Source organism: Varibaculum timonense (genome assembly GCF_027694345.1).
Classification (GTDB): domain Bacteria; phylum Actinomycetota; class Actinomycetes; order Actinomycetales; family Actinomycetaceae; genus Varibaculum; species Varibaculum timonense_A.
In genome coordinates, this window is record NZ_JAQEVU010000001.1 from 288358 (window position 1) to 346028 (window position 57671).

40 protein-coding genes and 1 tRNA gene (2 of these 41 only partly in view) are annotated in these 57671 nt (G+C 48.5%); 36 read left to right on the forward strand and 5 right to left on the reverse strand.

All coding sequences use genetic code 11. The features are described 5' to 3' along the window. From PG728_RS01265 to PG728_RS01310, 10 genes are all read left to right on the forward strand, one after another. Positions 1–1532, forward strand: partial view of a DUF885 family protein gene (locus PG728_RS01265; protein WP_270625275.1) — the 3' portion only. Its footprint begins 169 nt before the window's first position; the window shows 1532 of its 1701 coding nt (coding positions 170–1701); its start codon lies beyond the left edge, outside the window; it ends in the stop codon at positions 1530–1532. Positions 1533–1727: 195 nt separating this feature from the next. Continuing rightward, a complete protein-coding gene (locus PG728_RS01270; protein ID WP_072509913.1) occupies positions 1728–3335 on the forward strand; it encodes a peptide ABC transporter substrate-binding protein in 1608 nt (535 codons plus the stop codon). 18 nt (positions 3336–3353) lie between these two features. Further along, positions 3354–4871, forward strand: coding sequence for an amino acid permease (locus PG728_RS01275; protein ID WP_456300834.1), 1518 nt, complete (start codon positions 3354–3356; stop codon positions 4869–4871). 206 nt (positions 4872–5077) lie between these two features. After that, entirely contained in the window at positions 5078–6763 is a 1686-nt protein-coding gene (locus tag PG728_RS01280; RefSeq protein WP_072509911.1) for a peptide ABC transporter substrate-binding protein, read from the forward strand. 144 nt (positions 6764–6907) lie between these two features. After that, positions 6908–7834 (forward strand): ABC transporter permease, encoded by a 927-nt coding sequence (locus PG728_RS01285; RefSeq protein WP_270625278.1) that lies wholly within the window; start codon positions 6908–6910, stop codon positions 7832–7834. Further along, positions 7827–8774 carry an ABC transporter permease gene (locus tag PG728_RS01290; RefSeq protein ID WP_072509909.1) on the forward strand — a complete coding sequence of 316 codons (948 nt, stop codon included), beginning with the start codon at positions 7827–7829 and terminating at the stop codon, positions 8772–8774. Before PG728_RS01285 ends, PG728_RS01290 begins: the two co-directional genes overlap by 8 nt. A gap of 25 nt (positions 8775–8799) precedes the next feature. Further along, positions 8800–10617, forward strand: a complete 1818-nt coding sequence (locus PG728_RS01295; RefSeq protein ID WP_072510744.1) for a dipeptide ABC transporter ATP-binding protein — start codon at positions 8800–8802, stop codon at positions 10615–10617. A gap of 197 nt (positions 10618–10814) precedes the next feature. Next, the gene (locus tag PG728_RS01300; RefSeq protein ID WP_270625280.1) at positions 10815–11618 is read left to right on the forward strand and encodes an amino acid ABC transporter substrate-binding protein; all 804 of its coding nucleotides are present in this window, start codon (positions 10815–10817) and stop codon (positions 11616–11618) included. Positions 11619–11726: 108 nt separating this feature from the next. Next, positions 11727–12380 (forward strand): amino acid ABC transporter permease, encoded by a 654-nt coding sequence (locus PG728_RS01305; protein WP_270625281.1) that lies wholly within the window; start codon positions 11727–11729, stop codon positions 12378–12380. Positions 12381–12385: 5 nt separating this feature from the next. Further along, entirely contained in the window at positions 12386–13144 is a 759-nt protein-coding gene (locus PG728_RS01310; protein WP_072509906.1) for an amino acid ABC transporter ATP-binding protein, read from the forward strand. Between the two features lie 35 nt (positions 13145–13179). Here PG728_RS01310 and PG728_RS01315 read toward each other — a convergent pair whose 3' ends face one another. Beyond that, on the reverse strand, positions 13180–14745 hold the full coding sequence (locus PG728_RS01315) for an aminopeptidase P family protein (protein WP_270625282.1): 1566 nt from the start codon (positions 14743–14745) through the stop codon (positions 13180–13182). A 9-nt stretch (positions 14746–14754) separates the two neighbouring features. On the opposite strand from PG728_RS01315, the gene PG728_RS01320 reads away from it, so the two are divergent. Continuing rightward, on the forward strand, positions 14755–15633 hold the full coding sequence (locus PG728_RS01320; protein ID WP_270625284.1) for a PHP domain-containing protein: 879 nt from the start codon (positions 14755–14757) through the stop codon (positions 15631–15633). Positions 15634–15719: 86 nt separating this feature from the next. Further along, positions 15720–17300 (forward strand): UDP-N-acetylmuramoyl-L-alanyl-D-glutamate--2,6-diaminopimelate ligase, encoded by a 1581-nt coding sequence (locus tag PG728_RS01325; protein WP_270625286.1) that lies wholly within the window; start codon positions 15720–15722, stop codon positions 17298–17300. Positions 17301–17385: 85 nt separating this feature from the next. On the opposite strand, the gene PG728_RS01330 is transcribed toward PG728_RS01325, so the two are convergent. Together PG728_RS01330 and lexA are read right to left on the reverse strand one after the other, a co-directional pair. Continuing rightward, positions 17386–17459: transfer RNA gene (locus PG728_RS01330), tRNA-Met, on the reverse strand. A gap of 126 nt (positions 17460–17585) precedes the next feature. Beyond that, complete coding sequence (gene lexA / locus PG728_RS01335; protein WP_072509902.1) at positions 17586–18275, reverse strand: transcriptional repressor LexA; 690 nt, start codon at positions 18273–18275, stop codon at positions 17586–17588. Between the two features lie 157 nt (positions 18276–18432). Between lexA and PG728_RS01340 the strand changes: the two genes are divergently transcribed. Next, complete coding sequence (locus PG728_RS01340; RefSeq protein WP_270625289.1) at positions 18433–19164, forward strand: hypothetical protein; 732 nt, start codon at positions 18433–18435, stop codon at positions 19162–19164. 176 nt (positions 19165–19340) lie between these two features. Continuing rightward, complete coding sequence (gene nrdR, locus PG728_RS01345) at positions 19341–19823, forward strand: transcriptional regulator NrdR (protein ID WP_072509900.1); 483 nt, start codon at positions 19341–19343, stop codon at positions 19821–19823. Here the strand turns inward: nrdR and serA are convergent. Both serA and PG728_RS01355 read right to left on the reverse strand, forming a co-directional pair. Next, positions 19792–21000, reverse strand: a complete 1209-nt coding sequence (gene serA / locus PG728_RS01350) for a phosphoglycerate dehydrogenase (RefSeq protein ID WP_072509899.1) — start codon at positions 20998–21000, stop codon at positions 19792–19794. The genes nrdR and serA overlap by 32 nt on opposite strands. A gap of 72 nt (positions 21001–21072) precedes the next feature. Next, the gene (locus PG728_RS01355) at positions 21073–23355 is read right to left on the reverse strand and encodes a HelD family protein (protein ID WP_270625292.1); all 2283 of its coding nucleotides are present in this window, start codon (positions 23353–23355) and stop codon (positions 21073–21075) included. Positions 23356–23486: 131 nt separating this feature from the next. Between PG728_RS01355 and PG728_RS01360 the strand changes: the two genes are divergently transcribed. The 22 genes from PG728_RS01360 to PG728_RS01465 all read left to right on the forward strand — a co-directional run. Beyond that, the gene (locus tag PG728_RS01360; RefSeq protein ID WP_270625294.1) at positions 23487–24800 is read left to right on the forward strand and encodes a PAC2 family protein; all 1314 of its coding nucleotides are present in this window, start codon (positions 23487–23489) and stop codon (positions 24798–24800) included. A gap of 30 nt (positions 24801–24830) precedes the next feature. After that, positions 24831–26084, forward strand: a complete 1254-nt coding sequence (dinB, locus tag PG728_RS01365; protein ID WP_072509896.1) for a DNA polymerase IV — start codon at positions 24831–24833, stop codon at positions 26082–26084. Between the two features lie 54 nt (positions 26085–26138). Continuing rightward, positions 26139–26555: a DUF3040 domain-containing protein gene (locus tag PG728_RS01370; RefSeq protein WP_270625296.1), complete on the forward strand. Its 417-nt coding sequence runs from the start codon at positions 26139–26141 to the stop codon at positions 26553–26555. Between the two features lie 274 nt (positions 26556–26829). Then, positions 26830–27261: a division/cell wall cluster transcriptional repressor MraZ gene (mraZ, locus tag PG728_RS01375; protein WP_072509894.1), complete on the forward strand. Its 432-nt coding sequence runs from the start codon at positions 26830–26832 to the stop codon at positions 27259–27261. Positions 27262–27382: 121 nt separating this feature from the next. Then, complete coding sequence (gene rsmH / locus PG728_RS01380; protein WP_270625298.1) at positions 27383–28378, forward strand: 16S rRNA (cytosine(1402)-N(4))-methyltransferase RsmH; 996 nt, start codon at positions 27383–27385, stop codon at positions 28376–28378. Continuing rightward, the gene (locus PG728_RS01385; RefSeq protein ID WP_270625299.1) at positions 28371–28793 is read left to right on the forward strand and encodes a hypothetical protein; all 423 of its coding nucleotides are present in this window, start codon (positions 28371–28373) and stop codon (positions 28791–28793) included. The genes rsmH and PG728_RS01385 overlap by 8 nt, the downstream gene beginning before the upstream one ends. Positions 28794–28942: 149 nt before the next feature. Next, entirely contained in the window at positions 28943–30742 is a 1800-nt protein-coding gene (locus PG728_RS01390; protein ID WP_270625300.1) for a peptidoglycan D,D-transpeptidase FtsI family protein, read from the forward strand. A gap of 38 nt (positions 30743–30780) precedes the next feature. Next, the gene (locus tag PG728_RS01395) at positions 30781–32313 is read left to right on the forward strand and encodes a UDP-N-acetylmuramoyl-tripeptide--D-alanyl-D-alanine ligase (protein ID WP_072509892.1); all 1533 of its coding nucleotides are present in this window, start codon (positions 30781–30783) and stop codon (positions 32311–32313) included. Further along, positions 32313–33425, forward strand: a complete 1113-nt coding sequence (gene mraY / locus PG728_RS01400) for a phospho-N-acetylmuramoyl-pentapeptide-transferase (protein ID WP_072509891.1) — start codon at positions 32313–32315, stop codon at positions 33423–33425. The genes PG728_RS01395 and mraY overlap by 1 nt, the downstream gene beginning before the upstream one ends. Beyond that, positions 33422–34861: a UDP-N-acetylmuramoyl-L-alanine--D-glutamate ligase gene (gene murD, locus PG728_RS01405; protein WP_270625303.1), complete on the forward strand. Its 1440-nt coding sequence runs from the start codon at positions 33422–33424 to the stop codon at positions 34859–34861. Before mraY ends, murD begins: the two co-directional genes overlap by 4 nt. A gap of 20 nt (positions 34862–34881) precedes the next feature. Beyond that, positions 34882–36210 carry an FtsW/RodA/SpoVE family cell cycle protein gene (locus PG728_RS01410; RefSeq protein WP_270625304.1) on the forward strand — a complete coding sequence of 443 codons (1329 nt, stop codon included), beginning with the start codon at positions 34882–34884 and terminating at the stop codon, positions 36208–36210. After that, positions 36197–37318: an undecaprenyldiphospho-muramoylpentapeptide beta-N-acetylglucosaminyltransferase gene (gene murG / locus PG728_RS01415; RefSeq protein WP_072509889.1), complete on the forward strand. Its 1122-nt coding sequence runs from the start codon at positions 36197–36199 to the stop codon at positions 37316–37318. Before PG728_RS01410 ends, murG begins: the two co-directional genes overlap by 14 nt. Further along, entirely contained in the window at positions 37315–38727 is a 1413-nt protein-coding gene (gene murC / locus PG728_RS01420; protein WP_270625306.1) for a UDP-N-acetylmuramate--L-alanine ligase, read from the forward strand. The genes murG and murC overlap by 4 nt, the downstream gene beginning before the upstream one ends. Beyond that, entirely contained in the window at positions 38724–39626 is a 903-nt protein-coding gene (locus tag PG728_RS01425; RefSeq protein WP_270625308.1) for a cell division protein FtsQ/DivIB, read from the forward strand. The genes murC and PG728_RS01425 overlap by 4 nt, the downstream gene beginning before the upstream one ends. A gap of 171 nt (positions 39627–39797) precedes the next feature. Beyond that, positions 39798–42692: a leucine--tRNA ligase gene (locus PG728_RS01430; RefSeq protein WP_270625360.1), complete on the forward strand. Its 2895-nt coding sequence runs from the start codon at positions 39798–39800 to the stop codon at positions 42690–42692. A gap of 76 nt (positions 42693–42768) precedes the next feature. After that, on the forward strand, positions 42769–43854 hold the full coding sequence (locus tag PG728_RS01435; protein ID WP_270625310.1) for an aldose 1-epimerase: 1086 nt from the start codon (positions 42769–42771) through the stop codon (positions 43852–43854). Between the two features lie 381 nt (positions 43855–44235). Next, positions 44236–46563 carry a vWA domain-containing protein gene (locus PG728_RS01440; protein ID WP_270625311.1) on the forward strand — a complete coding sequence of 776 codons (2328 nt, stop codon included), beginning with the start codon at positions 44236–44238 and terminating at the stop codon, positions 46561–46563. A 43-nt stretch (positions 46564–46606) separates the two neighbouring features. Then, positions 46607–50083, forward strand: a complete 3477-nt coding sequence (locus PG728_RS01445) for a tubulin-like doman-containing protein (RefSeq protein ID WP_270625313.1) — start codon at positions 46607–46609, stop codon at positions 50081–50083. A 124-nt stretch (positions 50084–50207) separates the two neighbouring features. Continuing rightward, a complete protein-coding gene (locus tag PG728_RS01450) occupies positions 50208–52445 on the forward strand; it encodes a hypothetical protein (RefSeq protein ID WP_072509875.1) in 2238 nt (745 codons plus the stop codon). 4 nt (positions 52446–52449) lie between these two features. Beyond that, positions 52450–56232, forward strand: a complete 3783-nt coding sequence (locus PG728_RS01455) for a hypothetical protein (protein WP_270625315.1) — start codon at positions 52450–52452, stop codon at positions 56230–56232. Then, positions 56225–57043 (forward strand): hypothetical protein, encoded by an 819-nt coding sequence (locus PG728_RS01460; RefSeq protein WP_270625317.1) that lies wholly within the window; start codon positions 56225–56227, stop codon positions 57041–57043. The genes PG728_RS01455 and PG728_RS01460 overlap by 8 nt, the downstream gene beginning before the upstream one ends. Positions 57044–57573: 530 nt before the next feature. Beyond that, positions 57574–57671, forward strand: the beginning of a protein-coding gene (locus PG728_RS01465; RefSeq protein WP_270625319.1) for a hypothetical protein. Its footprint extends 1129 nt past the window's final position; the window shows 98 of its 1227 coding nt (coding positions 1–98); the start codon lies at positions 57574–57576; the stop codon falls past the right edge of the window.

Sequence of the window (57671 nt, forward strand, 5' to 3'; positions counted from 1 at the left end):
CTTTGGCGCGCATAGCTAGGACACCAAAAGCTAGTCTCCGCGAGAAACAAGAGGCGCAAGGATTTACCCTTTATGCCCAAGCAGAACAAGAAAAGTTTGAAGCTGGTTTCCTAGAGTCCGAGATTAGTGGCACTAACTCGCCAATCCCGGTGATAGCAGAGGGTTTCAAACTCATGGACGTAACCACCGAGGTGGGAGTGGGGAATCTGACTAGGAGGTTTCTGGCGCTTCCCCAGGCGTTCACGGGATTAAAAACCACTATGCGCGAATCGAAGAATCGCGGATATGCTTTTCCCCAGGAAGTTTTGGAAAAGGTACTGGAACAAGCGTTGCTACTCGCTGACCCTGGTCATGATATTTATCAGGGAAAACGTAGCAAGATGGAACTGGCTCATCTTTCCCCAATGGGCAGGCGCGCTCTAGCACGCGCAAAAGCTACCGCGCAGGACGCATTCGCAGATATGGCTAGCTTCTTGAAACAAGAAATTATGTCAGCCTGCTCACCAATCGGTCCGGTAGATCCGCACTCCTATTTTATTTCCCTTAAAAGCGTAGGGGTGAGCGACCTTAACCCCAGTGAACTATATGCAGAGGCTAGTGCAGATTTAGTGCGTTTAGGTGCCCAACGTGACCAACTGTTAAGCAAATTGGGGGGAAATCGGGCGAATCGGCTATCTAGCCTAGAAATCTCTGACGGGTTCGAGGTATTGAACTGGGCGATAGAGGACGCGACCGATGCTTTTAGTCAGCAGGTTGATTCCCAGCTAGCGGCCTTAGCTAGCCCCGAGTACTTCCCCCTACGTTGGGAAAATGATCCGCATGGTGTCTTAATGCACCCGTACTATCCAACCGGGATTGGGTTGTCTCCCTCTTCGCGAGGCACGTCCCGCAAATGTGCGCTCACCCGTGCGCCTCATGCTGGTGTGGGCGGGGAAGATGTAACAGCTATTTGCGGTAACGCTTTCGATGCTTTCTGCGAAATTGATGATGCCTATTTTGTTCTGGCGGCTTTCGAGAAAGGAATCCCTGGAGCCCATCTGTATTCTCGGGTACGAGAAACCTATGGAAACAACCTGTTTACTCGGGTAGGAGCTAACCTGCCCGCCACAAACTTGGGTTGGAATCTTTTCGCCCTGGAAATGGCGCCAAAACTGTGGGAGATTCCCAGCGAAATTCAGCTGGAAATCATAGAACGTATTACTCGGTTCATAGCTTTAGCGTTAGCGGATTTACAGCTATATGGGCAGCAGGGGCAAGGAAAATCACTTTGGACACTTCATAAAGCCATCGCCTACCTTAGAGAAAAACCCGGAGGACCGTGGAATCAGCAGCTACTGCGACAGCGTTACCTGGGGATTCCCGCCTTGAGCATAGCTCCCTGGTATGGCTGGCGAAGGTGGCACGAAACCTATAATCAGTTCCAAAGAGCCGGTGGGAAAGGTTTTGCTGATTTTATGCGAACTATTTCTCCAACAGGAGCAGTACATTTTGAGGTTATCCGCAAAGCAGTCACCATGAAAAAAGAGGGATAAGACGATTTTAAGGTGTGTGGCGTAAGCTATCTTGAAATATCTCATTAACAAAATAATCAGCTTGAACCGTAAATCCTAGACAGACGCAATAGTCTTAGGTACTGCACCAGCTTGATAGTAGGGCATAAAATAGCAGATAGCAGTAATAACTAAGTATCATTAGGTTAATAATTTTGGTGTTTTGAAAGGTAAGAAATGAATATCCGCTCTCGGTTTATCTCTTTAGTAACTCTGCTATCAGCAGTTATCGCTATGGGGGGATTAAGCGCTTGTAGCTCCAATAATGCCGAAGAAAACGCAGTAAACCGGGTAACCATTAACGGGGAAGAACCTGCTCGTGGACTTATCCCCGCTGCCGCTGATGATGATGCCGGTATCAAAGTTATTGATTTGCTCTTTGCCGGTCTAGTTACCTACGACGAGCAGGGAAAAGTGGTAAATGATGTGGCGCGCGAGATTACAGATTCTCCTGACCATAAAACCTGGACAATCCAGATGAATACTGACCGCAAGTTTTCTAATGGTACTCCGGTGCTAGCTAAAAACTATGTGCGCGCCTGGAAAGCCTCTGCTGCGCAAAAACTGGGAGCCACCACCGCCTTTGAAGCAATTGAGGGAGCAGAGGAGGACGGTACCGGGAATCTGAGCGGGGTAATGGCCAACGATGATTACAAAATAACTATCAAATTGAAGCGAGCGGTAGCTGACTTTTCTAACCGTTTAGGAATCAACGGCTTTTATCCGCTCCCAGATTCAGCTTTTGATGACCAAGGAAAGATAAAGAAAGAGTTTGGGCAAAAACCAGTGGGGAATGGTCCGTACACTTTGGCTAAATGGGAGTCTTCCAGTCGAATACTACTAGATAAGTCCACCAGTTATCGCGGCCCGCGCCAAGCGGTAAATGACGGACTGGAACTAAAGATTTATGCAGATATTTCCGCTGCTTACCAAGATCTTCTTTCTGGAAATCTTGATGTGTTAGATCAGATTCCCGACGGAGAACTTCCCAACGTAAAAAAAGATTTAGGAAACCGAACTACTAACGCGGTTCAAGCCGGGATGCAGACTCTCGATATTGATTATCAGACGAAACATTTTTCTGGGGAAGAGGGAAAACTGCGGCGTCAAGCAATTTCGCAAGCAATTAACCGTGAACAAATAATAAAAAGCATTTTTTATGGCACTCGTAAGGCAGCCAGCGATTTTTTGCCACCACAAATTCTCGGACACATAGACAGTGGCGAGGCTACTAAGGTTTTGCAATATAACGAAGCTGCCGCGAAAAAAGCTTGGGAAGCCGCTGATGCAATCAGCCCTTGGCAAGGGGAGCTTAAAATCACCTACAATTCAAACCAATCTAACCAGCCCTGGGTGGATGCAGTTTGTAACCAGTTGTCGAATGCCCTGGGGATTAAAGCAGTCGGCGATCCTCAGCCGGATTTCAAGACCCTATTAGAAATGATGGATCAACATTCCTTTACCGGTCCCTTCCGGATGGGCTGGTCAATGGGGTATCCTTCCCCAAATAATCTCTTGGCAGGGCGCTATGTAAAGGGCGGTAATGGTAACAAAATGGGATATGACAATCCCGCGTATGCCGAACTTTTGACGAGGGCGCAGGCGGCAGATACAGCTAAAGAGGCTGGAAAACTCTATCAACAGGCACAAACTCTGCTGCTAGCGGATCTGCCTTCCATACCGCTATGGTCTCCCAGCTCAAACATCGGATTTAGTCAGAATGTGGGCAACGTGACCTCTGATTGGAAAGGTGCGGTAGCTTTCCATAAGGTTACTAAGAATTAATTCAATCGGAGGAAAACAGTGGTCACTAATGAAATCCCTGATAGTAGTAACGCTAATTCAGGTGCTTCCACTGCGCAGCTGCAACGGAAATTAAAAGCGCGGCATCTAAATATGATTGCCATCGGCGGCGCCATCGGTACCGGGCTATTTGTAGCTTCCGGAGGAACCATTACCGGGGCAGGACCTGGGGGTGCATTAGTTGCCTATGGGGCAATTGGGGTAATGGTTTTCTTCTTGATGCAATCGCTCGGGGAAATGGCTACCTATTGTCCCACTTCAGGCGCTTTCGAGGTTTTCGCTACCCGTTATGTCTCCAAGTCTTTTGGTTTTGCCCAGGGGTGGAACTATTGGTATAACTGGGCGATTACTGTAGCTGCCGAGTTGGTAGCAGCGACTATCGTCATGCAGTACTGGTTTCCGGAATCAGTGGTGCCTGCTTGGGTGTGGTCATTAGTATTCTTACTTATTTTGTTTGTGCTCAATGCCTTTACCGTGCGGGGATTTGGGGAATCAGAGTTCTGGTTTGCCTCTATCAAAGTAGTAACGGTGATTGTATTTTTGGCTCTAGGTCTCTTGATGGTTTTGGGTATTCTCGGTGGTAAATCCCCTGGATTAACTAACTTTACGACCGGGGATGCTCCTTTCGTCCACGGTTTTTGGGGAATCATGGGGGTGTTCATGATTGCCGGTTTCTCTTTCCAAGGCACCGAAATGATTGGGATTGCTGCGGGTGAAACTGAAGATCCGGAAAAGAATGTTCCCCGGGCAACTCGCGCAGTGTTCATGCGGATTTTATTGTTCTATATCGGAGCCATCGCGGTGATTGCTTTTCTGATTCCCTACACCGATCCCGCCCTCTTGCAGGGAGCCAACGCCGATTCTGACACAGCCCAAGGCTTTACCGAGGCGGTAACGAAGTCTCCATTTACGTTACTGTTTGAACGTGCGGGAATAGCAATTGCAGCGGGGGTTATGAATGCGGTAATCCTGACTTCAATTCTTTCTGCCGGTAACTCTGGGATGTATGTCGCTACGCGGATGCTCTATTCTTTGGCTAAAGAAAAGAAAGCACCGGCGATTTTTGCTCGGCTAACGGGGCATGGGGTGCCGATCATGGCTTTGATCGCAACCACCTTGGTGGGGGCACTTTGTTTTGCAACTTCGAGGGTGGGCACTGGTCAGGTATATGTTTGGCTGGTTAATGCTTCCGGATTGGCTGGGTTTATCACTTGGATGGGGATTGCTTGGTCTCATTATTGTTTCCGGCGTGCCTATAAAGCTCAAGGTAAGGACGTGGCAGATTTGCCCTATAAGGCGCTTTTCTATCCGGCAGGTCCGATTATCGCTTTGATTATGTGTGCGGTGGTAGTAGTAGGGCAATCCTTAGATGTGATTACCGGCGAGTTCTCGATTATGAACTTCCTGGCTATCTATATTGGCTTGCTTTTCTTCTTGGCTCTGTGGGGCGGTCACAAGTTAGTTACCCGTTCCCGGGCGGTTAATCCCCGTGAGGCTGATTTGTCCCGTCATGTCTAGTTCGCGAGATTTAGATTTTTGGCTATTTAAAGGACGTTTATGGATTTTATCTGGCAGGTAAACGTTTCATAATCCGGTTTAGGAAGTAAATGCGGCATTATGCAAATCTGTCTTAAGGAATCCTTGAAAATTTATTAAAAATAATTGAAGTGCTATATTGAGCTGTAATCGTGAGAGCGATTTTCGCTGATTAGTCAGCTTAAAAAATGCAAACAACACTCTTGGAGGCAATAGTGAAACGACGGGGCGCATTAGCCCTTGCTTCTGCTGTTACTCTTTCCCTGGCTCTGGCCGGTTGTGGAAGCAGCAACGGCGGCTCAGCCGCAAAAGCAGATGACAAAGGAATTATCACTGTAAACACTGTAGAACCTCAGAACCCTCTGATTCCTACCTCAACCAATGAGACCGGTGGCGGTCGCGTCCTTGACGCTCTTTTCTCTGGACTGGTTTACTACGAGCCCAAGACCGGAGAAGCAAAGAATGAACTCGCCGAATCGGTTGAGTCGAGCGATCAGGTAGTTTGGACCGTTAAGCTAAAGAAAGATGCCAAGTTCTCTGATGGTTCCCCGATTAAGGCTGACAACTACATCAAAGCTTGGAACTATGGAGCCAACCCCAAGAACGCTCAGTTGGCCTCTTCTTTCTTCGAGGTCATTAAAGGCTTTACTGCCGGTCCTACAAAAGCAGGTGCGCAGGCACCCGATGTACCGGAGCTGTCGGGGCTAAAGAAGATTGATGACTATACTTTCCAAATTACTTTGAACCAGCCGACTTCTGACTTTGCGCTGCGCCTGGGATACTCCGCTTATGCGCCTCTTCCTGATGTGGCGTTCAAGGATATGAAAGCGTTCGGAGATAACCCAACCGTTACTTCCGGTCCTTACACCCTTAAAGATAAAGGCTGGAAGCACAAGGAATCCATCGAACTGGTAAAGAACGAAAACTATTCTGGTCCGCGCCAGGCAAAGAATGGCGGGCTTACTTTCAAGATTTATCTGAAGTCTGATGCTGCCTATGCCGATGTGCAATCTGGTCAGCTGGACGTGCTTGATGATTTACCTGCCGCTGCCTTCAGCACTTTCAAATCTGATTTCCCGGAATCTAACGCTAATCAGCCAGTAGCTATTTTCCAGTCTTTCACCATTCCCGATCGGATAAAGCACTTCGGAATGGACGAGGAAGGTCGTCTGCGTCGTCAAGCTATCGCTTACGCAATCGATCGCGAGACTATCTGCAAGACCATCTTCCAAGACACCAGGGTACCGGCCAAAGACTTCACCTCTCCGTCTATGCCTAACTATGAAAAGGTAATGAAACAGACCAAGGGAGGCGAAGTCCTAAAGTTCGATAAAGCCAAGGCAAAAGAACTGTGGGCAAAAGCCGATGCCATCTCTAAGTATGACGACACCTTTACCATTGGTTACAACTCCGATTCTTCCCACAAAGATTGGGTAGACGCAGTCGCTAACCAGCTAAAGAATAACCTGGGCATTAAAGCCGAAGGGGAAGCGTTCCCTGATTTCAAAGGCTTGCGCGATGCCATCACCAAGCAAACCATTAAAGGTGCATTCCGTTCTGGTTGGCAGGCAGATTACCCCGGTATGAGTAACTTCTTGGAACCGCTCTACTCCAAGAACGGAAACTCTAACGACGGTAAATACAATAACGAGCAGTTCAACAAACTGATGATTGATATTGCGAAACTTCCGGTGGGAGATGAGCAAGACATGAAGTTTGCTGAAGCTCAAAGTATTTTGTTTACCGATCTCCCGGCTATCCCGCTGTGGAACTCCAACGTAGTAGGGGTGTGGAACAAAGACAACGTTTCCAATGTTGCCTTCAACTGGAAGAGTGAGCCGGTTTACTACGAGATTACCAAGAACGCTAAGTAGTCTTTAGTTCTAGTCGAACTGGCTACTGTAGCAGCAAATAATCCTCTGGGGGCGGTGATTTCTTATCGCCGCCCCCAGATTTATTTTTTCCTCAATCAAATATCACGATAGAGTAAAAGGCAGCTTATTGATAAGGAGATACCTATGCTCAGATACATAGGGCGTCGTCTACTTCAGATGATCCCGGTATTCTTTGGGGCAACGTTCCTGATATTCGCCATGGTCTATGCCATGCCGGGCGATCCGGTACAGGCATTAGGCGGCGACAAAGGACTTCCCCCCTCGGTCGCTGCCCAGATTAGGGCAGAGTACAACCTGGATAAGCCGCTTTGGATGCAGTATTTGCTCTATCTAAAGGGGATATTGACTTTAGACTTTGGAAAGACATTCTCCGGGCTGGAAGTAATAGACGTGATGGCTGGCGCTTTCCCGGTAACGATTCAGTTAGCTTTCATGGCTATCTTCTTTGAAGCAGTTATCGGTATCGTGTTCGGTTTTCTCGCCGGTCGCAAAAAAGGAAAACTCTTTGATTCTACCGTGCTAGTGCTTTCTCTGGTAGTAATTGCTGTTCCCACCTTTGTTATCGGTTTTCTGTTTCAATTCCTCTTTGGGGTAAAACTGGGTTGGCTACCCACCACAGTGGGCAGTAACGTTAGTTTCCAGTCTTTATTGATGCCCGCGATAGTGCTGGGCGCGGTTTCTTGTGCCTACGTTATTCGCTTAACGCGTCAAGAAGTATCCGAAAACCTCACGGCGGATTATGTTCGTACTGCTCGAGCTAAAGGTATTCCCGAAAGCCGGGTTATGACCCATCACGTGCTGCGCAACTCCCTGATTCCGGTAGCCACTTTCCTAGGTGGAGACCTGGGGTCTCTGATGACCGGAGCAATCGTCACCGAGGGTATTTTCGCTATTAACGGAGTAGGGGGCACCCTTTACCAAGCTATTTTACGTGGTGAAGCTGCTACCGTAGTTTCTATTACCACCGTTCTGGTTCTGGTCTATATTGTGGCTAATCTGCTCGTAGACCTGTTATATGCTGTACTAGATCCGAGGATTCGCTATGAGTAACCAAAAACTTCCCGGACAAGAACATTACGTAAATAAAGTTGATGAAACCGGTCTGGGCGCTGTAGATGCAGTAGCTGATGAATCAGCTCCCTCCTCGGTATGGGGAGAAGCCTGGAAACAGCTGCGAAAGCGACCACTATTTTGGGTTGCAGCTACCATCATCGTGATTGCGGTGCTAATGGCACTTGTACCCCAGCTATTCACCTCTCAAGATCCCGCGTATTGCACCTTAGAGAATTCCATTAAAGGGCCGACCAAGGGGCATATTTTCGGGTTTGATAAGCAAGGCTGCGACCTTTATTCCCGGATTATTTACGGTGCACGTGCTTCAATCGCGGTTGGGATTTTCTCTACCCTGACTGCTACGGTAATCGGGGTAATATTTGGGTCACTGGCCGGGTATTTCGGCGGTATTCTAGATGCCATCCTCTCCCGAATTGTAGATATCTTCTTTGCTATCCCCATGGTTTTAGCTGCCATCGTGATTATGCAGATGTTCAAGGAACATCGTTCCATCTGGATGGTAGTGATTGTTTTAGGAATCTTCGGGTGGACACAAATTGCACGTATTAGTCGCGGAGCGGTGTTGTCTATCAAGAATGAAGAATACGTAACCGCGGCTCGTACTCTAGGGGTTTCGGATATAAAGATTCTGCTTCGGCATATTTTGCCTAATGCGGCGGCACCGGTGATTGTTTACGCTACCGTGGCGCTGGGCACCTTTATCGTGGCGGAAGCAACGCTATCCTTTATGGGGATTGGTCTACCGTCCTCCATCGTTTCTTGGGGCGGAGATATTTCGACTGCTCAGGCGCAACTGCGGGTAGCTCCGATGGTGCTGTTCTTACCATCGATTGCCCTGGCAATGACGGTTTTGAGCTTCATTATGATGGGCGACGTGGTACGCGACGCGCTCGATCCGAACCAGAGGAAACAATAATATGACCGAGCCAAAGATTGATACTATGCCTAAAGACGCGGGTGATGAAATGTATAGGAATACTGCCGCTGCGCCCTCACCCCTGTTGGAAGTAAAAGATTTAGAGGTTACTTTCCGTTCCACTACCGGGGTAGTCCCGGCGGTGCGCAAAGCAAATTTGACGCTTTACCGGGGACAAACCGTTGCGATTGTAGGCGAATCAGGGTCAGGGAAATCAACCCTAGCGGCTGCCATTATTGGACTGCTACCGGGGACGGGGAGAGTCTCTGGCGGTTCCATAAAGTTTGATGGGCGGGAGCTAACTACCCTGACTGCCAAGGAAATGCAGCAGGTACGCGGGGCTCAAATTGGAATGGTTCCGCAAGACCCGATGTCAAACCTTAACCCGGTTTGGAAAATAGGCTCTCAAGTTGAAGAAGCTCTAAAGTTTAACGAGGCTACTAAAGATAAAGATATTCATGAACAGGCGATGCAGGCATTAAAAGATGCCGGGCTCCCAGATGCTGAGGCTCGTTCAAAGCAATATCCTCACGAGTTTTCGGGTGGTATGCGTCAGCGAGCCTTAATCGCGATTGGTTTGGCAGCTGCCCCCCAACTGTTGATTGCCGATGAGCCTACCAGTGCGCTGGACGTAACCGTGCAACGGAAAATCCTCGATCACCTGGAAAAGGAAATCAAACAACTCGGTACGGCGCTCCTCTTTATTACCCACGATTTGGGACTGGCGGCAGAACGGGCCTCTCACCTGGTAGTAATGCACCGTGGACGGGTAGTTGAATCTGGACCTGCTCGCGATATTCTAAACGATCCGCGGCATCCTTATACTCGCCGCCTGGTTGATGCTGCGCCCTCGCTAGCTTCAAAGCGAATCGAGATTGACTATTCCCCCGAAGAGGGCGAGGCTCAAGCCGGAACTATTGACTCGCGTACCAGCGCGGATGTTACAGTTGCGGTAGCGGCTAAAAAAGGCTCAGACCAGGTGGTTATGGGAACCAATGTGCGCGGAGAACCCCTAGCTAAACATTTAGGCGACGAAGTTATACGGGTAGATCATCTAGTTAAAGAGTTCGAGATTCGCGGTCAGAAAGGCAAGAAAAAGAACTTTCGCGCTGTCGATGATGTTTCTTTCAAAGTTAGACGTGGCTCTACCTTAGCCTTGGTGGGAGAATCCGGTTCGGGTAAATCCACTGTTGCCAACATGATTTTGAATCTGCTTGACCCTACTAGCGGTAAAGTCTTTTATGAAGGCATCGACCTTTCAACTTTGAACAAAAAGCAGCTTTTCGCGCTATGTCGCAAAATGCAAGTAGTTTTCCAAAATCCCTACGGCTCTTTAGACCCCATGTTTTCGGTTTACCGTTGCATTGAGGAACCCTTGAGGATTCACAAAATTGGTAACCGCAAATCTCGGGAAGAACGAGTAGCAAAACTACTTGATATGGTAGCGTTGCCGCGCAGCGCTATGCGGCGCTTCCCGAATGAACTTTCGGGGGGACAACGGCAAAGGGTAGCGATTGCTCGCGCTCTGGCGCTGCGCCCAGAACTGGTGGTACTAGACGAGGCAGTATCGGCTTTGGACGTTCTGGTTCAAGACCAAATCTTGCATTTGCTAAATGAGCTGCAAGGCAGACTGGGGCTGACCTATCTGTTCATTACCCACGACCTGGCAGTAGTTCGTGAAAACGCTGATGATATCGCGGTAATGGAGCATGGCAAGCTGGTCGAATATGGCAGTGCGGACGAGATTTTTGCGAATCCCAAAATGGATTACACCCGCGAACTTATCGAGGCGGTACCTGGCGGGGATTTACTCAAGGCTCGTACCGGTTATCAGGTGGGCTAACTGGGGATATTTTTCCGATTGGCGCGTAAAATAATCTTTTACCCACCCGCCAGGCTTTGGTAAACCTCTAGTCTATTTGGGGACTATTTCCACTCTCGTGTTGCCTACTGAGATAAAAAGGTAGCTACGCCAGCTAGGATTAGCCTATTTGCTAAACTCTAGTTGGTTTGTTTATCCCCAGGATAGGAAGATTTCAAATGAAGCTAAAGAAAACGCTGCTTGCCATCACCTTGCTAGCTTTGGTCTGTGGTCTAGCCGCTTGCTCCGGAAACGGTAAAGCGTCCTCGCAAACTAAGGCTAAGGGCGAGGAGTTTACCGTTGGTTTTGACGCAAACTTTCCTCCCTATGGCTATAAAGAGGGCGGGGAATACGTGGGCTTCGATTTGGATTTAGCCGCCGAGGTCGCAAAACGTAACGGCTGGAAACTGCAAAAACGTCCTATTGATTGGGACTCCAAAGATATGGAACTTAAATCCGGCACTATCGATTGCATCTGGAATGGGTTTACCATGAACGGGCGCGAGGATAACTATACGTTTTCCAAGCCGTATGTAGATAACTCGATAGTATTCGTGACCAAAACCGATTCGGCTATTAAAACGACAGCCGATTTGAAAGGTAAAACTGTTTTAGTCCAGGCAGATTCTTCCGGTCTAACCGCTTTGCAAGATGAGAAGAATAAGGATTTGGTAGCTAGTTTCAAAGAAATGACCCAAGTTCCCGACTATAACAATGCTTTTATGACCCTCCAGGCAGGGGCAGCAGATGCGGTTGCAGTCGATATTGGGGTGGCGCAGTACCAATTGGAACAGCGCGGAAAGGATAAGTTCCAGATTATGAATCCGCCTTTCCACACCGAGCAGTATGCGATTGGTTTTAAGCAAGGTAACCAGGCGCTACGCGATCAGGTACAAACGACCTTGGACGAAATGAAGAAAGATGGCACTTTCTTGAACATTGCGAAAAAGTACCAGCTGGAAAAGTCGGTAATCGCTGATTAATTTTAAGGGGGCTTAGCGTCGCGTTGTTTAGACGCCGCAAAAGCTGTGATTATTCAAGGTCTGCCTTATAGGTTCTTCAAAAGCGCGAACGCTAGCTAGGGGAGTTATATGGATTTGTCGTTTTTACCGGAACTTGCCGGTGGTATGGTACAAACTTTCATCATTTTCGCACTCACCCTGTTACTCTCCCTACCTTTAGGTTTGGCGGTCTATGGCGGCAGAGTCAGCCGGTTTAAGCCTCTGGCTTGGTTTATCCAGTTCTATATCTCGGTGATGCGCGGCACCCCCTTAATGCTGCAGCTATTGGTGGTCTATTTTGGTCCTTTTTTCCTATTTGGGGTGCAAATCGGTTCTACTTATCGCTTTAGTGCGGTGATTATTGCGTTTGCGATTAACTATGCGGCATATTTTGCGGAAATCTATCGGGGAGGTTTTCAAGCAATTCCGCTGGGTCAATCTGAGGCTGCTTTTGTCCTGGGGTATTCTCCGGCGCGCACTTTCTTGACTATCAAATTGCCGCAAATGTTCCGCACGGTCTTACCTTCGATTACTAACGAGGTAATCACCCTGGTAAAAGATACGTCGCTCGCTTTTGCGATTGCCTACGCGGAGATGTTTACAATTGCGAAACAGCAGGCTGCAGCCAGCGCTTCGATGCTTCCCTTTGTGGCGGCCGGTATTTTCTACTGGGTGTTTAACCTGGTGGTAGCGGTAGTGATGGAGCGGATTGAGAAACGTGTGGGTAGTTATCAGATTAGGTGAGTGATATGGAAGCGCTAAGCATTAAAGGAATGGAAAAGAGTTTTGGGACTAATCAGGTTCTAAAAGGCGTGTCCTTGAGCGTAGATACCGGTGAAGTTTTGGCGATTCTAGGTCCTTCAGGTTCTGGAAAATCTACGCTTTTGCGCTGCTGTACTTTCCTAGAACAAATGGACAGCGGAGAGATTCGTTACTTTGGGAAACAGGCCTTAAAGAAAGAGGACGGAGTTAAGGTTTCTAGCGCCGACGAACGGGAGTTTCGCCGCGATTTTGGGCTAGTGTTCCAAGACTTTAATCTGTTTCCTCATTGGACAGTGCTCAGAAATCTTACTGACGCTCCGATAAAGGTACAAAAACGCGACCCGGTTAAGGTCAATGCACAGGCTAAACAGCTACTAGAACGCATGAACCTGGCGGATAAGGCACTAGCTTATCCCGGTGAGTTATCTGGAGGGCAGCAGCAAAGGGTGGCAATCGCCCGGGCGCTGGCTCTAAAACCAAAGATGCTCTATTTTGATGAACCTACTTCGGCTTTAGATCCGGAACTAACTGGGGAAATCCTACAGATTATTCGCTCTTTGGCAGCAGAAGAGATGACGATGGTAATTGTGACCCACGAAATGGAGTTTGCCGCCGAGGTCGCTGATCGCGCCCTCTTTATTGATAACGGAGTGGTACTGGAATCCGGAGACGCTAAACAGTTAATCCATAATCCTTCCCAGGAGCGTACCCGCCAGTTCCTCAATAAACTACGGGGGCAAAACTAACAGCTTAAAAGCTGCTAGTTTTGCCGTTTACCGCTTTAGCCTGCTTGCACTCGCGTCATCCAGGCTTCAACATCTTCGATAGTGCGGGGAATATCTTCCGACAAGCGGCGTACGCTGCCGTCCTTTTCTACCAGCACATCGTCCTCAATCCTGACCCCGATACCTCGCAGTTCCTCAGGTAGAAGCTCATCATCCTGATGAAAATAGAGTCCCGGTTCGATGGTAAAACACATTCCTGGCTCTAAGAGAGCCTCCATATACATATCTCGAGCCGCCTGCGCACAGTCATGGACATCTAAACCTAAATGGTGAGAAACCCCGTGTGGCATCCAGCGGCGGTATTCCCCGCCGTCCTCAGATAAGGTTTGTTCCGCCGAAACCGGCAGCAGCCCCCAGGAATCCAAATGTTTAACCAAAGTAGCTACCGCTGCATCATGTACATCTTTAAAGCGGCACCCCGGTTTATTAGCTTGCGCTAGACCAGCTTCACAGGCATCAAGTACCGCGTTATAGACCTTGGCCTGTACCGGGGTGAACTTGCCATTTACCGGCAGAGTGCGGGTAATATCCGCAGTATAGAGCGAGTCGGCTTCCACTCCGGCATCAATAAGAATCAAATCGCCCTCGCGAACCTGACCATCGTTATCAATCCAATGCAAGGTATTAGCATGATTTCCTGAAGCAGCAATAGTGTCGTAACCTAGACCGTTGCCTTCTTCGCGCGCCCTAGCCCCAAACGCCCCCTCAATAACGCGTTCCCCGCGTCGGTGGCCGGTGGCTCGAGGTAGAGCGCGAATCATGTCTTCAAACCCGCGCTTAGTGATAGTTACGGCCCGCTGAAGTTCCTTTATCTCGGCGTCATCTTTTTGTAACCGTAAGACTGACGCGGCTTCTTCTAATTTCTCGTCAATAGCTTTGGCGTCCTCGCCGGCAGGTAACCCCGCTTCTTGGCGCACTTTTTCTACCGCCGCTTGCACGGAAGTATCAACATTTCTAATTACTCGCAGCTGCACTAGACCAGCATCTTTAGCTAATTGATCGGGCAGAGTATCTAGAGGACGCGCCTGCAGCCCGGTGACCGCCTCCATTTGGGTAAGGGTCATTCGCGGCCCCACCCAAAACTCACCATAGGTGGAATCGGCATAGAATTCTTCGCTGCTGCGCGCAGCTTGGGGGCGGAAAAATATGATGCCCCGGTGGGTAGCTGCGCCCGCATTGTCGGGGGCATTCTCTAAGGGCGTACCCTCTTTATCGGTTAGGGGTTCCAAAACCAGGGCGGCATCAGGCTGTAGTTCCCCGCCTAGCCCGGTCAGGTGCGCAAATGCCGAGTGAGCTCGGAAACGGTAATCGCAATCATTAGAACGAACCTTGTAATTTCCGGCAGGAATCACTAGGCGTTCCCCGCGGAAGTCGGCTCCCAGTTTTTGGTAACGCTGAGGTAAATAGTCTTTTGCGGGGCTAGGGGTAGGGGGAGGATCTTTGCGTTCCCCCCAGCCGCTGCCAATAAACTCTCGAAACGCCGGACTGTTAATTCGCCTAGAGCGGTTATTTACCCGGTCTTTTAAGGGCTGAGTTTCCTGTGCCTTCACATTTTTATCCATGCTTCCATCATGCCACGGGTATCCTATTATGGTTCTATGTCCTTTAGGCGTATCGACCTTCATGTTCATTCTTCCTGTTCAGATGGGACAGATTCTCCTGCTCAAGTGATGCGTCTTGCCGCTAAAGCCGGATTGGATGCGATAGCGCTAACCGATCATGACACTTTCAAAGGAATAAAACCAGCCAGTGAACTGGTTACCGAATGCGGGGTTGCTCTGATGCCAGGGGTAGAGATTTCCACTGCCTACCAGGGGATAACTGCGCATCTGCTAGCCTATCTTCCCGACCCGAACAGCAAAGTTTTATCTACTCAATTTGAAAAAACGCTATTTGCCCGCCAGCAGCGAATGCGGGAAATGGTGCAGCGCTTATCCCGCGATTTCGATATTTCTTATGCACAAGTCCTCCAGCAAGCTGGTTCCAGCCCGATTGGTCGTCCTCATCTGGCTGACGCGCTAGTAAAGGGCGGGTATTTTCCGAACCGTAGCGCTGCCTTCGAGCAGGTGCTGGCTACTTCCAGTAAATACTATGTGCACTACCAGGCTTTAGATACTGTTGCTGCGGTGCGCCTGGTTAGGGAAGCGAAAGGGGTTGCGGTGTTGGCTCATCCTAGAGCTGCTAAAAGGCAGCGCCGCTTCCTATCAATAGCGACTATTGGGGAACTGAAAGAAGTTGGATTGTTTGGCCTTGAAGCATTTCACCCGGAACAAAATCCGCAAGAACAGGCGCAAATAAGGGAAATAGGCAGAAAACTCGGGCTCAAACTAACTGGTTCTTCAGATTTTCACGGTTACGGTAAGGCAAATAGCTTAGGTCAGTGTCTAACTGACCCCGAGGTGTTTAGCGAGATATGCGCCCTCGGCGGGGGAGAAATTGTGCGTCCTTAAACGTGAGCGCTTTATCTTTATGGCTATCTTTGGGGATTAGCTCTCGGTTTATTGCTAGGGCGCGCCCTAAGACTAGAGTAGAAGCTATGACTGTAACCTTTCGAGATTTTCGTCCTCTCCAGATTGCGCCGGTTTCCCTCACTAAGATTGTGGAGGGTTTTGCCTCCCATATCGAGCCAGCCTGGGAGCATCTTCAGGTGCGCGGGGTTTCGATGGCTTCTGATGAGATTTTAGCGGGGGAAGCATTTATTGCCTTGAAAGGAGTGAATGTTCATGCCGCAAAGTTTTCTGCTGAGGTCGAACAGCTCGGGGCAGTAGCGATAATTACCGATACAGAGGGCGCAGATTTGGCTCGTTCCCAAGAGGTGAAAATACCGGTGGTAGAGGTAGAAAATCCCCGCGCTGCTGCTTCGGTGATGGCGATTAGAGCTTTCGATAATCCAGCAGGGAAAATGAAAACTGTGGCGGTTACCGGTACTAATGGGAAAACTACCACCTGTTTTGCGGTTAAAGCTGCTTTTGAAGCTGCCGGTTTGCCCACCATGATTCTTTCAACTGCCGAAACCCGGGTGGGTGATTTGCGGATTCAGTCCGCGCGCACCACTTTTGAAGGGCCAATGTTGCAGCGAATCCTAGCCTATGGAGTGGAGCAGGGTATGAAAGCCGCGGTAGTGGAGGTTTCGGCACATGCCCTCGCCCTAGGCAGGATTTCGGGTATGAAATTTGATGCCACTGCTTTTACTAATCTGCAACATGATCATCTGGACTATTTTCATACTATGGAGAATTATCTGGCTGCCAAAGCCCGGTTATGCTCCAAAGAGTTTACTGACTACGCGGTTATTTGCGTTGATGACCAGTGGGGCGAGAAACTAGCTGAAAGTTCTAACACTAACCGACTTACGATATCGGCCTATAATCCTGCTAGTAAAGCAGACTGGGTGGTTACCAGCATTGTTAATAATGTCGCCCATGCGGCTTGCGATTTTACTTTGTCGGAAAAAAATGATGCCCGGGCGGGGCGAAGCGAAGAGATAAGGGTAGCCTTGCCGGGGGAAGTAAATGTTCAAGATGCGGCGATAGCTTATTTGATGGTTACCGGAATTGGGATTAGCTCCCAGGCAGCGAAAGCAGGGCTGGCTAAACTGGCAGTTCCGGGGCGTTTAGAAATCGTAGGGCGACGGGGTGAGGGAACCCCCTTGGTAGTAAATGATTATGCCCATACTGCCGAGGCCCTAGCGTCTATTTTGAAAACTATGCGCGAGTTTACTCCCGGAAAACTGCATTTGGTGTTCGGTACCGATGGGGATAGGGACGCCACTAAACGGGTGCCGCTAGCAAGAATGGCTGCTAAATATGCGGATTTGTTGTGGGTGACCGATGAAAATCCGCGTACCGAAGATGCGCAGTCGATTCGTAATCAGCTACTCGCTGGGATTAAAGAAGAACGTCCCGAAATGGAAGATGTTTGCGAAATTACTACCTGTCGGCGCGACGCTGTTCGTAAAGCGATTTTAGCGGCTGCTAAGGACGACACGGTAATAATCACCGGTAAGGGCGCGGAGCCCTATCAAGAAATTGAAGGGGTTTTCCACGCCTTTAATGACACCCCGGTGGCTCAGGATTGCCTGGTAGCCTATCGTAATCGCGCCCATATTGAGGCTTAATCCGAGTTATTGAGTTTCCCCTGTGGGGGGCGGGGTAGATTTAATAAAAAATCCTGCAGCCGGGAGGTTGCAGGATTTTCTTTAGTAGCGGGGGCTGGATTTGAACCAACGACCTCCGGGTTATGAGCCCGGCGAGCTACCGAACTGCTCCACCCCGCGTCGGCTTGTCTATGTTAAGCAGGAGCGAGGGGTAAACGCAAAAAAATTCGCTGTCGAAGAGGTCACGTTTCCAGAAATGTGATTATCTATTGAGGTGAAAGCGGTAAGGGTCTTACTTAAGTACAACTAGAGGGAGCGTAGTACGGTAACTACTTTTCCTAAGATAGTTGCGTTGTCCCCGTTAATCGGTTCAAAAGCGGGATTGTGGGGCAGTAGCCAGATGTGTCCGTCCCGGCGCGCAAGGGTCTTCACTGTGGCTTCTCCATCAATCATGGCAGCTACGATTTCCCCCCATTCGGCAACATTTTGGCGGCGTACCACCACACAGTCGCCATCACAGATGGCTGCCTCAATCATCGATTCGCCATGTACTTTTAACATAAACAGCTCACCCTCACCGGTGAGACGAGTGGGGAGGGTAAATACGTCCTCGACGTGTTGCTCGGCATCGATTGGGACACCGGCAGCTATTTGACCTACCAGGGGGATAGCGTGATGGTTAAGCGGGACTATGTTGTCATGGTCGTTGGGGGAAGAGGTAGGTGGGTTTGAACTGACAGGCAGTGAAGTGAACTGGGGATTAATTTCAAGAGCTCGACTGCGTCCATCGGCTCGAACTAAGAAACCTTGACTTACCAGACTGTCTAAGTGGTGTTTGACTGTAGAGGAAGATGATAGCCCTACCTCGGCGGCTATTTCCCGAACTGATGGAGGGTATCCATGGACGCGGATTCCAGTGCAAACTGCCTCAAAAATGGCGCGCGGACGCGGACGTAAATCCGCAAGGTCAAGGTGCTGACTTTGTGGTTTTGCCATAGTTTCCTCCTGATTGTTATCCCCATGATAAGAAATTGTGACCCAATATGCAAACATTTGTTCGATAAATAAATGGTTTTGGCTTGATTTTACTCACCCTTAGCGCTATTCTATCAAACAGATGTTCGACGAACGTTTGTTCGAGAAAGGGGTAGTTATGTCTGCGCAACTTTCATTTGATTTGGAAGAACTGACCCATCAGCGGGTAGTGGGTTTAGGGGACTACCAGATGGCAAAGCGTCAGATTGCTACCGTAAAACGTCCTCGTCTGCAATTGGTGGATGCCACCTATATTGAACGTGCACGGGCAAAGTCTCGTCATCCTGCGGGGTCGAAACTGCCCTGCCCGAAAGCCGTCGGTAGGGAGAACCGTACGGATGGGGCAGGGGCAGCTTTCGACTCACTTCCAGCTTGGGTTCGCCGCGGTGATAGCGCTTCTTCTTTATGTTCGAGTTCTTCGGCGAAAGTTTCCTCAGCTAGCAACTTTAAGTCTCCGGTTGTGGTCGATAGCTCGGTCGATACGCCGCTATCCTCCACCGTGAAGAATCACCAAGACAACTTGAGGGGTGACGTGCCGGGCATTCTATCGGCAGCTGGGCAACTAACGGCGCGCCCTACAAAACTGTCCTCCAGGGAAAGGGGGACTAATAATCCAATAAAACGGATAGCCAAGACGGTTTCATCTGCGATTATTCCTGCTATCAGTCTCAAATTAGCCAAAATTTCGCTGGCTTTAATTTTGGTAGCTGGCGCGTTAATCGCGGGTGGCACGATTGGGACTTACTGGGACTTGGATAGTCCTCTAGACAGTGGTTTTAGTCAGCTATCGGGGGCAGATATACCCCAGGGGGAACACTCCCTGCAAGCTGACTTGCTGTTAGGGCAATAGCCCAGCTGCCTTCAGTTTTATTAGAGTCAGCTTCCGCGTTCTACGTCTAACCCAAGTTTTGTCGTTTTTTGGATATTTCAATTTCTAGAAATGGTTTAGCGGGGTAGCGGTGGTGCAGCCATCTGAAATCTTGCGATAAGCTAGACCTCCAGAGTCTTAAAATATGGGGGAGAAGTTTGCACTGTCCGTTTTGTCATAACGATGATTCGCGAGTGATTGATTCGCGCATGGCTGAAGATGGTAACGCTATCCGTCGCCGCCGAGAATGTACGAAATGCTGCAAGCGTTTTACCACTTTAGAAACTTCCGCCCTCTCGGTCAGTAAACGTTCAGGCACACTCGAACCTTTTTCCCGCCAAAAAGTAATTAGCGGGGTAAAAAAAGCCTGTCAAGGTCGCCCAGTCAGTGACGATAATCTGGCTCATCTCGCGCAACAGGTAGAAGAAGATTTGCGCTCTACCGGAAAATCTCAAATCGACAGTCACTCAATTGGGCGCGCCATTCTCGGACCGCTTAGAGAGTTAGACGTGGTGGCCTATCTGCGGTTCGCTTCGGTATATTCCAGCTTTGATGATTTAGAGGACTTTCAAGCCGCAATTGATGAAATCCGGGCTCGTCAGCAAGAAGCTAACTCACAGACAAAACTCGAAGCGCAATAGTTTCCGGCATTGAACGAATCTCGGCAACTGCCGAAACTGGCAGCTGGGAGGCGATATCAGTCAGGGCATAGCCCACCTGTCCCTCAGTTCCTAGAATCTGCCCATTAATGTTTACGTCTTGATTAGCAAAAACCTGATTTACCCGTCCTAATACGCCGGGGGTATTGGTGTGTAGGAACGCTAGACGGTACAGAGAATCCTTATGGGCATGAAGATTGAGATTAGGTAGATTAACGCTCATCTCGGTAGTACCTAGTCGCCAATAGTCGGCAATTTTATGTGCCACGAACTGACCGATATCGAATTGGGCTTCCAAAGTCGAGCCTCCGATATGCGGAGTCAATATGGTGTTTGGCAAACCTAAAAGCGGAGAGTGGAACTTGTTACCGTTCTTTTCTGGTTCTTCTGGATAAACATCTACCGCGGCTCCGGCAATCTTTCCGCTGCGGATATTATCTGCCAAGGCATCTACATCAACCACATGTCCACGTGACAAGTTGATGAAAATGACCCCCTCTTTCATTTGGTCAAACTGACGCCGACCGATTAAACCCGCATTGGAGCGACGTCCATCAACATGGATAGAAACAAAATCAGCAGTTTTTAACACCTGATCCATTGAAGCTTGAGCACGAGCATTTCCCATAGCTAGACGCTGGGCGCAGTCGTAAAAGACTACGTTCATACCCATCGCCTCTGCCAGGACAGACAGCTGGGTACCGATATTTCCATAACCGATAATCCCCAGGGTCTTCCCGCGTACCTCGTGCGAGCCGGAGGCGCTCTTGTTCCAAATGCCGCGTTGCAAATCTTGGTTTCTGGTTTCAACCTGACGCGCCAAGTTAATGATATGACCGATAGCTAACTCAACCACCGAACGGGTATTTGAATAGGGGGCATTGAAGACGGCTACTCCATGTCGGGTGGCTGCCTTTAAATCAACCTGGTTAGTTCCAATACAAAAACAACCAAGAGCCTTCAGACGAGGACAGTTTTCAATTACTTTGGAACTGACCTGTGTTTTTGAACGAATCCCCACAATATCCGCGTCTTGGAGGCGCTCAATCAGTGCGTCCTCGTCAAGAGAACCCTTGATACGTTCTACGTCAATGTCGTAATTGGAAAAAACTTCATCCGCCATTTCATGCGGATCTTCAAGTAAAACTGTCTTCGTCATACCCCCATCTTTTCAGCGCAGCAGGCAGTTAGCAAAAATGTCCGATTTTCGGTACTTAAATCAGCAATTAATCTAGTTCCAGCCAGCCGGTAAAGGCTCGGTGTGTAAAGTAACCAGGTGGCGAGTAGGACGGGTCATAGCCACAAACAAGTTACCTACGCTTTGTTTTCCGATATGGGCAGGCTCTAGCAAAATCACGCTGTCAAACTCTAGTCCCTTGGAAGTAACCGCATCTAGCAGGCAAACTCGCTCGCTAATCGGGTCAATGCCGACTCTAAACGGCAGTTGGGAACAGATATCGCGCAAGCCTGCAAAATCATTTTTCCCGCAAATCAAGGCGATTCGTCCTCGTCCTTTACCTAGTTGATTATCCAGATAAACGATTTCTTCCTTGATTACGTTTTCCAAAACAGGACTGTCAATAGCTGCTACTTGTCGAGTAACAAGACAGCCCGGATCGTTACGTACTGCCTGTACCGGATAGGGCGAGGGGCGACCGGCAGCGGCACTAACGCTCTCGGCTAAATCCATAATCTCCTTTGGGGTGCGGTAACACACCGTTAAATAGGCTTCTTCCTCCAAGGCGCTAGCCGCCGGACCTAATAGCTCCTTCCAGCCGGTTTTACCTCCCCAAATACGTTGGGCTAAATCACCTACTACCGTAAAAGAACGCGATGGGCAGCGACGTAGCAAACAACGCCAATCCATAGGGGATAGTTCCTGGGCCTCATCTACTACCACGTGTCCGTAAGTCCAGCTGCGATCGCGGTAGGCGCGCTCCGATAGAGCTATTTGCTCAACGCTTTCGCCAGCTCTACTGGCTAACATAGTTGCCGAAACGATTCCATCTCCCAGGCCTTGAGCTTCAATTGCTGCTTGTGCGCGGGAAAGCTCCTTTTCATGTACCTGCCGCGCTGCTTTTGTGGAACTGGAGGAGTTAGCGCTGGGAACTTCTCCCAGCAATTCTGCTAACTCATCTAATAGAGGTACATCGGCGGGGGTGAAATCCGCCGTTTTGGGGCGGTAGAGGATTTCTTGCTCTGCGAGCGTGAACTCCTTGGCGAAACGAGCAAGAAAAGCCGGGTAGGCATAGAGACGGCGTAGTAGGTTTTGCGCTGAATACGGCATCCAGCAAAGATTTACTGCTCGGCGCACATTAATGCTGGCGCGTATTTCTTCACGGACCAAGGCGCGTTCACTAAGATCGTCCCGGACAGTTTCAATCTCTTCTAGACCGGCCGCGCTGGCGGCGGAGGCTAACTGTTCGCGTTCTCGGCGGTTTTCAACATCTAAATACTGGTCAGTGAGAGCATCTAGTACCTGGGTAACAAAGATTTCCCGCGCCTGGTTATGGGGTTTAGCACTCAGGCGTGCATGTTTTATCGCTTCCCGCACGGTTTGCGGCGCTAACAACAGTTTTGTAGCCCCCACAGATATAGTTCGGGAGCAATCGGGTACTCTCTGCAGGGAACGCACTGCCTGTTTAATTAGTTTTACCCAGCGTAAATCGCCTTTTAAAGCCGCGATTTTTGGGTGCTCTGTTGCCTGGGCGCGAACCCCGGGCAGCAAAGTAGAAATGGTAGTGGATACCACCCCGGTTTCTCCGAGGGCGGGCAGTACCTGCTCGATATAGCGCAAGAAAGCCGGGGAAGGACCAACTATCAAAACTCCTGATTTTGCCAGACGCTCAGACTGTTCATAGAGCAAGAAAGCGGCGCGATGTAGAGCCACCGCAGTTTTTCCAGTTCCCGGTCCGCCTTGAATCACCAAAATCTGGGAGGTTTTAGCGCGGATTATTCGGTCTTGTTCGCCTTGAATAGTGGCGACAATATCGCCCATCCGTCCGCTGCGTTCTGCTTGCAATGCCGCCAGCAGTGCGCCCTCGCCTTGAAGCTCTATCCCTTCCTTGCGGGCATGGGAGATATTGAATGCCTCGTCCTCTAAGGAAATAACTTTCCGGCGATGTAAACCGATATGTCTGCGGCTTGCCATGCCCAGCGGGTGACGCGCGGTAGCCTGGTAGAAAGGGGTAGCGGCCTTTGCCCGCCAATCCATTAAAACTTGTTGGTGGTTGCGGTCTTGTAAACCTACGCGGCCGATATAGAGTTTTTCTCCCTCTAAAGGAGTTATTTGTCCAAATACTAGACGTTCTTCCACTCCCTCTAAACGGGCAGCTTGATCTCCAAGATGAGCAGACATCACGTCTCGTTCGGAACGGTTCTGGGGCGAACCGGTGGCGCCATGTGCCTCAATAGCGCGTTGTTGCTGGCGGTAACGAGTGCGGGTGTCATCTAAGACTTGGTAAATGCTATCGACTGCTGCCTGTTCGCGTGCCAGTTCTGCGGAATCGTTCAAGAGCGCCTTTCCTCCTGTAGAAAAAGTAGGCAACCATTCTAGCTGCTTTAGCTGAAAAGCCTAGAGATTGGGCGAGGGGGTATGCATGGTTTGCGTCAGCCAGGTAGGCTGGAATCAGAAAAGGAGGGTAGATGACCAAGCATAGCCGTTTTGTAATTCCCGGTCCGGCCTATGAGGACACTCAGGCTGAAGTGCTACTTTACGCATTTTCTGGGGCAATAGATGCTGGCGATATCGGGGGAATGATTATTGAACAGCTATTGCATGCTCTCCCGCATGAAGAAGTTGCTCGTTTCGCTCTGGAAACGGTTTTGGATTATCGAGCCCGTCGCCCTCGAATCACTATCGAAAACTGGACGATGACCGATATGCGTTATCCCAGTTGCACCCTAGAGCGAATCACCGACTATTCCGGACGTAATGTTTTACTGCTTAGAGGTTTGGAACCTGACATCAACTGGGAAGACTTTTCGTTAGCGATTTTTGAGGTCTGTAAGAAGATGGGGGTGAAGCAAGCGGTTGATTTGATGGGAATCGCGGCAAATATCCCGCACACTCGGATTCCTTTTATTAATCAAACTTCCCCGAATTCTGATCTGTTGCCTCCCCAAACCCAAATGCCGGGAACTTTTATTATCACCGCCTCTTTCGGGCAGTACTTGCAGATGCTATTCAAAATGATTTCCGTCAAAGCCCGAGGGCTGATTGTGGGAGTGCCATATTACCTAGCAGATGGGCAATTTCCTCCCGGTGCGGTCAGCGCGATTCAATATCTATCTGAAACTTTGAACCTGGATTTACCTTTGGGGGATTTGGAAGCTGCCAGCGCCCAGATGACCAAAGAAATAAACCAGCAAATAGAGGAAAACCCCGAAGCTAAAGAGCTCATCGAGAAAATGGAAGAACACTACGATGAGGCCTTAACTTCTCCTTGGGGAGAGCTACATCCGAAATCTTTGGCGGAGTCGGTAAATTCACGTTCCGGGGAAGCAATCGCAGAACGTATTGAAAGGTTCTTGGCAGAGGTAAATACGCAAGAAACTCCCGATAATAATGCTGACGGGCTTTTAGGGGGACGTGACGATTTGCTGGCACATCTTTCTAAAAAGGCCGCTTTGAATCAGCTGCTCCCCGACGAACCGAAGTTACCCGCTCGTACAGTATCCCCTGCCCCTAGCCGGGTGGATACTCCGGTAGAAGACGACAAGAGCCGGCTAGAAAGCCCAGATGGTTCGGTATCTGGGCAGCGAAGCCCCCAGGCAGATAAAGACGATTCCCTAGCGGTGCCGATTCCCAAGGGGCGGCATTTCCCACCGCGTCGCTCGCGTCCTCAGCAAACTGAAAACTCGCATTCTGCGGAAAAAATCGATATTCCCGCTCCGCCCCCTCCGCCTCCTAGTGGTGGTGAAAGCGTCACCGAAGATGATGCTCAAGGTGGAAACTGACGCTACCTGGACACTAGGAAGAGCTGAACGGTGAGTAAGTCCCCCTACTGCGCTGCCGCTAAACGCGATTGGGGTAGTGATGATAGCAGAACCGATATTTTGCATGTCGATATGGATGCTTTCTTCGTGGAAGCCGAGATTTTACGCAATCCCTCTTTGCGGGGAAAACCGGTGATTGTGGGGGGAAGTGGTAACCGCGGGGTAGTGTCTTCTGCTTCCTATGAGGCGAGGGCGCGAGGTATCCATGCCGCTATGCCGGTTTCTCAAGCTAAACGGCTTTGTCCGGAAGCGATTGTGGTCTCTTCGGGGCATGCTTACTATGCGGCACTGTCGCGAAAAGTGATGTCCCTGTTAGGGGAGATTACGGCGGTGATAGAGCAAATCTCGATTGATGAGGCATTTCTAGATGTTTCGGGGGCTAGGAGGCGTTTAGGCTCCCCGGTGCAAATAGCGCGGTTATTGCGAGGACGCATCCGCAGTGAGCTGTCGCTTCCCGCATCGGTAGGTATTGGTTGCAATAAGCTAATCGCGAAGATTGCTTCTGCCCATGCTAAACCAGATGGCATTCTGTTAGTACCGGACACTAAAACTTTAGAGTTCTTACATATGCTGCCGGTGGGGGCGATTCCCGGTATTGGCCAGGCTGCCGGTAAAAAACTAGAAAGTAAAGGGATTGAAACAGTTAGGCAACTAGCTGATCTAAGTATTTCCCAAATGAACTCGCTGTTTGGGAAAGCTATGGGGGTGCGTTTATATCAGATGGTCAGGGGGCAAGATTCCCGCCCGGTTGGCGCTGAACCCAAAGAAAAGTCGATTGGCACCGAAACTACTTTTTCGCTCGATGTGCATTCGCGCCAAGAAATAGCCTCAACTTTGCTTAGTCAGGCTCATCAATGTGCTGCCCGGCTGCGAGCAAATAATCTTTTAGCTGCTAACGTCACCATTAAGCTGCGAGCTGCCGATTTTCGTACCTGGACTCGTTCGCGTACCCTTTTGCAACCTACCGACGTTGCTCGCGATATTGCTCAGGCTGCCTTGGGCTTATTTGCGAAAGAAAAAATGCCGCATGGGGGAATTCGTCTAGTAGGGGTAACTACGAAGGATTTATCTGCCCCTTCTTCCGGGGTGCAAATGTCTTGGGACAGTGATGGGCGAGGACGGGCGGCAGAAATAGCAATGGATAAAATCCATCAGAAATTTGGTGATATTTCCTTGCTGCCAGCCACCTTAGTGGCTGTAGATAATCTTCGTGAGGTTTCGGGTTATGAAAGTGAATCTCGCTGAACTAGAGTTTTGTTTTATGCTGGTTAGTGTCAGCTAGGAGAGGAGTGAACTACTGTGGGACTGTCTGAGAAAGAAAAACAGATTCTGGCAGATATGGAACGTCAGTTTTCTGATGTCCAGGTAGCACCACCTTCCCAGGAAGAAACCTCTAATAGCGTAAAGACACAAAAAGTTAATCTTTCTCCCAAGCTGATAGCTGCCATGACGCTCCTGGTTGTGGTAGGGATAATTCTGTTGGTGGTAGGGATTTCTCTGTGGTCAATTTCAAAACTGTTAGCTGTGGTGATTGCAGTTTTCGGTTTTGTGGTAGTGCTCATTTCGGTAACCTTGCCGATGAATTCCCGCTTCGCTACTTTTGGGCTTAGCTCTGGCAAATCTGTCAAAAAGGGGCAATCCTCTTCCTCGGTGGCTGCTCCAAGTTTTAGGCAGCGTCAAGAAGATAAGTGGAATCGCCGCAATAACGCTGGCTAGCTAGAGGCTTTTACTTATCTTTCTTTTCCCCGCTGGTTTTGGGGTTTCCTTTTTCTAAGGTTTCAGCTTTCGCATCTTTTTCTGGCTGCTGTTTAGGTATTCACCTTTTGTAGTCAGTAACTCTCTTTTTTCCTCCACTGTGTCTACTTGCAGGTCAAATCAGATTTAAGCCTGAATTATTTCTAATCTTTTTGGGGAAACGCTCATTTTTTGTGTCTAAGTGGGGAAAAGTGGGGTAAAGTGGAGCTAACTGGCTGAAAAGGAGGTGGCGTAAGTGTTTCTCGGTACCTATGAACCGAAAATGGATGAAAAAGGACGCCTAATTCTTCCAGCTAAATTCCGTGATCAACTAGCAGGCGGTCTCGTTATCACCAGAGGTCAAGACCGCTGTCTCTACGTTTTTCCCGCTCAAGAGTTTGAGGAAATGTATCAAGAGTTACGCCGGGCTCCACTTTCCTCCCGCCAAGGTCGCAACTATGTGCGGGTAATGCTATCTGGAGCCTCAGATGAGATCCCCGACAAACAAGGCAGAATAGTGATTCCGCCCCAACTGCGCACCTATGCCGATTTAGGAAAAGAACTAGCCGTTATAGGCGCAGGTGCGCGCGTAGAAATCTGGAACGCACACACCTGGAACCAGTATCTAGCCGAACAAGAAGAATCCTTTTCTCAAACCGGGGAGGAAGTGATACCCGGAATGTTTTGACCTGGAGTACCTGGTCTCTTCCCGAATGCTCTGACACCTCTTCCCCGGTAGCAGATCGTCGGGGAGAGTCCTGGTTCTCCAAAAATCAGCCCTGTAGTTCCCACTTGTCCCGAAGGAAAATATGCCTAGACACGTAACTTTTACCCACCAGCCAGTGCTGGCTGAGCACTGCATCGCGCTCTTAGGGAAAGGTGTCGAACAAGCGGGAAAAAACGGTCGCGCCCTAATAATCGATGCCACCCTAGGGCTAGGAGGGCACAGTGAACTAATCCTAAAGACCTATCCCCAAGTACATCTGATAGGAATTGACCGCGACAAACAGGCGCTCGCTAGCTCTATGTCGAGATTGCAAAACTATTCCCAACGGTTCAAGGCAGTGCACGCCACCTATGACGCAATTGGGGCAGTCGCCAGTGCCTACAGCGACGATAAATATCCTTTAGCTGCAATATTGATGGACTTAGGGGTTTCTTCTATGCAACTAGATGATACCGCTCGCGGATTCAGCTACGCCCAGGATAGCGAACTCGATATGCGCATGGATCAAAGCAAAGGCAAGAGTGCCCGGGAGTTGCTTGCCGAGTTGTCGGGGGAGCAAATAAGTAAGATACTGCGCGAATATGGGGAAGAAAGATTCGCTACCCGCATCGCCCGCGCCATAGTAGAAAAACGCCAAGAAACGCCGATAGAAACGTCAAAACAGCTCGTAGAGATAGTGCGAGACTCAATTCCTGCACCTGCTAGGCGCAGCGGAGGCAACCCCGCAAAACGTACATTCCAGGCACTAAGGATAGCGGTTAATCAGGAGTTATCTATCCTCAGTGCCGCGGTGCCCACCGCTTTAGATGCCCTAGCTCCCGGTGGGGTGTTAGTAGTTGAAAGCTATCAATCCCTTGAAGATCGGATAGTAAAACAGGCATTTAGGCAGGTAGTGACCTCGCAAATGCCAGGGGGTATTCCCGTGTATAAACCCGCAGCTTTCGCTCTTTTAACCAGTGGAGCTGAAAAAGCTGAAGCCGCCGAAATCGAAAAAAACCCGCGCTCCGCATCGGTGCGGTTGCGGGCAATTCAGAAGTTGAGGATGCAAACCGAAAAGATTGGGGAACAAAATGCCTAATTTTGCAGCTGCCCGTCAGATATCCCCCAAGCGACCTAGGACGGTTCGCGCTTTTAACACCCGCAATTTGCGAGTAGTTGGGGAGGGTCAAACAGCCAAGAAGCGCTCCCCGCTGGTAGCAAAAATAATCGCTGCCGCATTGACTCTCGCTGCCCTAATAATTTCCCCCCTCTTAATAAATACGCAACTAGCGGTTATTTCCTACCAAATCCACGATGATCAGGTGCAGTTGGCGCAGATTAAAGAGGAGAATCAACGGGTGCGTTCCCAGGTAAACTCCCAATCTAGTCCTGAACGGGTGCGAGAAGCCGCCATGAAGAATGGTTATGTTCCCGCCGGAGAAACCGGCTACGTTACCTTGAAAACAGGGAAAATAGAGGGCGGTACCCCTCCTACCCAAGCTGCTGAGGAATAATATCGCATATGGTCAAGGGGAAAGCGGACTCTCGGAAAGCGAAGATATCATCTTCGCGCCCAAAAATAGCCAGCCCTAGAAAAGACAGCCTTTCTGGGAAAGATGGGTATATCTCTTCGTCCGCAAAAACTGAGACACTTGGCAGTAAGGTGGCTAGAAAACGCGGGCGATTACTGCTGACGATTGTGGTTTTTATCTTGACTATATGCGCAATCCGATTATTTGATTTGCAGGTGGTACAGGCTTCCTCCCTTGCCGAGGAAGCAACTAAAGCTCGCACCTCTTCAACCGAAATCGCCGCTAAAAGGGGAGATATCGTTGATCGTAAGGGAACCGTCCTAGCCACCTCAATTGAGGTATATAACGTGTCGGTAAACCAGCTGCTAGTTAAGAACTATATTCATCGCGAAGTTTTTTCCCCAGAGGGAGAAATAGTTACCGACAAATCTAAACTTCGCGACCCTCGCAACGAGAAGAAAATAGTTGGCACTGGAGCTGCGGAAGCAGCCAGACAACTTGCCCCCATATTAAAAATGGACCCGGCGGTTCTGGGGGGTAAAATGGTTGGTAAACGGGGATTTGTATATCTTGCGAAAAATGTAAGTGCCGAGGATTGGCGTAAAATCCGTGAACTGGGGATAGACGGCATCGATGGGGAACGCCGTTATCAACGTCAATACCCTAATGGGGCTACCGCTTCTTCGATTCTGGGATTTACCGATTCGGAAGAAGTCGGACAGGCCGGGATAGAAGCTACGCAAAATAAACAGCTTTCTGGCACTCCGGGTAAACGGGTAGCGGAGATTTCTCCCTCCGGGCAGATTATTCCCGGAGGAACCGATACTTTACAGGCAGCCAAACCGGGGAAAACCGTGCGGCTAACCATTGACGCTGACCTCCAAAATATCACCGAAAATATCCTTAATAAGCAGGTGAAAGAGTTTGAAGCTGCCTGGGGGACGGTAGTAGTTCAACGGGTGGGAACCGGACAAATTCTAGCTTTGGCGGATTCGGGAAATGAACCTCCCGAGACAGTTCGCAAACGTACTAATGGGACAACTGGTTCCCGAGTAGTTCAATACACCTATGAGCCGGGTTCTAGTGGAAAACTCGTCACTTTCGCTGCTGCCTTAGAACAAAAGAAAATCACCCCTCTAACTCCGGTAACCTCGCCCTATCAAATCACTATTGGCGGTCAAACCTTTAGAGATTCCCACTCCCACCCCACTTTGTCATTAACTGCCTCCGGGGTATTGGCTGAATCTTCTAACACCGGAACAGTTCAAATTGGACAAAAAGTTAGTGACCAACAGCGCTACCAAATGATGCAGTCCTTAGGTCTAGGGCAGAAAACGGGGATAGAGATGCCTGGCGAATCTGCCGGCATCATCGGCAGCCCCAAAAGTTGGGATGGACGCCAACGATTCACCACCATGTTTGGGCAAGGTATGGCCTGTACGCCGTTACAGATTTCTTCCCTAATCTCCACTATTGGTAATCAAGGGGTGCAGGTTATGCCCAGATTGGTTGAGGGGTATGCAGATTCTCAAGGGATTATTCAAAAGGCTAAAGCTCCGGCAACAACCCAAAAACTAGATCAAAATGTGGCTGCTACTTTAGTGCGAATGATGGAATCGGTTACTACCGATGAAGGTACTGCAAAAAAGGCGCAGATTCCCGGATATCGAAGTGCTGGCAAGACTGGTACCAGTGAGATTATTTCCAGTTCCGGAGCTTCTGCCGGGGTAGTGGCTTCCTTTATTGGTTTGGCTCCGGCGGAGAATCCCGAAATTGCGGTATCGGTAGTTATCTATAAGCCTAAATCTGGTATCTACGGCGGCGTTGTCGCTGGGCCAGTGTTTTCGCAGGTAGCAGCGCAGGCGCTCACTTTGCTAGATGTTCCTCCCTCAACCAGTAAGCCCCAGTTATATCCCGTGAGCGCGCACTAGCTATCCTTAGAAGAGAACCTATAAATAGGAGCGAAGATATGTGGACATTGGGATGGATAGCGCAGGCGTTAAACACTTCCTGCCAAAATCCCGACATCACCATCACCGGAACTGTGGTAACCGATTCTCGCCAGGTAAAGCCAGGGGATTTGTATGTGGCGCGCCGCGGAGAAAGTTCGGATGGACATGATTTTTTAGCGGCAGCTAAAAAGGCGGGGGCGGCGGCTGCGATTGTAGAGCAAGCACAGGCAGCCGAAACGGTTGGTATTGCCTATGTGCAAGTTCCGGAAGCCACCCGGGCTTTAGGTTGGCTAGCCCACCAACATCTAGCTTTTTTGCGGCAACAAAGTGGGGGCAAAAAACCGATTTGTGTGGGTATTACCGGTTCGGCCGGTAAAACTACCACTAAGGATTTATTGTCGGTGCTCCTTACTAAGCTCGGAAAGGTAGTTGCCCCGGAAAAGTCCTATAACAACGAGGTAGGGCTACCATTAACTGTGCTGAAAGCAGAGGAGGACACTGACTTTTTGGTGCTGGAAATGGGGGCTTCCGGTCTGGGGCATTTGGCGCTCCTAACCGAGATTGCCCCCTTGGATATGGCGATTGAGCTCATGGTGGGACATGCCCATCTGGGAGGATTTGGAGGGATAGAAGCGCTGGCTAGAGCCAAGGCGGAACTGCTTTGGGGGCTACGGAATTTTCCTGAAGAACGCTCGTTTTCCCTTAGTCCGGAGGCTGAGTGCGCTAAGCAGAGTTTCGCTGAAGATGGCTACCAAGACTCTTTTTCGCAGCTAACAGCTAAAACTTCCCTAGCTATCTTGAACATAGATGATGAAAGAGTGCGTCAAATGGCTCGCGGACAGGCGGTTCGTTATTTCGGGTCGCTGGAAACTGCTAATGATTTGGGGCTTTTTGCAAAGAGCAACGGGGTTTATGTCTCCCAGATAACTATGGATGGCAAAGGACGAGCCGAGTTTTTAATCACTCGCGGTAAAGAAAGCGTGAAGGTGAAGCTGGGGCTAATCGGGAAACATAATGTCTCTAATGCTTTGGCGGCTGTTACCGCTGCTACCGAGCTGGGGCTGGGTCTGCAAGATGCCGCCTTAGTCCTAGAAAAAGCACGTCCTCTTTCTGAACACCGCCTGGCAGTTAGGGAAATCGAATCCGATATTACGGTTATAGATGATTCTTATAATGCGAATCTTGATTCTATGCGCAGCGGGATAAAAACTCTGCAGACTTTAACGCAGGCAAAAGGACGAGGACGCACAGTAGCGGTTCTCGGGGAAATGTTGGAGCTGGGTGCAGATTCTGCCGAGCATCACCGCTTGGTCGGCGAGGCTTGTTTGGAGGCAAAAATAGCGGTTGTTATCACCGTAGGCGAGCAAGCAAAGCCGATTTACGCAATGGTTTCTGACCACGCCGAAGCCCAACACGTTGAAAATGCTGATAAGGCGCTTAGAGTAGTTAAACAGGTTATTTCTCCCGGCGATACGGTATTGATTAAAGGCTCAAACGGGTCGGGGGTTTGGCGTATTGCTGATGCACTAACAGGAGGTAGCAACGCCTAATGGTTCCTTTGGGGATAGCTCTTTTAACCTCCCTGGTGATATCGCTAGCCGGGACTCCGGTACTTATTCGTCTTTTGCGTAAACACCAATATGGTCAGTTCATTCGTAAGGACGGCCCTACCGCCCATTACACGAAGCGTGGCACTCCCACTATGGGCGGTTTGGTTATTATTTTGGCAACGGTTGGTGGCTGGATCAGTGCTCATATAGCTTCCTGGACTTTTCCATCCCCCTCAGGCTGGCTATTGATGCTGCTGATATTAGGTTTGGGACTAATCGGATTCTTAGATGACTATATTAAGATTTCTAAGCAGCGTTCCCTGGGTCTGACCCCTTGGGCAAAAATACTTGGACAAGTGGCAGTAGGCACCACTTTTGGGGTATTAGCTTTACTGTTTCCGCGACATGAAAAAAACGGAGTTTTAGTTACTCCGGGCTCTACCAAAATTTCAGTGGTACGTGATATTCCCGGACTGGATTTAGCTTTCGCGGGCATTTTCGTAGCCTTTATCCTGTTTGCTTTGTGGGCTAACTTTCTCATTGCTGCCTGGTCAAATGGGGTGAACCTGACTGATGGTCTTGATGGGTTAGCTTCGGGGGCTTGCCTATTTGCTTTCGGAGCCTACACCGGGGTTGCCACCTGGCAGTATTATCAGCGTTGTCCGCTGCAAAATGTGGCTCCCCAAGTGGCTGAGGCTTGCTATGAGGTTCGCGACCCGGCTGACTTGGCGATAATTTCCTTAGCCATAGTGGGAGCCTGTTTTGGTTTCTTGTGGTGGAATACTTCTCCGGCTCAAATCTTCATGGGTGATACTGGCTCTTTGGCGCTGGGAGGCGCTTTCGCGGGACTGTCGATACTGACCCGTACCGAGTTTTTGGCGGTAATTATCGGTGGTTTATTCGTGTTGATTGTGATGTCTGATGTGATTCAGGTGGGGGTATTTAAGCTAACCGGTAAACGGGTGTTCAAAATGGCGCCTTTGCATCACCATTTCGAGTTAAAGGGCTGGAAAGAAATAACTATTGTAGTTAGATTCTGGATTATTGCTGGTCTTTGCGCAATTGCTGGGATTGCCCTGTTCTACGCCGAATGGGTGGTTGCCATCAAGTGACTAATGAAATCTGGGCAGACCGGGTGGTCTGCGTTATCGGTTTAGGAACATCGGGCAGAGCCTGCCTTGAAGTATTGAGCACTTTGGGGGCGAAAGTTTGCGCTATTGATTCTCGGGAAGAAGCCCTAGATAACTGCGCTAGCGATTATCCGCGCTCCCAGTTTTATCAGGAGACTCAGGGGAACTGCGAGCAGCTTCTCGATAAGATTCAGCCCTCACTGATTGTGGTTAGTCCCGGAGTACCTCCGCGCCATCCGGTTTTTTCTTGGGCACAATCTCACCAGGTAGATTTATGGGGCGAGGTCGAGCTGGCTTGGCAAATCCAACAGACAGCTACCTTACGTCAAGACACCCCTTGGCTGACCATCACCGGCACTAACGGCAAAACCACCACGGTGCAGATGACTCGCTCTATTTTGCAAGCTGGCGGATATGAGGCTCAGGCAGTGGGCAATGTGGGTTCTCCGGTGGTTCTAGCTGCCGCAAATGCGAAAGCCCAGGTGTTGGCGGTTGAACTGTCCAGTTTCCAGCTATATACGGTTAAATCCCTGTCTGCCTTAGCAGCGGTTTGTTTGAACCTTGATGCTGATCATTTAGATTGGCACGGCTCTCGCGAGGCTTATGTACAAGCAAAAGCGCGGGTATATGAGCGTACAAAAGTTGCTGCCCTCTATAATCAACAAGATTGCCAAACATTGCAGATGGTACTGGATGCCGATGTTATTGCTGGGTGTCGCGCTATTGGTTTTACCACCGGTACTCCCGATATCTATCAGCTAGGAATTGTTGAGAATATGCTGGTCGATAGAGCCTATAGCCCCAATCCCCAAAAAGAGGCGATCGCGCTTGCCGGTCTGGGGGATTTCCACTACTACCAGGGGGAACCAGGGATTACCGTCCTTCAAGATGCCTTGGCAGCTGCCGGTCTTACCCGAGCCTTTGGGGTAAAACCCGAGGACGTTCGGGACGGGATACGCGCGTTCAAACCCGAGGCTCATCGGCGGGCTACCGTTGGGAATGCAGCTCAGGTTACCTGGATTGATGATTCCAAAGCCACCAACACTCATGCGGCAGCGGCTTCCTTAGCGGGTTTACCTCCGGCTTCGGTGGTTTGGATTGCGGGGGGAGACGCGAAAGGGCAGTCTTTTGACCAGCTAGTTAAAGACGTGGCTGCCACTTTGCGCGGGGTGGTGCTAATCGGTGAAGACCGCTCAGCTTTACGCACCGCACTATCCAAATATGCCCCGAAAGTTCCGGTGGTTGAGGTTAGTTCTCATGAGGACATGATGTTCTCGGTGGTTAATGAAGCAGTGGCACTTTCGCTTCCGGGGGACAAGGTGATTTTGGCACCTGCCTGTGCATCGTGGGATCAGTTCGCGAACTATTCTCAACGCGGTCAGGCTTTCGCTAAGGCCGTTGCCCGTTTGGAGGGATAGTTGTGGCTAGGCAAAAAGTTGTGGAGAACAATAGGGGTACACGACCGGGCGCCGCTGCGAAAGTAAAAGCCAAGATTCCTAGAATCCAAGTAAAGTTAGCGGATAGTTTTCATTCCGATAATCCCGATGGGAAGCGTAAACTGCTCAGGCTATGGAAATCCGTCACCCAGGCTCCCTTATTTAACTATCAGTTGTTATGGTTCTTAATCATTGCGCTTTCGGTAATTGGATTGCTAATGCAGTTTTCTGCCTCGGTAATCTTGGAGCTGTCGGCAGGAACTACGCCCTATTGGGGGATAGCGCGTCCTTTACTTATTGTGGCAATGGGTTTCGCTTTCATGGTTGCCGTTTCCCGTATGCCAGCTCACTATCTGCAGTTTCTTTCACCTTTTATCCTGTTTTTGGCAGTAGTCGGTCAGTTGGCGGTGTTTACTTCCCTAGGACGCGCCCAGGGCGGTAACCGCAACTGGGTTTATGTGCCCGGTATTAACCAGGTCTTTCAGCCCTCCGAGTTCTTAAAAGTAGCCTTCATTTTGCTGCTAGTTACGGTGTTCGCGAGCGGCAAATGCAAGATTGAATCCCTGTCTTCGCTGTTTATCTGGGTAGGACTACCTTTTGTGATGATTGCGGCTCTGGTTATGGCTGGTCACGATATGGGAACGCTGCTTATCTTCGTTTCTATTTTGCTTTGTGTGCTGATGGTAGTCGGGATTTCGATGCGTTATTTGACTGCCGGAATCGCCTTGTTGGGGATAGCGGCTTTAGCTGCGGTTTTGGTATCTCCATCCCGACGGCGGCGGGTATTGTCTTTTCTTAGTTCTGAACATGCAGACCCGATGGGTTCGGGTTTGCAACCACTGCGTGCCAAATGGGGGCTGGGAACCGGGGGACTGACCGGGGTGGGACCGGGCGCTTCTCGTCAGAAATGGAAGTATTTGCCCGAAGCCCATACCGACTTTATCTACGCTATTTTAGGTGAAGAGTTTGGGCTGTTTGGAACCCTTTTGGTGTTGCTGCTTTTCGGATTGTTGGCATGGGTGTTGTGTCGCTTAATCATTCATTCTTCCAGCCTGGCTACCCGGATATGCGCCGCGGGAACTTTAGGGTGGGTTATAGTACAGGCTTTAATAAATATCATGGTAGTAATCGGATTCTTACCGGTAGTCGGGGTGCCGCTTCCCCTAGTTTCTTCCGGAGGCTCTACCGCTTTAGCTACCTTGATACAAATGGGGGTGCTTTTGAGCTATGTGCGGTCAGAACCGGGGGTTAAAGAGGCAGCGGTCAGGCTGCCGAAATATCTACGCTCCAGCAGAGCTGTTAGCGTGAGGAGGAACGATGGGACAAAATAAATCGGTACTTTTGGCTGGAGGGGGAACCGCTGGCCATGTTAATCCGCTCCTGGCAGCGGCTGATGATTTGAAATCCCAGGGCTGGAAAGTCACCATTATCGGCACTAGAGGGGGCAAGGAGGCAGAGCTGGTTCCAGCTCGTGGTTTCCAATTGCATACCATAGAACGGATTCCGTTCCCGCGCCGTCCTTCCCTACAGTTTTTTACTCTTCCAAAGCGAATGCGCGCTAGCGTCAAAAAAATAGAAACCCTGATAAAGAAAAACCGGGTGGGTGTAGTTATTGGCTTTGGAGGATATGTCTCCACCCCCGCCTATTTAGCTGCGCGCCGGACAGGTGTCCCGTTAATTATTCATGAACAAAATGCGCGACCGGGTTTAGCTAACCGTTTAGGGGCACGTTGGGCAAAAGTCGTGGCTTTAACTTTTCCATCTACCAAACTGCGGGCTAAAGCGGGTAAAACTCTAGCTACTGGTTTACCGCTGCGTCCAGAAATAGCTGCTTTGGCGAGGGCGCGACAAAATAAAGCGGAAATGGAACGCCGGCGGGCAGTGGCTTTAGAATCTTTTGGTCTAGATTCCTCGAAGCCAACTTTACTGGTTACCGGCGGCTCTTTGGGGGCGCTTTCACTTAATCAAGCCATGCAGGCAGCCTTAGCGCATTTGCCAGACAATATTCAAGTTATTCATTTAACCGGTAAAGGTAAAGATGCGGAACTGCGTCAAGTACTGCCGGAGAGCTTAAAGCCGCGATATCGGATTCTTGACTACTTAATTGATATGGAAAGAGCCTTGGCAGCAGCTGATTTGGTGGTGTGTCGCTCCGGGGCGGGGATGGTAGCCGAGATAACAGCGCTGCGTTTGCCAGCTATTTACGTGCCTTTGCCAGTCGGCAATGGAGAGCAGCGTCTAAATGCCGAGGACGCGGTTAAATGCGGGGGAGCGTTAATCGTAGATAATGACAAGTTTGATAGTTCATTTGTTATCGAGACGGTGATTCCTTTGCTGCTATCACCACAACGTTTGGATGATATGCGCAGCGCATTACCCGCAGAGGGCATTGATGCTGCTGAAAAACTAACTAGAATCGCTGAGGAAATAAGTAAATGACCGAGACAAAATATCACTTGATTGGCATCGGCGGAGCTGGAATGTCAGTGGTGGCACAGCTATTTGTGGAACGTGGCTGGCAGCTTAGCGGTTCGGATCAAGCAGATTCTGCTAACCTGTCGAGGCTTAAACAACTGGGGGTTGAATGCTGGGTGGGGACTCAGCCGCAGAAAATCACCCCCGAGATGACTATTGTTTATTCCAGTGCGATTCGCCCTAGTAATCCCGAATTTGCTGCCGGTAAAGCTGCCGGTTGTAGATTTATGCATCGCTCCCAGGCACTGGCGCTAGCGGCAGCTGACCGTAAGTTTGTGGCCGTGGCGGGGGCGCATGGGAAAACCACCACTTCGGGGATGATAGCTCAGACTTTTTCTCAACTCGGCGCTGACCCCTCGTTCGCGGTTGGCGGGGTGGTCACCCACTACCAGACGGGTGCCCATTTAGGCACAGGAGAGTATTTTATTGCCGAGGCTGATGAATCTGATGGTTCTTTCCTGAATTACCGCCCCCAGCTGGCGATTATTACCAATATCGAGGCCGATCACCTCGATAACTATGGCTCCTCGGAACAGTTTGCGCGAGCTTTTTTCGATTTTGCACATTGCATTGAACCCGGTGGAACCCTAATTCTTTGTACTGATGACCCCGGTTGCCGTACCTTGCTAAAACAGCTTCGTCCTCAGGGGGACTTAGATGAAAGTTGCTCCCCTAAAATCCGGATACTGGGATACGGATTACAAGCACCTCCCGCCGGTTTGGATGACTTTTGCCTGGTTAAACCCCTGCTTGCAGAACCAAACTCTGTAAGTGCCCAGTTTAACCGAGGTCAGGAGACTACCACCGTTAGTTTGCCAATGCCAGGCGAGCATAACCTTTTAAACGCGGCAGCAGTATTTTTAGCCGCCCGTATCGCCGGTTTTTCGGCAACAGAGACTGCGGGTGCTCTTGCTGAGTTCGAGGGAACTGCTCGCCGCTTCGAGACTAAAGGTGAAGTAGGCGGGGTAAGAGTTATTGATGACTACGCTCATCACCCCACCGAGGTGGCAGCCTTGATGCGTCAATCGCGGGAAGCAGCCGGTAAAGGGCGAGTCTTGGTGGTATTTCAACCCCATCTATATTCTCGAACCAAAAATTTTGCGTCCCGTTTTGCTGCGGCTCTTGACCTGGCAGATAGGGCAGTTGTTTGTGATATTTATGGGGCGCGCGAAGATCCGCTCCCCGGAGTTACCTCCAGGATTATCACCGATAAAATGCAGCGCGGTAGTTATGTGGCAGATAAAGATGAAGCTGCTCGCCTTATCGCTAATGAGGCTCACGGCAGCGATTTAATCCTAACCGTGGGGGCAGGGGACATAACTAAAGCTACAACGGTAGTCTTGGCGGTGTTAAAGCAGAGGTTTTCGCAGTGAACCGCGAGAAGTCCGCTTTTGTTCGCCGCCCGAAAGCTACTGTGGTTTCGGGGAAAAAACCGGTTCGTCCTCGTAAAAGCAGAAATGAACTGAAAAGAGAGGACGGCGCAAATAAATCCGGGTCACAGTTAGCTACCCGCCAGGTTACCTTATCTTCCAAAGACAAAGGGGTGGTCTCTAGTGGGCTTGCTAAGCGCCGGGAAGAGCTTAAACAGGTAAAGCGCAGGCAGCGACGGCGGAAAATAGTTATCGGAGTGCTGGTAGCGCTGTTAGTGGGAACTAGCGGATATTTGCTGGGCTTTTCCCCAGTTTTTGCGTATGATTCCGCTAAAACTCGGGTGATGGGGGCAAACTCCCAGGTTACGACCCAGCAGGTAAAAGAGGAACTTGCTAACTATGCGGGTAGACCCTTGTTGCGTTTTCCCACCTCAGAGGCTGCTTCCTCGTTACAACGTGCTAATCCCTGGGTAAAACAGGCGAAGGTAAAACGAGAATTCCCGCGAGGAATAGCCGTTTACCTCACGCTACGTACCCCAGTAGCAAAAACAGCGCAAGGAAAAGTGGTTGATTTAGAGGGAAAGCTGCTGCCTGCCCAAGGTTTCGATACTTCTAAACTGCTAGAGGTAGCTAGTAGCTGTCCCCAAAGCGATATTGAAGATTGTCTAAAATCTGTAGCTCAAGTAGTGCAATTTCTCCCCGCAGAAATAAAACAAAAGATAAAAAGCGCTCAGGTAGCTCGTTTAGATAATGTGGAGCTGCAATTGCAATCGGGAGCAAAAGTTATCTGGGGTAAAAACGGTGATAATCAGAAAAAAGCACAGGTATTAACGGTGCTTTTGCAGCGCGCGGGCAGTATCTATAACGTCACCGATTATGCGCATCCCACTATTTCAAATTAGCCCCGTTTTCCCAGGTTTTTAGGGGAAACCTTGGGGGTAATTGAGCCGGATGGGGAGGGCAGCGAGGCGATTCCTACTTGCGGTGAGGACCGGTTGGCAAACTTGATTGCGAAATCAGGGCTAGCCCTGAATGCGGTAGGCTTTGAGAAGGAACTGAAGGGAGAAAAAGTAATGACTCAGAGCGCTAGCGATATACCGGCATATCGATACACCGCCCAGATGGCGGGGAAAATCGAAGAAAAATGGCAAAAATACTGGTCGGACCAGGGTACTTTTTATGCTGACAACCCGGTTGGGTCTTTAGCGGGTCCGCTTGCGCAAAAAGAGTCTTTCTTTGTAATGGATATGTTCCCCTATCCCTCTGGTAAAGGGCTGCATGTGGGACATCCTCTTGGTTATATCTCTACCGATGTCACTGGTCGTTTCCAACGAATGCAGGGCAAGAACGTCCTCTACACCATGGGCTATGACGCTTTTGGTTTGCCCGCGGAACAGTATGCGGTAACTACCGGGCAGCATCCGCGCAAGACTACCCGCGAAAATATCGCTAATATGCGCAGACAATTGGCTCGGATTGGGCTCTCTCATGATGAGCGGCGTTCTTTCGCTACCATTGACCAGGACTATTACCGCTGGACACAATGGATTTTCTTACAGGTGTTTAACTCTTGGTATGACGTGGACGCTCCTCGCCCGGATGGAGGACGCGGAGCCGCTCGTCCTATTAACGAACTAATCGAGAAGTTCGCCAGTGGGGAAAAATCGCTGCCGCACGGTAAGCAATGGGAAAACCTCAGTGCCAAGCAGCGTGAAGATATTCTTGAGGATTACCGGCTAGCATATCTTTCCTATGCCCCAGTGAACTGGTGTCCGGGTCTGGGAACGGTGTTAGCGGACGAGGAAGTAACCTCCGAGGGGCGCTCTGAACGCGGTAATTTCCCGGTATTTCGTTCTCACTTGCGGCAATGGATGATGAGGATTACTGCCTACGGAGATCGCTTAATCGAAGATTTGGCGACTTTGGATTGGCCGGAAAAAGTGCGCACCATGCAGGAAAACTGGATTGGTCGCTCCCACGGGGCAACCGTATCTTTCCGGGTAGGCTCGCGGGAGCTAAAAGTTTACACTACTCGCCCCGATACCTTGTTTGGAGCTACCTTTATGGTGGTAGCTCCCGAACACCCGCTTTTAGCGGGACTGGGGCAAAGCGAGCTTGCCGAGGGCGAGAGCGCGATTCCTGCCCAATGGCCCCAGGATACCCGCGAGGCTTGGACGGGGGGATATGATAATCCGCGGCAAGCGGTACGCGCCTACCAACAACAGGCAGCTGCCCGCAGTGAGCGTGAACGCGGCGAAGATGCCCGCGAGAAAACCGGGGTATTTACCGGTTTATTCGCCACTAACCCGGTCAATAATCGCCCGATTCCGATTTTCACTGCCGACTACGTGATGATGGGCTACGGTACTGGCGCGATTATGGCGGTTCCCGCTCATGATCAACGTGACTGGGATTTTGCGAAGAAGTTTGACCTGGACATTATCTACACGATTACTCCCGCGCCGGATGCGGATAAAGATGCTGCCTGGGTTGGGGATGGGGTCATCCAGAATTCGGCTAATGACCAGATTAGCCTTAATGGATTAGGTAAATCCGAGGCAATTGGGAAGATTACTTCTTGGCTAGAGGGCGCGGGATTGGGTAAAGCTACTACCACCTATCGCCTGCGTGATTGGCTATTCTCCCGCCAGCGCTACTGGGGAGAGCCTTTCCCTGTGGTCTATGACGAGGACGGCGTGGTGCACGCCCTTCCGGAATCCATGCTGCCCCTGGACTTGCCGGAGGTAGATAATTTCTCTCCGCGCACCTTTGCACCTGACGATGCGGATTCTTCCCCTGAGGCTCCCTTAGGGCGAGCTGGGGACTGGGTTAAAGTCCAGCTAGACCTGGGGCAGGGCAAACAAACCTATTATCGGGACACTAACGTGATGCCTAACTGGGCAGGTTCTTGCTGTTACGAGCTGCGCTACCTTGATCCGGGGGAGAAAGATTTCCTGGCTAAGGCGGAAAATGAGCGTTACTGGATGGGTGCTCGAGCTGGAGCTACTACTGGCGGCACGGACCTATACGTAGGAGGAGTCGAGCACGCGGTTCTGCACCTGCTCTATGCGCGTTTTTGGCACAAAGTGCTCTATGACCTGGGGCATCTTTCTAGCAGTGAGCCTTTCCATAAGCTGTTTAACCAAGGCTATATCCAGGCCTATGCCTATACCGACCAGCGGGGAGCGTACGTGCCCGCCGCCGAAGTAGCCGGTGATGAAGGCAGTGGCTTCACCTACGAGGGGCAGCCGGTTAAACGCGAATACGGCAAGATGGGTAAATCCTTGAAGAATATCGTTACTCCAGACGATATTTGCGACGAATACGGGGCCGACACTTTCCGGGTCTATGAAATGTCGATGGGACCGCTGGATATGTCGCGGCCGTGGGAAACCCGGGCAGTGATTGGTTCCCAGCGTTTCTTACAGCGGCTATGGCGCAATGTGATTGATGAGAACACTGGGGAAGTAACCGTTAGTGAGGACGCACCCGATTTGGAAACTCAGCGTGCCCTGGCCAAGGCGATTGCGCAGGTAACCGAAGACTACCGGGAAATGCGTCTTAATCTGGTGGTTTCGGATCTGATCGTGCTTAATAATCACCTGACTGCGCTGAAAGCGGTTCCTCGGGAAGCCGCGGAAGCGTTGGTATTGATGATTTCTCCGCTCGCTCCCCATATTGCCGAGGAGCTTTGGAATAGGCTGGGGCACTCTTCTTCGTTGGCACGCGAGCCTTTCCCGGTAGTAATCGATGAATCTCTACTGGTAGAAGAGGAAATCACGGCGGTGGTACAGATTAACGGCAAGGTGAAGTACCGCTTGCAAGTACCGCAATCTATTTCAGGCGAGGAGCTAGAAAAACAGGCACTGGAAACTGAAGTGGTGCAGCGTGCTCTTGCGGGCGGTCAGCCGTTAAAGGTGATTGTGCGCGCTCCTAAACTGGTGAATGTGGTAATCCCGAAGAAATAGGACGTTCTCAGGGTATTATTCCTCAAGGTTTTATGTCCCCCGCAGATTCAGGTCGCTGAAAATAGAAGGAGAACTTATGAGCCCGGAAACTTGGACTTTGCGCTCCGGTAATGATTGCTTGGTTGTCTCCCCAATGGGGGCAACGGTTTTAGACTGGCAAGTCTGTGACCTGCGGGCGGGGGACAGTGCTCAACAAGTGGCGGGAACTGAAACCAAGGAAAGTGCGAAAGCTAGCTCCTACTGGGAGGATGGCCTAGCTGATAGTTCGGGCGTTAGCGCCTATCAAAGTGATTACCGAGCAGACAGTGCCCCTACCTGTCCTGGGTGTGTGCACGTCCTCGATGGGTATCGTAGCCAGGACGAAGCGCGCCAAATGGATGGTTTTCGCAACGCTTTGCTAGCTCCCTGGTCAAATCGGATTCGGGATGGAAAATACTGTTTCCAGGGAAAGGAATATGATTTTAAGGGCGAAACTATCGGCGGGGAACTGGCTTTACACGGCTTAATTGCCAATCAGGTATTCGAGTTGATTGAGCTAAAACCAGATTATTTGCGCGCCAAAGTTAGGGTACCAAAGCTTGAGGCCTATCCCTTTGAGGTAGAAATAGAGGTTACCTATCAGATTAGCTCTTCTCCTCACCGGCTCAGTCTCGATATGGTGGCTCATAATAAAGGAACAGGTGACGCGCCGATTACTTTAGGTTGGCATCCCTATTTTCTTTGCCCCACTGGCAGAGCTAAAAACGCTAAGGTTACGATTGCGGCTGAGAACCTAGTGGTAACTGATGAACAGCTGATTCCCCTAAGGGGGCAAGCGGCTTTTTGTGCCCAGGAATCTCCGGTAATTCTATATGGGCGAGGAGATTTTGACTGTGCCTATACTTCGCTGATTCCTAAAGACGGGGTTGCTTGGGCAGTCCTGGAGCATCTAAATGGGTCGTCGACTGTGCTGCAAATGGCTGGGGCAAAGCAGGGGCAGGGTTTGGCTTCTTTCCAAGTCTATAGCGCTCAAGATTTGCTGAATAGGGCGGGCGAATCGATAGCGGTGGAACCGTTGCTAGCGATGACCGATGCTTTTAATCGCCCGGAATGTCAAGATTTGGTTACCGTTTCCCCAGGGTGCTCACAAGAGATGCATGTGTGCATAGAGCACCATATGTAAGGCTAACTACCTTTTAGTTGGAGCGTCGGCTAGGACAGGCGAACCTAGTAGCACCGATAAGAATAGCTGCTGTTTAATGCTTGAAAATAGCTAAATAAAATCTCATTAAATGGCTTCAAAATAATCATGTATTATAAATAAGAATACCTAGAAGGCTGTAACAACTCAGGGGTCTTTACCCTTTTGAACTGTGGGTTTAGCTCATTTATTCGTTTTTTTGATTTCGATTTCCTCGTATAAAAGTTAAGTATTTGTTTTCGGAATCTTTAGTCATAAAACTGGCCGTGAGCGAAGTGATAAATTCACGGATAGTGATAACAACAGTCACATTAGCAACGATAGTGGAGCGATGTGCTTGTCCAAACGAGGTGGAACTTAACTTTGCGTGGAAGCGGTAAGGGAAGAAATCTTAAATGGTATTTCGTGATGCCGATTCTATTGACTGCATCATTGGTGCTGTTAAATCTGGGTGGTCAGCTGACCTTGGCGTGCGCATTAGAAACTGGACAAAGTAATCCAGTTAGTCATAGCGCAGCAAAAGCTAATACTATCAGCTCCCCACAAACCTTAAGTGTCGTGGGACAACAAGTTAGGAATGCGGGAAAGGCTCCTAATAATTGCGGGCAAGGCGTAAACAGTGTTGCTATAAAAAAACGACAGGTAAATCTAGTTTTAGATGATTCTGGCTCGATGTTTTCAAATGGTGGAAATACCCCTCTTGACCGCTGGTCTAATGCAAAGTACTCCCTCGAAGTGTTTGCGGCATTACTCGGGGAGCAAGACAATATGAATATCTATTTGACCAGCACCTATGCTAAAGGTGGCTCTGGACCGGTAGTCCAGCTGGCAGGAAAAGAAGCTGCCAGCTCCCGGGTATCAAAAATTCATAATATGGTGATGCAAGGCGGAGATACCCCCTATGCTCCAGTTCAGGCTGCTGCTAAAGATTTGTCAGCTTCTGACGCTGGGGAAAAATGGCTAGTCGTCCTGTCAGATGGCGCCTTTAACGATCGTAATTCCCAAACAGTACAAAACGACTTCAATCAGTGGGCAAAGGAAAATACCAATGAAAGTAGCGCGCTTAAAGTAGCATTCTTGGCAATGGGCGATAAAGCGCCTCAAATTGCTTCTTCGAGTGCGGTTATTTTTGATCAAGCCCCACAAACTAAAGATTTATTAACTAAAGTAACGCGTTTTGCAAACCTAATTTTTGCTCGTGATGTATTACCCCAAGACAGTGCGAGTTCAATTAAATCTGATATTGATATAGAAGAATTGACCATTTTGGCTCAAGGCAAAGATGTCAAGGTTAATGAAATTAAGCTTGGTTCTGCAGTGGCTAAACCGGAATCGCAAGTAGAAGTCAAGTGGGCAAATAACGCTGATGTCGATTTCGGGGCTTCAAAGGTTAAAGCGGTTCCCAATAGTGAACTAAATGGCAAAGTGGCAACATTTAGTAAACTTCCTGCTGGTAATGGGGCTGTCTCCCTAGATGGGGTGCAAACTGTGGAAGTATTCTATAAACCCTATGTCTCATTCGGAGTGCAGCTATCTGATGCAAAAGGAAAGCCAGTAAAAAGTGGCGAAATTGTAGGAGGCAAGTACACCGTTAAATACGGCTTTATGGATAAGAAATGTAACTTTATAGATAAGTCACCACTCTTGGGTGATGTTCAATACAATGCAAAGGTTATTAATAACGGTAAAGTTGTAGCCGATAATTTTGCCAGCGGTGATCAGGTAGAGTTAAGTGCCGGTTCAACCCAATTTAATGTTAAAGCTAAATATCTAAGCGGTAGCACTTCTGAAGCTAAAATCAACTTACAGGTCTATCGTCCCGCGCCTCCGGCGGGTATTCAAGGCAGTAGTCAGACCTATCAGGTCAGTAAGCTAAATGATTATAAGATTCCCGATGATGCCATAAAAGTGAAATATGGGGAAAAGAAAGACGGCAATATTATTTCCTTCCCCGAGGCGGAGTGGAAACAAATAAAAGATAGCGATATTAAAGTTACCTCCCCAAAAAGAATGGAGTTTGCGGTAAAGAAAGGTGATAAGAACGGGGAAGTGTTCATACTGCCTAAAGCACCCAATGGAGATATCTATAAGGCAGATACTGGGAATATGCCGTTACATATAGAAGCAAAACATAGTTATGAAAAGCAGCTAAGTAAAGCGGTGTTTGATACTTCAATTAATGTAAAAAATGATATATCTCTCTTAGATCGTATAAAAAACTGGATACTAACTCAAGGATGGAAGTGGTTGCTTTGTTTACTAGCTCTGCTTCTAATTATGGGGTATATATTTAAACCCCGTTTTTCCAAGAGAATTGTTTCATCGCCAAAAGTTAATATCAGTGACGATAATTTGGTTTCACTAGGTTCAAATAAGGGCAGCGGAAACTTTGTTAAATCACGTTTGCGCAGAGCATTACCTTTCGTGGCTGATACCGCGAGTTTTAGGTATGTGCCGCGAGGTGTTTCCGGGTTCCCTCCTATGAAGCTAAAGGCTGCGCGAAAAGGACGTATCAAAATATTGAATTGGAAAGCCTTGGCTGCTCGCGAAAATATGTCAGTAACTATCAACGGAAGAAAGCTGGATGTAAAGGATAAAACTCATCCAATGTTTAATGTGAATAGTAAAGTTAAATCAAGTATTGCGGGTTCCGGAAAAAGCTATTCTGCAAATCTTAATATAAAAAAGTAAATAACTTCTAATGTCTAATACCCCGATTTGAAAGGAAAAAGAAATGTCGATTGCACCTACTTTGATTCTAGGACTGGGAGGAACCGGTTCTCAGATTGTAAAAAAAGTCTCGCAAAAGGTGCGAGAATCTGGTTCTAATCAATCGGAACGTATCGCATTTGTTGTCTTCGATACCGATGCCAACGACTTGGGGAAAATCAAGCAGGATCATCCGGAAATGTACACGGTGCAAACCTCTACCAATAGCCGGGTCGGCGATTATCTGGGAATCAATACTAATGCTCGAGATAAATGGTTCCCGATTAACGAACTGATGAATCGTAAATCTTTAACCGAGGGAGCTGCCCAGGTTAGAGCCATTTCTCGTTTAGCTTTCGAAACTACTTTGAAGAGCTCCCATCTTGATCAATTGCATAAGGCGATTGAAACTCTGTTCAGAATTGATAAAGACCAAGAAGAACAATCTCTGCGGGTTATTATTACCTCTTCGCTTGCTGGGGGTACTGGATCAGGACTGATTTTACCGGTGGCTCTCTATTTGGCTAGCTATCTAAATGCGAAATACCCGAAAGCTAAAGCAATTACCAGAGGCTTTTTTATTCAGCCTGATGTGTTCTATAAAGTGATTAAGGCATCCGAAGAACAACACAACTTGCAGGTAAATGCTTACGCAACGGTTCGGGAGTTAGATGCCTTTCTTATGAAAGGTGACCACACTTTACCTAGCCAGTATCGCAACCTAAAGTTTGAGTTCCCAAGGGTTGGTGCCGAGGGAGTTGAAGCAGTCGAGGCTATGCCTTATGATTTCTGTTTCTTATTTGATGCCAACAACAAGAGCGGAGGTAGTCTAGATTCTTTTGTCTCTTATTTAGACCACGCGGCAACCTGTATTTACACTTTGGCTATTGGGCCGATGTCAAAGAAATCAAATTCGCGGGAAGATAACGTTTTACGCGAAATTATAAAAAATAATGGACGTAACCGCTATGCAGGTGCAGGCGCTTCCCGTCTGGTCTATCCCTGGAAACACATTAGAGATGTAATCGGTAAGACCTGGGCACAGCAAGTGCTTTCTAAGCAATGGCTTAAATTTGATGAAGCCTATAAAGAAAGGCAAAAAGCTTTAGCTAAACAAAGAGAAAGTGGTCTAACTGCCCGAGATATTGACCGGGGGGCAGAGTTTATTAATACCATCGACAGTTTGGCGAAACAAAAAGATCCTTTCGCTAAGTCAGTTAAGAATCAAACCTTAGTCTTTTCCGAGGATGGGGTAACTAATCTTGGCAATCAGTGGGATGCCTATATAAATGCTTTGAACAGTTATATTTTCGCTCCCGATCCCAGTCGGATTTCTGATACCCGTGAAGATGATTTACGTTCAGCCATCATAGAGTTGCAAGAAAAAACTGATGGCGAAGAATACGCCATGGTCTTTAATGATCTGGAAAAGTTGAAAATCATTACTGAGAATGAGGCTGAAGAGCAAGCAGGTGTTATTGGTTATACCCTGTTCAAAGCAGATGAGGATGAAATCGTAGCCGGTAATTCTCTTCCTAATAGGCTTGAAAGCTATATGCTTGAACCGGTTAAAAAGAGTTTTATGCACCCGGTATCCTGTCGATATTTCCTCTATCAAGTTCTCAAAAAGCTTGAACTGTTGCAAAAGAAAACTAATCGTGAATTAGAAGGAGAAGAAGGGTTAATCAAATTCTTTGATGAATTTGAACGGAATAACTTTGACGATCCCTCTACCGATGACAAAGTTGAAACTGCCGCTGATTTTGCGATGCGTAAGAAGAGTATAGCTCAACGTATCACTCGCAAACCCAGCGCCGAACAGCAAGCAATCGCCACAGCGCTGTCCACTTATTTAAACAATATCGGTGAATACCGTAACGCTCTGATATTCCAAAGAGTTATCGCTGACGCAATGGAATACGTCAAAAGTGTAATTGATGCATTTGAAAAGCTATTTAACTCTCTAGAGAACAACCTTAAAAAACTGGAAGTAACTCTAGGTCAAGATATGGTTAAATACGATAATCTCACCGGCTCGACTACCCGATATGTCTACGCCAGTTCTAATTGCTTGCGCAGTATTATTAACAACACTCCCTATATGGGAGGGGTTAATTCGATAGATTCAGAGCTGTCCCTAAATATCTATAACTCGGTGCGACGCTATGCGATGTTAACCGATGACAAAGACGAGAATTACTTCAAAGATTTGTATAACAATGTGATGCTAGGGTATTTCTCCGATCAAGTAATGAAGAATCATAGCGAGATTATTAAACTTGATGTAATAGAGGCACTTGAACGCGAATATCGAGTGGAAACCCGCAGTTACGAAGCGGAAAATGTTCGACACTACGTGATTGAAGAAATCAATAAAGTTAAACGTTTAGCTTCTCCTTTCATTGAGCAGCCCCTGGGAGAAGAACGGCATCCGATTGAGGCTTGTGCCTATAACAAAGTCTTAGAGGGGGAAAATGATCCGAAACGCGAATCGCTGGTGCGGGAAATCTTAGGTGACTATGGCGGGGAAACCGACGGAGATATTAGTCCGCAAGAAATCCTGTTTTACAACGCAATCTATGGGATTCGTGCCTGTGATTTGTCGAAGTTTGCCCCGCCGCTAAATGACATCACAAGTCATCGTACCGCGGGAGAGTATTTTTCCGCTTACTATAATCTAATCTCGGAGATTAAACCGACCGTAGGGGAGACGAAAGTAATTACCCCGCATATTGATCGGCGTTGGCATTCGATATCTGAACTACCTGATTTAGATGAAAAGAATCAGGCGAAGCAACTTAGAGAAATTCATATCTCGCTCTTACTTGGGTTAGTGTTTGGCAGAATTCAATGGAGTCATGCCATTAACGGAACTAATCGGATATATCGCTATAAACCTGACGATGGCGGATTGCCGGAAGATTTTATTGTCTCAAATGGTACTCCTTGCGATAAGTTCTATGAGGTATTGGATGCTTTAACCAATAGCCCAGTGGCGGTTAAACAGATAATTTCCTATGTTGTAGGTAGGCGTGAGCGGCGTTCTCAACAGGAACAACAGGTTACTTTTGAGAGAACTTACTTAGGGGAATCCCTTAAAGAGGGAATCAACCTCCAGCAGCTATTCTCGACCTATCCCGAGGAATTCCCCTCTGGGAAAGCCTCTATCTTTGATGTGGTTGCTTATGTGTCGTTATCGACACCTACTGAAGAGTATATTGACGAGCTTGCCTATACTTTGTCCGACAATCTAGTTACCTATGTTAAAGACCGGATTGTCTTGCTCAGTTCTGAAGAAGAATCTCACCGAAATGTTAGTGATGTTCTATGTCAGCAGCTGGAAATGTTCGCTCAGAATATAGAGGGATACCTGGCGGTATCTGGTAGCTCATTTGCGAACAAACTGAACACGGTGCTACTGCCGGTGCTAAATCTTGCTGACAAGGGCGAATACGCGGAAGTTGAGAAAGCAGCTATGTATATAAGCAGGAAACTTGGCTAATGCCCGCAAGTGTAAGAGTGTTTTGATGGTGCTGGTCACCGTAGCGTAACCCTGGGTTTACTCGGTTAGAAACAACCTGCCCTGCTTACGGTGACTAGCACACAATACAAGTGAGGATTAGCCAGTGTTTACCGTTATTATCCTATCCGAGGCAGCTAAATCGATTTTTGATAATTCAAGAATCTATTTTTCACCTTATGAGGAAATGGGTGATATTGCCTTTTGTTCTTGGAATCAGTCTCCTAATGCTCGCACGCTGCGGGAAGTTCTACCGGATTTGCCAGCGATTATTAAAGGAAAAACTGCTTGGCGAGCAGTGGTAGTAGATCATCCTCGAAACACAAAATCTCAAGTGAGAAAAGCTCGCTATGATTTACCGGAGAATCGAAATAGAGAGAATCCTTTTGACTTTCTAGATAATACCCAGGTTGAGCTAAACCTAAAGCACTCTAACCATGCATTAGTTCGTCTTTCTCACGTTTTATTGGGTTACCCTTCTTTAAGTGCTAAGGGATTTATCCCGGTAATAACCTATTGTGATGCCGAAACTAATAAACGGGTTGAAAAGACCATTGATCAGGCGATTAATGATTTTTTGGAAGCCGGGGTGCTGACCGCTCAAGATCAAGAACGTCTAGAAGCGCTCACTGCCTCTCAGCGAAACGAGTATCTGTTCAAACAGGCCATATCCTGGATAGGGGCGCGTCACAGTGAAGTATCCCGTATCTATAAAAGACAAAACTATGATTCTGGTGAAGTAAAACGGCATAAAGATATTTCTCGGGTTTACCATATGGAAGAGTTGCGCCCGGCGGAAGTATATTTTATCGCGACTCGAGCTCCGATTACTCCGGAAGAAAATGTTGAATTAGGTCTAGTTTGGAAACAGTATGAAGAGCGAGACGCCTCACGTTTCGTTGAACGCAATGATTACCCTACTATGACTCGATTTGCGGTTTACGAAATGCTAGAGGAAAAGAACTCTGGATATGAACAGGACGAGTTGAGATTTTGGCTATCCGTTCTTTCTTTAGCGGTAAATCAAGTTCCGCCTAGCACTTTCCAAGCCGATCGTCTCTACCGCATTGGGGTTTCGATTAGTTCTCAAGATCTCTCCGAGATGCTTAATGCCCATATGTCTAAGCTTCGGGCGGCAGAGAAAGTGTTAGAGCGCCTTATTAAACGACCTTTGCCTGATTCCAAGGCGGATATGGATGAGATACTGGCTAGACAAAAGATTGACGTAGATTTCGAGCGGGTAGATAAAGAACAGCTAAGTGTTAGTAGGGCTGGATATGGTCTGTTTACCGATCGTCCAGTTTCTGAATATATCCGATGGAAACAAGATTTTTCCCAGCTTGCGGCAAAGGTTAGGCGTTTTTCTCGTAAGCCGGCACAACTGCTTGCCTACAGCACTTCGCAAGCTCGACAAGTCGCCACTGCTATCCCCACTTCGACCTTGATCTTAGATGACATTACCCGTGCAGATATTGAAGAGAGTTTGAACGAGCAGGTTAAGCCGCTTTTACTGCCAGCTACCACTAATGTTCTTGACAAAAAAGCCTTAAAAAAAGAGCTACGTAAGCATGAACTCAATGTTATCCATGAGATTCGCGAACGGATGACCATGCCGACGGCTCTGATCGCCTGGGTAGTTGCCCTGTCTGTTTGGGTAATATCTTTTGTCCCTTACTTAATAGCAGCTGCTACCAAAGGAAGCGCCAGCCTTAGGGGCGGTATCGTGATGACCTTAGTTGTTATTTTGGTTTTATCCTTATCGGGGCTAGTAGCTTTAATAGGAATGTGGCTCACCCTGCGTAATAAGATTGGTCAGCTGAATGATTTTCTGCATCAAAGCGCAATAGATGTCCAAAACGGAGCGAAAGCTTTTTCTGCGTATCTTTCTAGATATGTTACCTATAGACGAGGACGAGAACTATTAAGAGGCTCGCTGCGAGCAAAAGAGCATTTGAATGAAGATCGTGCTCGCTGGAATCGAATCCTTGAGCGGATAAAGGCGCGTCGTCGCGATGAAAGAGAAATCGTGCTGTCTGTCGGCGGTGATATCAGGATCGAGCGTTATTATGACGGGGTCTGCGAACGAGACTTTGAGTCTGAAGAGAGGGTACAAAAGCTTTACCGGTTCCAACCGGGAGATTCCTTCATGCCGTTTAATGATTCTGGAGAAATGGTAAAGGCTCCCTATGACTTTGTTTCCGGTTTTACTCTGCTTCGTTTGCCTCTTTACGAACCAGAATCTTCTCAAATCTTTGATGAAAAGGAAGACGATTACGTAAAACCGCAATCCAGCCAATCTGGGGGCTCTCCAGTGGTCGCTGATAATCAGAGAGGAGACCAATAGGAAAATGGATGGGTTAATTTCCGCTGTGTCCCTATTTGATGCTTGTAAATCTGCTATCGGATACTTAGGTTTCATACTTTTACCTTGGCTGGTCAATATTCCTAGAACGCGCCGACATCAACAAATATTTATGCCCGTGGTTGCATTTATTTACACAATTGTGGCATTAATAGTCCTCTATTTATTTAATAAAACCCTAGAGGAAGTGGTATTTGCCTGGCTTTTTAGTTATTTTCCCATCTTGAAGAACTATATTTCTATTTCTCTGTTTTTCTATATAGAAAATGCAGCCATAATCATAGTTTTTATGGTAATAAAACTTATGTATCGTCGCTTTGCTACCAATTTCTTTCAAGGGGATGATTTCTTCGGAATTAGTGTCGTAAAGCTTTTCTTTGACTATGATTCCATCTCTAATCGTTGGTATATTCAATCCCGATTCGGGAAAACGCGTTCATTTTATTGTGCGTTCTTCGTAGGATCTGTGCTGTGTACCTTGGGTATCATTGTCGCGATTAAAGCCTATCCCGAACTGCCTGCCTTTGGAGCAATTTGTTTCCCCCTATTTGGAACCATAGTGTTGGGGGAACTTTATTATGCCTTACATGGTTTAACCGATGATGAAGTTAAGGATTCTCTCTACGGGGAATCGGAAGAAAACAGACACGTTTCTAACTATTCTGCCCTACGGGCAATCTATCGCAAGCTTTTTCCCGAGCGGATTCTCGATGATGGTATTGAGCTGAGTAGCCCCGTAACTTCTGAGAGTTTTAATGCCATTTATAAATTAAGAAAATCTGATGATGAAACTGAACGAACCTACGGGGAGTATTTTGATCGTCTCAAGAAACAAGGCATTGACATAGATGAAAACCTCATGTTAGCGGGTTTGAATCTTCTGAAAGGAAAAAGCTGCCTCTTTTGTACGCCTTTTTATCATGATTTAACTTCCTACGTTTCTTTTTCATGCTACGTGCGCTTATTAGAAGGCGGAAAATGTCTGATAATTGTGGGGCGCGATGCTAATGCCAGCGATATTGCTAACTGGATTAACCAAGGTTTAGAGGATATATCTGGAATCCCGAATCTATGGTCAGTGGGGGTAATCGGAGAGATACCCGTGGATAATCTTGACGTAGGGGTATTACGGGCGGCTGATTTACACCGCTACCAAGTGCTGGCAGCCCATAATGAGTTTTTATCAAGGGTAGAAATAGTCTTATTAAGCGAACCTTCTAAGATAGTTGCTACTTCCCAACTGGGCTTAGGGGTGCTTGCTGCGCAAGTGTCTCAGAAACATACTCCAGTATTTGCGGCTTTTGACCGTAATGCTGATGGCTTGGTTGATACCCTCTCTCATGTTCTTAAAACCAATTTCACCTCGGTTATAGCCACTCAACCTAATCGAGGTAGCAGTTCAGATGTGGTTTGGGCTGGGCAAGGGGAACGCTTGATTTCGCGAATTATCCCGGGTGTGGTGCGCGATCTGGGTATGGGTACGGAACTTGCTGCCGTTGCGATGAAATATAACGTTGAAAAAATTGGTTGGGTAGGTGGGCAAAACTACCCGGTACTAGATATGAGTTGGATTGCCGGGCAGTATGCAGAACCGATAACGAGCTATGCAGAAATGCCTCATTCCCAGCAGGCTTTTCAAGATTCCTTTTTGCCGCTTCCTAACCCTCCAGCGCTCAAGCAAAAAAAGCACTCCTTCTTGATAGTAGAAGATGAAATAGCAAATGTGCATGAGTCATTACGCTTATATGGTTCACGTAGTACGTTTAACGGATTTGTAAACCTAATCAGTCAAGACTATTTACTGCGCGACTATATGGCTGATAACCGTAGGATGTTCCACGCAGATCGCAAGGCAATTCCGACAATAGTTTCAGACTATTCGCGTTCTACCCGTAGTACAGTGTTACGTCTTTTACTGGAGTTGGTTACTTTTTCAGTTCCTCTCGAGTCGATTGTAAAAGATTTAGAGTTATCCGGATGTATCGAAAAGAATCTTTCCTTAAAGCTAAATACTGAGAAAACTAAAGAGGACGATAGCGGTTTTGATGATATTGGTGAGCCTTTAGCGATTACTCGCTTACGGGAAATGATGTCCCGCTATTTCCAAGTAGCCGAAGATAGCATCATATTTGAGGTCACAAAAACTCCTAAGGAGGAAGCAGGAAAATTTCTTCTTTCCTACCGGCTTGCCGATATCACTGTTTTCTCTCACGTCCTTAACGGTTTACATACTTCTTATTTCGTGGTTGAGGATGAACGGTGCGAACAGAACTATATTTCCGCCTGTTTAAGTGGGCATGTAGCTCAGTGTGTTTTACCTGGTCAGTTCCTTACTTATGGGGGTAAGTATTATCAGGTGCAAGCCATTGAGGTGGGTAATGCCAGACAGGTGGTGTTAAGGCGGGCATCCGATCATGTGGAGGGCAGACCCGCCTACCGTCCGCTGCTAGACTTTACGATTTCTAATATTCGTCCTCAAGGGGCAAGCTATTCCCATCTCAGTGGCAGTCCTTTAAGGATTCAGCGGATGATAGTGGAGGTTAAAGCACTTACTAAAGGATATTTGGACTTGCCGAGCCGCTCAGATTTAACGCATATGCGCAGAGTGGATTTGCCCGATTTACCTACGCGTTCTTATGTGGATAAACAAGTTTTATGCCTTAAATGTCCGGGGGTTGATCCTAAAGTTAGAGCTAGTCTAGCGGTGTTACTAAATGAGCTTTTTGTTAGTATTTTCCCTGATTCTCACCAGTTTTTATGGGCGAGCACTGCCTATCCAGGTGACGAATTCGAGGGATTGTTGCCAGAGTTTACTCTTGCCCAGGCTTGGGCAGCTAGCTCGGTAGAGAACCCCTCTGAAAAGGAAAAAGAAACCGAAGAGGGGATTAGGTCTATATCTGAAGGAATCTACATTATCGAAGATAGTGATATTGATTTAGGTTTGCTGGAGGCTTTTGAACGTAACTGGGAGCGGTTCTTCAATATCCTTTCTGATTATCTATTGTGGCTAACTACTCCGGTTGAATCGGAAGGTACTGAAGTTAAACCTGAAGATGTAACCATTAGCTTCCCTGGTGAAAGCATGGAAGAAGTGCAGGCTCGACAAAAGCGCAAAGAGAAGGAATCACAAAGGGCGCTCGATAAAGAATTGCCATTCTGGAGGCGATTTAAAGAGTTTATTAAATACCTGTTGCGACGCAAACATATTAAGCTACCTACAGATCCGATTGAGGGGAAAGATAAACCGACCAAACTCACTTTGGGGCAGCGAATTAAACTATGGTTTAAGCGTTTATTTGGTAGAGGAAAGACCGGAGCGGACAACTCCCAAAATCCACTTTCCCCTGATTTTACTGAGGGCGATGATAGCGCGGTAGAGCCGGAAAATCTGCGTGAACCAGCAGATGAAGCGATGACGCCAGATGGAGATTCTGTGGATACCGGTGACCGAGCTGAGGAGCTAGCAGAAGATGAGGCGGCAACGATTGGGACTAGCCCCGGCGCTGAGGAAACTTCCGTCAAGGAGGGCGAGCCTAAGGTAAAACTCGTTCCCGATATGGAACCGGTGGTGATAAAGGTGGATGGCAAAACTAATAAAGCAGAGGTAGTGACCTCTGATTTAGAAAAACCTGATTCGTCCTCCGGTAAAGATAGTGAAGATTCTAGTGAACAGGTCGCTGAGGTATCGCCGGTAACCGAGGGGGAGAGCTCTGGTGATGATGATAGCACTGCTGGTAGTAAAGGTGGGGAGGTAGACACAGATGCGTAGCAGCTATTTAGACTATTCCGGTTCGCTCTCGGGACAGACCATAGATATTTCTGGTGTCGCGGATTTTCTGGGTTTAGCTGGTTTTAACGACTCTCCGTTTACTAGAACCAGATTGGGCGATCCGGTTAATGCCCCAAATATACAAATCGGGGAAGAGGGAACGAATTACTGTGATTTTTGTATGACTCCTTTAATGGGGGGAGATTTTGAGCGCCTGGCTGATGGTCGCGAGAGATGTATGCGCTGCTCCGAAACCGCCATCTCTACTCGCGACCAATTCGTTTCCCTATTCATGCGGGCTAAGAAACAGATGGAGTTGGTTTTCGAGATAGATATTGCAGTGGCTATGCAGGTCTCTATGGTAAATGCTCGGGAAATCGCCAAGGGTAGTGGGGAAACTTTTGAAGCAACTCCTGGGTTTGATGGTCGGACATTAGGCTATGCGGTAAAGTCGTCTGCCGGGTATTCGCTTCATGTTGAAAATGGGGCTCCTGCTTTGGCTTTGCTGGGTACTACTATTCATGAACTGACCCATATTTGGCAGTACATAAATTGGGATCGTGCCTCTATAGAGAGAGTCTACGGAAAAGATAAAACCTTGTGCGTTTATGAGGGGATGGCTACTTGGGCGCAGATTCAATATCTGTATTCCACTCATGCCACGGCTTATGCGCAACGCGAGGAGGCTTACACCGAAAAGCGGAGTGATGAATATGGCGTTGGTTTTCGGGCTTTTCGGGAAAAGTATTCTATGTGCCGTGATGGGGTTCTTAGGGGGAAGACTCCTTTTAAGCTAACCTGGCCGCTCTAAAATAGTTGGCAAAGAATCTGCTGGTGCTGAGCTTTTCAGCTATTAACTTGGCATTGCTGCCTATGGTGTCAGAGCAGTAGCTATTAACGCCTGGGACACTAAACCTGCACGAGTACGGGCAGTCCGTAGTTCGGACATTACCTAGCTATTTTTGTAAGTAAGGTAAAGCTAAGGTTAATGTTTTGTTGTCTCTAAGAGGAGGCTGCAGCCCAAATTCCCGTGCTGCCCACCCCACCACCAGCAACGGTGGCATGAACGAAAGGAATTGCAATAATGAAAATCAATAAAATGATTAGAGCGAGTCTACCTGGTCTCTGTTGGAGCTTGTTCTAACCCTGTGTCGCTCATGCTTCATCATCTGATACTGCATCAAACTTCATAGGGAAAAGCGAAAAGTCCTCATTGATGTTTGAGCTAGTAAACAAGACGCCTGGTATTAACTATAGTGACATGAAGTGTGCTATTGAAACTGTTACCTATCAACGTTTCTGAGTTTAAAAATGAAAAGCAGAATATGTCTAAGAGTGGCTATGGCGTTGATGGTATTATCCCTTGCAACCCCGCTTTTGAGCGCCTGTTCTAAAAATAGTTCAGATACCCAGGTTGATTTAGATAGTTACCAATGGGC

Bases quoted from the DNA above. Each gene is read 5' to 3' on its own strand.
- PG728_RS01270 (WP_072509913.1), top strand. From the start codon at position 1,728: ATGAATATCCGCTCTCGGTTTATCTCTTTAGTAACTCTGCTATCAGCA.
- PG728_RS01280 (WP_072509911.1), top strand. From the start codon at position 5,078: ATGCAAACAACACTCTTGGAGGCAATAGTGAAACGACGGGGCGCATTA.
- PG728_RS01285 (WP_270625278.1), top strand. From the start codon at position 6,908: ATGCTCAGATACATAGGGCGTCGTCTACTTCAGATGATCCCGGTATTC.
- PG728_RS01290 (WP_072509909.1), top strand. From the start codon at position 7,827: ATGAGTAACCAAAAACTTCCCGGACAAGAACATTACGTAAATAAAGTT.
- PG728_RS01295 (WP_072510744.1), top strand. From the start codon at position 8,800: ATGCCTAAAGACGCGGGTGATGAAATGTATAGGAATACTGCCGCTGCG.
- PG728_RS01300 (WP_270625280.1), top strand. From the start codon at position 10,815: ATGAAGCTAAAGAAAACGCTGCTTGCCATCACCTTGCTAGCTTTGGTC.
- PG728_RS01305 (WP_270625281.1), top strand. From the start codon at position 11,727: ATGGATTTGTCGTTTTTACCGGAACTTGCCGGTGGTATGGTACAAACT.
- PG728_RS01310 (WP_072509906.1), top strand. From the start codon at position 12,386: ATGGAAGCGCTAAGCATTAAAGGAATGGAAAAGAGTTTTGGGACTAAT.
- PG728_RS01315 (WP_270625282.1), bottom strand. From the start codon at position 14,745: ATGGATAAAAATGTGAAGGCACAGGAAACTCAGCCCTTAAAAGACCGG.
- PG728_RS01320 (WP_270625284.1), top strand. From the start codon at position 14,755: ATGCCACGGGTATCCTATTATGGTTCTATGTCCTTTAGGCGTATCGAC.
- PG728_RS01325 (WP_270625286.1), top strand. From the start codon at position 15,720: ATGACTGTAACCTTTCGAGATTTTCGTCCTCTCCAGATTGCGCCGGTT.
- lexA (WP_072509902.1), bottom strand. From the start codon at position 18,275: ATGGCAAAACCACAAAGTCAGCACCTTGACCTTGCGGATTTACGTCCG.
- PG728_RS01340 (WP_270625289.1), top strand. From the start codon at position 18,433: ATGTCTGCGCAACTTTCATTTGATTTGGAAGAACTGACCCATCAGCGG.
- serA (WP_072509899.1), bottom strand. From the start codon at position 21,000: ATGACGAAGACAGTTTTACTTGAAGATCCGCATGAAATGGCGGATGAA.
- PG728_RS01360 (WP_270625294.1), top strand. From the start codon at position 23,487: ATGACCAAGCATAGCCGTTTTGTAATTCCCGGTCCGGCCTATGAGGAC.
- rsmH (WP_270625298.1), top strand. From the start codon at position 27,383: ATGCCTAGACACGTAACTTTTACCCACCAGCCAGTGCTGGCTGAGCAC.
- PG728_RS01385 (WP_270625299.1), top strand. From the start codon at position 28,371: ATGCCTAATTTTGCAGCTGCCCGTCAGATATCCCCCAAGCGACCTAGG.
- PG728_RS01395 (WP_072509892.1), top strand. From the start codon at position 30,781: ATGTGGACATTGGGATGGATAGCGCAGGCGTTAAACACTTCCTGCCAA.
- mraY (WP_072509891.1), top strand. From the start codon at position 32,313: ATGGTTCCTTTGGGGATAGCTCTTTTAACCTCCCTGGTGATATCGCTA.
- murG (WP_072509889.1), top strand. From the start codon at position 36,197: ATGGGACAAAATAAATCGGTACTTTTGGCTGGAGGGGGAACCGCTGGC.
- murC (WP_270625306.1), top strand. From the start codon at position 37,315: ATGACCGAGACAAAATATCACTTGATTGGCATCGGCGGAGCTGGAATG.
- PG728_RS01430 (WP_270625360.1), top strand. From the start codon at position 39,798: ATGACTCAGAGCGCTAGCGATATACCGGCATATCGATACACCGCCCAG.
- PG728_RS01435 (WP_270625310.1), top strand. From the start codon at position 42,769: ATGAGCCCGGAAACTTGGACTTTGCGCTCCGGTAATGATTGCTTGGTT.
- PG728_RS01445 (WP_270625313.1), top strand. From the start codon at position 46,607: ATGTCGATTGCACCTACTTTGATTCTAGGACTGGGAGGAACCGGTTCT.
- PG728_RS01455 (WP_270625315.1), top strand. From the start codon at position 52,450: ATGGATGGGTTAATTTCCGCTGTGTCCCTATTTGATGCTTGTAAATCT.
- PG728_RS01460 (WP_270625317.1), top strand. From the start codon at position 56,225: ATGCGTAGCAGCTATTTAGACTATTCCGGTTCGCTCTCGGGACAGACC.